Here is a 57671-nt window from a genome sequence, read left to right on the forward strand (position 1 = left end):
ACCGGCACCAGGCCGGCGCCGGTCAGTATCAGCGCCAGTTGCTGCACATCCTGCTGGCTATAACCGCCATGCACACCCAGCGTATGCAGTTCCATCAGTTCGCGCGCGTAATTTTCGTTGACCTTGCCCTTGGCGTTCTTGGCGTTGTCCAGATATTCCAGCATCGCCGGGCTTTCCAGCGTCGCCATCACCAGGTCGGCGAACTTGCCGGTGGCATGCGGGCGGATCGCGTTTTCCATGTAATCGGCCGCCATCCATTTCACCCGCCCCTTGTCGGCGTACACGCTGAAATGATTGAGCCAGAACCACACCAGCTGCTCGCGCGTCTGCTCCGGCGCATACACCGCACGCAACAGCTGCGCCTGACGCGCCTGGGTCAGCATCTGCCCACCACGCGCCTGCCATGCCTTGCGCAAGGCGGTCTTTTCCTCACCATCGGGCATGTCTTGCAGGCGGATCTTGTCGGCCTCGTACTGCGTGAGCAATGTCAGCAACGGCGTGTGCAGCGCATCGAAGTGCTGCAGCTGTGCACGGATCGGCGCTGGCAACGCCGCATCGTCGCTGGCCTGCAACAGCGACCTGCCATAGCGCTTGGGGCCGAGCCGCTGCAGTTGCGCGGCGCTGTCGGCATCCACGCCGTAGGTCGCACGCTGCAGCCAGCGTGTCTGCGCCGGCGTCAGTGCCGAATTGGCAGCACTGCACGACATCGCCAAAGCGCAGCCCGCCAACAGCCATGCCAGCTGCCATCGGTGATGGCGGGGCGCGCCTGCTGGACGTGCGCTCAGCCAGCGTGTCTGTGCATTGCGCTCGAACATGCAGCTCTCCATCGCAACGGCCTGAAACGGGCCCAGTATGGTCAAGCCAACGCGCGGGGCGTTAAACGGTTGTCGGAGCGCGCCGCGGCGTTGACCACGGGTTCATTCCGCACCCCATGCCGGTCACAGTCCCGGTGGCAGGGTCACGTCGAAGCGGGCGCCGCCCAGTTCCTGCGAGCGCACCACCTGCAGCTCGCCGCGGTAAGCCTTGATCAGATCCTGCACGATCGACATGCCGATGCCGTGGCCTTGCACGCGCTCGTCGCCACGTACGCCACGCTGCAGGATCTTGGCTACGTCTTCCGGCGCGATGCCGGGGCCGTCGTCTTCCACCGACAGGATCAATCCGGCACGACGGCTGCCGGTGGTGGGACCGGGCTGTGCGGTCAGCAGCACGCGGCTGCGCGCCCACTTGAAGCCGTTTTCCAGCAGGTTGCCCAGCAATTCCTGCAGATCGCCCGGCTCGCCATGAAAGCGCGCATCGGGCGAAATATCGAATTCGCACAACACGCCCTTGACCGAATAGACCTTCTCCAGCCCGCGCACGATCTCCTCGGCGGTCGACTCGATCGGCAGCGGTGCGGCGAACAGCTTATGCCCGCTGGAGGCCGCGCGAGCGAGCTGGTAGGACACCAGATCGTTCATGCGGCGCAACTGCACATCCATTTCCTCGTGCAGGTCGCGCTCGGACTGGCCGCTATCGAGCTGGGTGCGCAACACCGCGATCGGCGTCTTGAGGCTGTGTGCAAGATCGGCCAGCGTGTTGCGCTGGCGGTCCAGATTGTCGCGCTCGCTCTCGATGAAGGCGTTGATGCTTTCGGTCAGCGGCTCCAGTTCGCGCGGATGCTGCTCGCTCATGCGCTGGATCTCGCCGCGCTGCACCTTGGTCAACTCGTTGATGACCCGCCGCAGCGGCCGCAGGCTCCACTGCAGGATGAAGGCCTGCAGCACCAGCAGCACCACACCGGCACTGCCGAGGTAGAACCACACCGCGCCACGGAACACGCGCAGCTGCGCGCCCATCGAGCGCGCATCTTCCATCACGTAGATGGTGTACGGAATCTCGCCGCCGTGTTCGCGCTCGACGTAACTCACGCCCAGGCCGTAGCGGTACAACTGGCCCACGCTGCCGTCGATCTGGGTCATCTCCAGCGGGCCGATGAATTCTTCCTGGCGCGGCTCGAGCATGCGCCCGTGCGGAATGTTCGGGCCTTCGGCCGACATCGAGGTCCAGCTTTCGTCCGGGCGCACGACTTCCACGTACAGCCCGCCGCCGGGCACATCGAAACGTGGATCCGGCGGCTGGCCGCCGATGTACAGCGAGCCGTCGCGGACGAAATCGATATTGGCGGCATACGCAGAGGCGTAGTTCTTCAGCCGCTCGCGCAGATTCTTTTCGGCGGTGTCGGCGAACGCCACATCCAGCGCGTAACCCGCCAGCGCCAGGAAGGCCACCAGACTGAGGCTGGCGGCCAGCAGCTGGCGGGCCTGCAGCGAGCGCGGCCGCCAGCGTCTATACCACTTGGAGCGGCCCGGCACCTGATCTTCCTGCTTGCCGATGCGCGGACTCAGCCTTCGGTACGCGGAATGGCGAAACGATAGCCGCGACCGCGTACGGTCTCGATCGGCTTGAGCTCACCATCGGGATCGAGCTTCTTGCGCAGGCGGCCGATGAATACTTCCAGCACGTTCGAATCGCGATCGAAATCCTGCTGGTAGATGTGCTCGGTCAGATCGGCCTTGGAGACCAGTTCGCCGGCATGCATCATCAGGTATTCAAGCACCTTGTACTCGTAACTGGTCAGGTCCACGTTGGCGCCATTGACGCTGACCGTCTGCGCGGCCAGATCCAGCGCGACCGGGCCGCATTCCAGCGTCGGCTTGCTCCAGCCCGCCGCGCGCCGCAGCAGCGCATTGACGCGCGCCAGCAGCTCTTCGACATGGAACGGCTTGACCAGGTAATCGTCGGCACCCTGCTTGAGGCCCTCGACCTTGTCCTGCCAGCTCGAACGCGCGGTCAGGATCAGCACCGGGAATTTCTTGCCTTCGTCGCGCAGCGCCTTGATCAGCTCCATGCCCGACATCTTGGGCAGGCCGAGGTCGATGATGCCGACATCGAACGGGACTTCGCGGCCCATGTACAGGCCTTCTTCGCCGTCTTGTGCAGCGTCGACAGCAAAGCCCTCACGCTTCAGGCGCGCGGCAAGGGTCTCGCGCAGCGGAGCTTCGTCTTCGACCAAAAGGATACGCATGCACTCTCCCTAGTTACGTTGTCGGCCAATGGCCGGGGAATTTATGAGACTGAACGCAGAACTATCTACGTCTAGTGGTTATCGTCGCGTGGTGGCGCATCCGGCGGCGCCTGGCTGCGCGGCGGCGCGGCCTGCATCTGCTCCGACTCGTACACGGTATGCACGCGGCCGTCCTTCATGTACTTGACGCGGTTGAGATTGCCCCCGTCGAACGGCACGCGTTCGGCGCTGAGGATCTGTCCACCGGTGGACCGCTGCACCTGTCGGATGGTGTCCGAGAGCGTGCGCCCATTACCGCGCGCGGAAGGCGGCAATGGATCGCGTCCCGCGTGCGACATCGGATATGCCTGCCCCCACGCCAATGGCGCTGCCATGGCTAGCCCGAGGGCAACCAGGACGACATAGCAAGCGCGGCAGGAGGGCTGGGTCACAATGAATCCTAGCGGGTTGTTCAGGAACATTCAAAATTCGTGAAACCGGCCACCGGTGACAGCATGGTCGAGCCCGAGAATGGTCCAAATTCTTGATTTTTCGGGGTGAATCCCATCTGAACTTTTTAGCTTTGTGTTAACGCTGTTCAGTGAAATGAATATCTGGACGCCTGGAACGGCACTTTTCTGGAACTCGTGCCCGTGCCCGGCAGTTGGCATCCCGGTCAGATGCAGACAGCGGAAATGCCTGTTCAGGTAATGCAAGCGGCAGGCCAGTTCAGGCCACAACGCGCCAGCCCTGGGTGTCGGTCCGCTGCAAGGCCTGCTCGACCAGCTCCCAGCCGGCACCTGGCCGGTGTGCGCCCTCGCTCAGGACCTGCCGGAAAGCGCGTCCGCCCGGCTGGCCATGGAACAACCCCAACACGTGTCGGGTCATGTGTTTCAAGGCCAGGCCTTGCTCCAGTTGGGACTCGACGTAGGGCCGCAAGGCGCGCAGTAATTGGTCGCGCGGCTGTTCCGCACGATGCGTCAGGGCTGCATCCAGGCGATGCAGTACATAGGGGTCGTGGTAGGCGGCGCGGCCGAGCATGACGCCGTCGGTTTGGTGCAGATGCTCCATCGCGGTCTCCACCGCCGCGATGCCGCCATTGAGCACCACTGGCAGCGCGGGGCGCTCCTGCTTGAGGCGATACGCCCAGTCGTAACGCAGCGGCGGCACTTCGCGGTTTTCCTTGGGCGACAGGCCCTTGAGCCACGCGTTGCGGGCATGCACCACCACCATGGCGGCACCGGCTGCGACCACCTGATCGACGAAGCTGGCGAACACGGCGTAGTCGTCATCGTCGTCCACGCCGAGGCGGCACTTGACCGTGATCGGCAGCGTGGTCGCCGCACACATGGCGGCAACACAGTCGGCCACCAGGCCCGGCTCGCGCATCAGGCAGGCACCGAAGCGCCCGGCCTGCACGCGATCGGACGGGCAGCCGCAATTGAGGTTGATCTCGTCGTAGCCCCACTCCTGCGCGATCGCCGCCGCCTGCGCAAGCAGCGCCGGCTCGCTGCCGCCCAATTGCAGCGCCAGCGGGTGTTCGACCGGATCGAAGCCGATCAGCCGCGTGCGATCGCCATGGATCACCGCATTGGCGTGCACCATCTCGGTGTACAGACGTGCCGAGGGTGCCAGCAGGCGATGGAAGACCCGGCAATGGCGGTCGGTCCAATCCATCATCGGGGCGACGGACAGGCGCAGGGAGGCGGCGTAGCGATCGGCGGAAGCGGTCATCGACATGTGGCCGCAGCGGGCAGCCATCGGAATGCGGAGCAGGATCAACAGCTTACACGGGCGTCGATGAATCTGCCGCAGCGCGGCATGGCATCCTGCGAGGCCGACCTGCCGGAGCCCGCTGGTCGATCGCCGGTTCACTGCGCCATGTGATTGACCCACAGGGGCTGGCGAAGGTCGGCATGCCGCGCGTTGATGGAACCCGCTGGCGGCGCGCCTGGGCGTCCGGTATCGCGGCTATCACTGCCATCGAAAGAGACGAACGACACCGTGCTGGCGCTGCTGTCGTTGCCCTCGCACGCCAGGTGCGCGCGTTATCGGGCGGCATCGCTGCAGGATGCGCAGTGCCTGGGCGTTCGCCCATGTCGAGCGAACGCGGTGCATCGTCAATGGCGAGCGGAGCTTGTGTCGTCCAGTGCTGGCGTCGTGCACTGCGCCTGGACAGGATCTGCAGTTACGGGTTGCGGAAGCCCACACGCTCTTCGGCGCTCAGCGGCTTGCCGAGCGCATGGTACGAGGCAACCAGGGTGATCAGGGCGGTACCCAGCACGGTGTAGAAGCTCCACGACGTGGCCAGCACGTGTACCTGACCGAACACCAGCGCGACCACGGCGGTGGCGGTGCACAGCACCATCGCCAGCAGGGACATCAGGAAAGGGATGGAGGGATCGAGCTTCATGGTCCGGGGGTTCCAGTGTGCGATAGCGGAAGCATCGGCGTTCGCAGTGCTTTCTTGAACTGTTTTTTGCGATTTTTCCGAACAAATTTCAGGCAAGTCAGCGCGCACTCAGACTTATGTCAAACCCTTGGCGCACAAAAGGTTTCCATGTCAGGGGGCTCCTGACGCAGTGGCACAAAAATCACCACCGCCGCCAAAGATCCAACGCGCCTGCGGCGGAAAACCGGCGGAGGCGGTGGCTGCGTTTTCCAGCGGGTCGTGGAGGCAAATCGAGCAGGTCGGCGAGCCACTGGCCGACCCGGGAGCGAGGATTCACTGCGCTCGGTGCACAGTGGTTGACCTCCGAACCGGGCCGAGGCGGTGGTTGCGCCTCTCGGCAGGTGATGAAGGCAGATTGAGTAAGTCACCGCGCGGCCAGCCGATCTAAGAGCGAGCATGCGGTGCGCTCGGTACGCAACGGCTACCTCCCGAACCACGTCGGTGGTCATAAATGAGCGGGTGTCGCCGGTACGCACCGGTGGCGTCAGCACGCGCGGTGGAGTGCTGCAGGCGAGGCCGTCGAGGCTCCGGGTATCGAGGTGCAGGACTCGGGCGATACCAATCAGCGACTCATCCGACGGCCACCGGGATGGAGCTGCCGTCGCAACCACCTACAGCGCTTCGAAGACGGCCGAGCGCTATGCGTGCAATCCGCCAGGATGCGGGCTGCAGGCGATTGGCCTGTGCATCAGGTGCATCGTGGTACGGCACGCTGCAGCACGCATCGCCGTCGGCTCACGCCGGTATCGGCCGCATGGCGCCGGTGCGAGCCTGCTGACGCCTGGCGTCACGCATACCTGCCCCGCTACGCATGACAGGCGCGCTCAGCGCGGCGGGGTCGTCGCAAACTCGCCGCGCTGCAGCTTGGTCACATCGTTACCCTGCCCATCCTTGAGGCTGAGGTCTGCGCCCTTGGCGGCCAGATCCTTGAGCACGTCGGTGCGCTGGAACAGCGCTGCGTACATCGCGGCGGTCTGACCGGCGTTGTTGCGCTGGTCCGGCGCGCAGTCGGCCTGCATCAGCCGCTTGGCGATGCCCAGCTCGCCCTTGAAGATCGCGCCCATCAGCGCGGTGTTGCCGCGCTTGTCCTGCGCGCAGGGGTCGGCACCGGCGCTGAGCAGTTGCTCCACTGCCGGGCGCTGGCCGTGATAGGCCGCCAGGATCAGGGCGGTGTAGCCCTTCTCGTCACGGGTATTGAGGTCGTAGTGCGAGCGGATGAACTCGGCCAGCATGTCCTGCCGCCCTTCGCGTGCCGCGTCGAAGAAGTACTCGCGCAACTGCAGCTTGATCTGCGCCGGGTCGGCGGCGGCAGCGGTGGCGCTGGTGGACATCGGCGCGGGCGAGGCAGCATTGGCAGCTGCAGACAGGGTGCCAAGCATCAGAAACAGCAGGGTGCGCATATGGCTCTCCCGATAGCGAAAACGGCACCGCGGCACAGGCCGCGATGCCGTGGGTGGATCAGTCCTGCAGGCTGGAGGCCAGCTGCTTGACCCGGGCCAGGTCGCCCTTGGCGACACGCGTCACGCCAGTGCCGTACTCGGGGTCGGCCTTGTACAGGAACGACAGCAGGAGGTGCTTGCTCTCGGTGTCGGTGGTGGCCAGCGATTCGCCGAAACTCTGCACCAGATCGGCGCGATCCTTCTTGCTGTAGGACCGATACAACTCACCGGCCTGCTTGAAGTTCTGCTCGCGGGTGATCTTGGCCTGCTGGGTGGTGCCCGACAGCGGCAACGCGCTGTAACGCGCAGCGGTGTCCTGCGGCCGCGGCTCCAGCCGGCTCGGCTCGTAGTTCACGCCGCTGGTGGTGTGGCCGTTATTGCCTTCGCCATCCTGGTTGCCGTTGTTGACGGCCACACGCGGACGGTTGACCGGCAGGTTCAGGCCATTGGCACCGATGCGATACAGCTGGGTGTCGGCGTAGGAGAAGATGCGCCCCTGCAGCAGACGGTCTTCCGACGGCTCGATGCCCGGCACCAGGTTGGCCGGCGCCATCGCGACCTGCTCGGTTTCCTGGAAGAAGTTGTCGACGTTCTTGTTCAACACCATCTGGCCGACCTTCTGCTCCGGCACGTCGGGCCAGATCTTGGTGGCGTCCAGCGGATCGAAATCGAACTTGGCCAGATCTTCCGGCTTGAGCACCTGTACGTACAGGTCCCACTTCGGGAAGTCGCCCTTCTTGATCGCACCGACCAGATCGTTGGTCAGGTGGCTGTAGTCCTTGGCCTGGACGGCAGCGACCTGCTTGGGGTCGAGGTTCTTGATGCCCTGCAGCGTCTTCCAGTGGAACTTGACGTAATGCACTTCGCCCTGCGCATTGACCAGCTTGTAGGCATGCACGCCGTTGCCATCCATGAAGCGATAGCCGGCGGGGGTGCCTTCGTTGGAGTACAGCAGGGTCAGCGTGCGGGTGGCCTCGGGCACGTGCGAGAAGAAATCGAAGCGGCGCGAATCGTCGTCCAGATTGGTGCGCGGGTCCGGCTTGAACGCGTGGACCATGTCGGGGAACTTGATCGCATCACGGATGAAGAAGGTCGGGAAGTTGTTGCCGACCAGATCCCAGTTGCCTTCGCTGGTGTAGAACTTGGTGGCGAAGCCATGCGGGTCGCGCAAGGTTTCCGGCGAGTGGTTGCCGTGCACCACCGAGGAAAAACGCACGAAGACCGGGGTCTTTTCGCCGGCGCTGAATACCTTGGCCTTGGTCAGGCTGGACAGATCGGCGGTGGCGGTGAACTCGCCTTTGACGCCGGTGCCGCGTGCATGCACCACGCGCTCGGGGATGCGCTCGCGATCGAAACGCTGCAGCTTCTGGATCAGCTGCACATCCTGCAGCAGGGTCGGGCCATTGGCTCCGGCGGTCTGCGAATTCTGGTTGTCACCGACCTTGGCGCCGTTGTCGCGGGTCAGGACGGATTGGGCGAAGACCGGCGGTGCGATCAGCGTCGGGGCTAGCAGGGCTAGCACCATGAGGGATCCAGGGCGCATGGCGTCAGCTCGTTTGAGGGAGCTGAATCATGGCCAGCGGACCGAAGCGTGAGAAGTCGTTAGTTATGATCGCTGCGATAGGCGAACATGATGATGACTACAGAGCGTGATATGCATCGCGTTACAAGGCGGTAGCACGTTGAAGATCATGTCGCTTGCGCTACGCATGCGGTGACTAGGCTGATTCGCAGCGACGCACGTAGTGCGTTGGTGACTGTAAGAATACTGCAGTGCGGAAGATCCGCACACTCAGCAACCAGCGACAGTATGCGGTGAAAAATACCCACAGGGCCGGGTGTCATCGCCTGGTGGAAACCAAGCCACCAACACCTTGCAACGTCTTCTTGATCCAGGTGTGCACGCGCGACCCATGCGTTAAACAGTAGTCATCGCGTCGCACCTGGATCGCTCACGGTTCAAAGACCACCAGAACCGCTCTGTTCGTCAGGCAAACCTACGTCTGCCCGTCTGCGTGCCAACTGGGCAGGATCCTCCAGCTCGAACAGGCTGCCGTCCGCCTTGCGCTGGGTGCCGTAGCGCTGCGGCTTGCCCGACATGATCAGATTACGATCCACGAACAATGCCATGTCTGCGGTGCTGTAAGACCCGCGCGCCACCGCAACCTCGATGTTCTTCAGGAAGCCATCGCGAAACGTGCGGTCAGTGGAGTGCTGCGCGACCAGGAAACCGGCATGCGCCCCGTCCTCGCCGACCGACGCGACATCGGGGAAGCCGAATTTGTCGATCAGTGCAGACAGCGCAGCCTGGTTTTCCCGTTGCGACGCAACCAGACGCATGGCCATGTCTTTCGCTGCACCTTGATTGGCCTGCAGCTGTTGCGCCGTGAAGGCACCACGAATCTGCTCACGGATCTTCTGATCGGCATCGGCCAGTGCCAGCAGCTGTTCGCGATAAGAGGCGTTCATGCCTGGACGACCTTGCTGCAGAGTGCGATCGGCTTCGGCAATCGCCCATCCCGCAGTTGTCAGCTGCCATAGCAGTACACCGAGCATCACTGTCTTCATCCGCAATCCTCCCGGATCTCAAAAGGTCACGACATCGCGTCGATAAAGCACGGCAGGGAAAGATACCGCTGCCATCGACACCACACGCGCAGCGACGGGCACGATCATGCACCGCAAACGTGTGACAGCGGCACTCTGCGAGACGGGCGTTTCATCCTCCGCACGGGACCGGCGCAGGCTTGGCGCCGCTAACCAATCACCCGCTTGAACGGCGGCAACGCGTCGATGATGCGTTTGCCGTAGCGGCGTGTCAGCAGGCGCGAGTCGAGGATGATCACGCGGCCGTGGTCGCTGGAACTGCGGATCAAGCGGCCCGCGAACTGCGTGAGCGTGCGCAGCGCGTGCGGGATGGCGATCAGGTTGAAGGCGTTATGGCCGCGACTTTCCAGCCATTCGCTCAGGGTCGAGGTCTGCGGGTCGGTCGGCACCGCGAATGGCACCTGGGTGATGACCACCGTGGTGCAGGCATCGCCGGGCAGATCCAGGCCTTCGCCGAAGGAGTTCAGGCCAAACAGCACCGAGCCTTCGCCGGCGGCGATACGGCGCAGGTGTTCGGTGATCAGTTGCGACTTGTTGCCCTCGCCCTGCACCAATACGCGGTTGCGCTGCGCCAGCGGCATCAGGTCGGCGACCTTTTCCATCTTCCAGCGCGAGGTGAACAGCACGATGCTGCCCTTGGCGGCCCAGTCGAGTTCGCGCACCAGGTAACGCGCAACTTCCTTCGGGTGGCCTTCGCGATCGTCTGGGGTGACCGGGAAATTGGGCACGATCAATTCGGCCTGATTGGGCAGGTCGAACGGTGAGGCCAGCGAGGCCATTTCGGCGTGATCGGGCAGGCCGTTGTCGATCGCGAACGCTTGGAAATCGCCGCCGCCGGTGAGTGTGGCCGAGGTCATCACCACCGAATCCACTTCGTTCCAGATCATCGTGCGCAGCACCTGCGCAGCCGACACCGGCGAGCAATGGCAGATCAGATCGCCGTCGCGCGAGAGGGTGATCCAGCGCGCCATCGGCGGCTGGCCTTCCTTGTCTTCGCGCCGCCAGCCGCTCCACAGATTGTGTTGCTGCTCGGTCATCTCCAGAGCCAGGCCGAGGCTGCGCTGCAGGCGTTCGCGCGCCGAGTCGTCCTGCTTGCCCTTGGCAATCGCGCTGTGCGCGGCATGCACCCAGTTGAACAACGCGCGGGTTTCTTCGCCGAGTTCTTCGATGGCCGGGCCCCATTGCGGCGGCAGCTTGCCGTTGGCCGCACGCCACAAGGGATCGCGCTCGCCGGGCTCGGGCTTCCACACGCGTTCGACCTCGGCGTGGAAAGCCTTGAGCAGCTTGGACACGCGCGCGGCCACCTCGATGGCCTCGTTGGGCAACAGGTTGCCGATCTTGTCCTTGTCCACCGCGCGGTAGGCAGCGGCGATGAGGATCTGCAACCGTCCGGTGCGTTTGGCCATCTCGTCCAACGGCAGGCTGGCGGCGCCCTGGTCGATCGCCACGCCGGCGATGTGATGGCCTTCGTCGAGCACCAGCAGCATGTCGGCGGGCGGGGCGATCAAGGGCTGGCCATTCTCGGCATCGCCCAGCGACAGCGACGACAACAGCAATGCATGGTTGGTGACCACGATCTGCGCTTCGCGCACGTCGGTGCGCGCCTTCAGCACCGGGCATTGCGCGGCGTAGCTGCAGCGGCGGCCGGCACAGCCGGAGGCCGGCGTGGTGATGCGCAGGCGCAGCGGCACCGAGACCTGCTCGGGCGCATCGTCCAGATCGCCGTTCCAGCTGCGCTCGGCGTAGGCCGTGGCCAGGCGCTTGGCCAGATCCGCGTCGGCCGGGCTGAGCGGGCGGTCGTAGAGCACCTGTTCGTCGTCGAACATCCCTTCCTGGCTGGTCTCGCCCTGCAGCTCGGCGGCGTTGCGCGTGCACAGGTAGCGGGTGCGGCCCTTGGCCAGTGCGACCGTGGCTTCCAGCCCGGTGGCCTTGAGGAAGGCCGGAATATCGCGCTCCACCAACTGCGACTGCAGCGCCACGGTGCCGGTGCTGATCACCAGCTTCTTCTTGGTGGCCAGGGCGATCGGCACGCCGGCGGTGAGATAGCCCAGGCTCTTGCCGACCCCGGTGGGGGCCTCGGCAATGCCGATGCCGCCGGAGGTGGCCAGCGCGCGCGAGACCAGGCCGATCATCTGGCTCTGCGCCCGCCGTGTGGCAAAGCCGGGCGTGTTGGCCTGCAGCTTGGCGTAGGCCTCGCGGATGCCGGCCTTGATCGGGTCGGTCAGAACGCGCTGGGTGGGAACCGGCGCCGACGGCGCGGCCGGTGGGGCGACTTCATTCATCGCGCTATTTTCGCACGGACCGGCGCAGCGCCTGCGACCGGCGTGGCACTCGGCTGAACGTGTTTGCTGGCGCGGGGCGGCGCCACCGCCATCTTGGTCCCAGGTACGCACGCTGCACGGCCACTGCATGCGTCGGATCCGCTCATCGCCGGCGGGCGCTGGCCGCAAGTTCTGACCCGGAGGGTCGCGCAATGGATGCCGGCCCAATCACCCTGAGCTGCCGCAACGAGCAGGCAGCGTCGCTCCACGTTGTCAGCGGCCTTGCGTCCGCGGCGGCCATGCATGGCGCGCCCAGACCAGCCCGATGACCACCATTGCGACGCCCATCAGCAACATGCCGGCACCCACGCCAGTGGGCCCGAAGCGCTCATACAGCAGGCCGCCGCGATTGACCGCAGCCAGCGCCTGCGGATGCAGCAGCGTCCACCCGCCCTGCCCGGCACTGACCAGCCCGACCACCACCAGCGCGATGGCTTTGAGCGGAATCATGGGCGCGGGCCGGCGGCGGGCGGCACGCGTTGCAGGCTGCCTGCCAGCGTCCACACCAGCACGCCGATGCCCACGCCTTGCATCGCCATCAGCACGAAGTGGGCGATGCTGGTCACCATGCTGATCTGACGCACATTGCCTTGCTGCAGCAACAGCATCGGAATCGCCTGGAAGGCAACCTCGGCAAACAAGCAGCCCAGCAGCAACCAGAGCGCGGCCAGCCCGGCACGCCGCAACGGGCTTTGCGAGGCACGCCACAGCAGAACCAGCCCGAGCAGCAACGCGATCAGCATCGGCACGCGCGACAGCAGGCTGGTGACCAGGGTCAGCAGGATATCGGTGGCGGTGACGCTGCCCACCTCAGTCGGCACTGACCAGAACGGCCTCGCGCGCGCGCAGCGCGGCGTAGACCGGGTCGGTGTCCGGGCGCACGCCGTGCCACAGCGCGAAGCTCTCGGCGGCCTGCTCCACCAGCATGCCCAGGCCATCGACGGCGTAGCGGCATTGCGCCGCGCGTGCCCAGGCCAGGAAGGCGATGGCGGTGGGGCCATAATTGAGATCGACCGCCGCGGTGAGGCTGTTGACCAGGCCCAGCGGCATGGCGAACGCACCGGCGTCGCGATCGCGCCCAGCCGCGGTGGCATTGACGATCAGTTCGAAGTCGCCCAGATCGCGCAGGTCTTCGATGTAGCGCGAGACCACCCGCCCCGGCTCGCCGAGCGCATCGCACAAGGCATCGGCACGCTCGGGCGAGCGGTTCACCACCACCATTTCGGTGATGCCCGCTTCCAGCAGCGCCGGTGCCACGCCGCGCGCGGCACCACCGGCGCCGAGCAGCAGCACACGGCGACCGCGCAGATCCAGCCCGTGGCGGTCGGTGAGGTCACGTACCAGACCGGCGCCATCGGTGTTGTCGCCCTGCCACTGGCCGTCGTTGCGCACCAGCGTATTGACCGCACCGGCCAGACGCGCGCGATCGCTCAGGCTGGCCGATAACGCACAAGCGGCTTCCTTCAGCGGCAGGGTGACGTTTGCGCCCTTGCCGCCTTCGTCGGCGAAGCGCTCCAGCGCGGCAGCGAACTCTTCCGGCGGTGCGTCGATGGCGGTGTAGTCCAGCGCGATGCCGGTCTGCTTCCCGAAGTCGGCATGGATGGCCGGCGACAGCGAATGGGCGACGGGGTGACCGAACACGGCATAACGGGATACGGGCATGAAACGCTCTCTGGTTGACTAGACTGTGCGCGACTTGAGGCAGGAACCCCGCATGCAACTTCGATGGACACTGCTCGCGCTGGCGGCAAGTTTACTCTGCGTCCCGGTCGCGTCGGGGCTTGCCGAATTCGGCATCGAAGGCATGGGCGTGGTCTCCACGCCGGCCAACGAAGCGCGCGCCACGCTGAGTCCGGACGGGCAACGCATCGTCTGGGCCAGCGACCGCGCCGGCGGCACCGGGGGCTGGGATCTGTGGCAGGCCCGGTTGAACGGCGGGCGCTGGCAGGACGCAGAAGTGCTGCCGATCAACACGGCGCAGGACGAGACCTCCCCGCTGTTCAGTGCCGATGGCCGCTGGCTGCTGTTCGCCTCCAGCCGCCCTGGCGGTGCCGGCGGCGCCGACCTGTATCGCGCGCCGGTGGATGCGCAGGGCCGGATCGGTGCGGTGGAATCCCTGGGCGCGGCGATCAACAGCCGCGGCGACGAGCGCTCCCCGACACTGTCGCTGGACGGCACCCGCCTGCTGTTCGCCAGCAATGGCCACGGTGGCGCCGGCGGCATGGACATGTTCGTGGCGCGCTGGGATGGACAGGCGTTCATCGCGCCGGTGGCGTTGAGCGATATCAACAGCGCCGACGACGAGCTGGATGCGGCCTGGCTTGGCGATGGACGGGGGCTGGTATGGGCACGCGGCCGGCAAAATGGTCCCAGCCAGTTATTGCTGGCGACCTGCAGCAACGGCCATTACACCGTGGGCCAGGCAGTGCCGCTGTCGTTCAACGGGCCGCAGGAACGCACCTTCGGTGCGGTGGTGGATGCGGCCAAGCCAGGCGAGTTGCTGGTGACCGGCAGTGCGCGCGCACCGCGTGCGGGGCAGCTGGACATCTATCGGATGAAGGCGCCGGCGGTGGAGGGAGGTACGAGCTGCCATTGAGGATGGGTGGGTGCGCAGACCCTTGCCAAGGGGCTGCTGGGAATACGACTTCACGCCAAGCTGTTGCAGAGCGGATGATCTGGGTCCTCGCTGCAGAGCGCTGGTTTGCGGTTTGGCTGTACTAAGGCTCGGCTGTAGGGCTGCTGATCTGAGGCTTGGTCGCAGGGCCCTTGCCCGCCCACCATCGCAGGACACGCCGCAAGTACGTCCATGTAGGCTCTTACGCGGCATCCATGCCGCGTAAGGTCCCGCGACGGTAGGCGGACAAGGGCCAGCCGGGATGGTCGGTGTGCATGGTCAGAAGCGGGAGCGGCAGCAGGCGGGTCAGATGCAGCGGTGGTTGCATGATCCTTGTGATCTGGCAGACGTGGTCTGATTTCCAAAGCTGTCCGTCGAAAGCGGGCAGCAAGTGGATTGGGCTTGCCCCCTATCGCTAATGGTCATCCACACATGCATGCAAGCGACCAGACCGCTGCGTTAAGTCGCCTCGCTTGAGTCATCCCGCTTGTGCGGTTCCATCAGTGCACGACCGGCTTCGCAGGCGTGATGTCCTTACCGGTTCCGGGACCCTTGGCGGCATGGATGCCGCCACGGAGCCTGCATGGACGGATTCACGGCGTGTCCCGGACGTGGTGAGGGCATCGCGTCCTCGACCAACCAGGCTTTTGATTCAAGCATCGGACCGCGCTTAGACGCCGCCATGGTTGGCAGCTAACAAAACCACCGCACACGCTGCAAGGAGGGCGCGGTCGATGCTAGCTAGGACGCAGCATGTCTCCGTCGTTCACCGCGATTTCTCCAAACCGTTCGCACCCGCTCGGCGACCGCACGCCACGTTTTACTGGCCGCTCCAACCCAGCGATGCAGCGGCCATGACCGCGCTCAATACACATCGCGCCGATAACGTCCCGCTGCGGTCAGCGACTCCAGCCGCGTCTCGCCCAGCAATTCGCGCAGCGTGGCATCGACCTCACGCGCCATGCTGTCCAGGCTGCCACAGACATGGATCACCGCACCGCGATCGATCCAGTGGCGCAAAGTGTCGCCGGTTTCGCGCAAGTGATGCTGCACGTAGCGCTTGTGCGCCTGGTCGCGCGAGAACACCCGGTCCAGCTGCTGCAGGTGGCCACGCGCATGCCAGGCCTGAAGTTCGTCGGCAAACAGACCATCGTGCGCGGCCTGCCGTTCGCCGAACAGCAGCCAATGTCCGTGTACGCCGGCCAGCTCGGCCTCGCGCAGCAGACTGCGCAAACCGGCGATACCGGTGCCGTTGCCGATCAACACCATCGGCGCCTGTTCGATGCGATGGAATCCGGGATTGGTGCGCAACCGTGCGCGTATCTGCCCACCGACGGGTGCGCGGCAGATCAGCCAGCCCGAGCCCAGGCCGGGGCTGCCGTCGGCGCCTGTGGTCAGGCGCACCACCGCGGTCGCAACGCCATCGGCCGGCACGCTGGCCAGCGAGTAATCGCGGGTCGGCAGCCAGGCGCAGGCGTCCAGCCAGGTCTGCGGATCCGGATGCGGCGTGGGCGGGCGCGTGGGCGGCTCCGGCAGCACGCGCTCGGCGACGGCCTGCTGCAGCGGCAGCAACTGCGCATCGACATGCACCAGCGCGTCGGGCGGCAGGCCCCAGGCGGCCAGACACGCGCGCACGTGCGTGTAGGCGTGCGCCGGCTGCACTTCGAGAATGTCGCCCGCCTGCCATTGTGTACCGGAGGGTGGCAGCAGATCGATCTGCCAGATCGGTGCTCCCTCGCTGCCCGGATTGAGATGCGTGCGCGCCGCCAACGTCCAGTGCAGCAGCGTCGGGCGGGCCAGCGGCACGGCGGCCACCGGCGCACCGGCAATCTGCGCCAGTTGCGCATGCCATTGCGCCAGGGCCTGCGGATCGGTGTTGTCCATCTCCACTGCCGGAAACAACGGCTGCGCGCCCTGCGCCTGCAGCCACTGTTCGATGCGTCGGGAAAACCCGCAGAACTGCGCGTACTGGCGGTCGCCCAGGGCCAGCACGGCATAGGTCAGCTGTGACAGCGTCATGCGCTGACGCAACAGTTCGCGCTCGAAGCTGCGCGCGGTATCGGGCGGCTCGCCATCGCCAAAGGTGCTGACCACGAACAAGGCATGCCGGGTGCCCTGCAGATGCTGCGCGGTGAGCTGTGCCAGCGAGCGCACCTGCACCGGCAGACCGGCCGCCTGCAGATGCCCGGCCGCCTGCCAGGCCAGCCGTTCGGCAAACCCGCTCTGGCTGGCGAACCCGATCAACCACGGCTCGGCCTGCGAGGCCGCCGGGGCACCGTGCAGGACATCGCGCGCGGCACGCAGCGCGCGCTTCTTGCGGCGGCGATCCAGGTACAACATCCAGCCGGTCACGAAGAACACCGACATGCCGACACTGGCTAGCATCACCACGATGCGGCCCGGCAGCCCGAAGAAGCTGCCCGAATGCAGCGGAAACATGCTCACCAGCAACTGCTGCCCGCGCGGCAGCAGTGCATAGTCCTGGCGACGCAGCAACGCACCGCTGCCCGGCTCGATCTCCAGATTGTCGTAGGCGCGATCGTGATCGGGATGGTCGGGCAGGAACCGCACGCTCAGCGGTTGCCCCGCACGCGGCGGGATACGCAGGTCCAGTGCCGTGCTGTGCGTGGCCGGGATGGCATCCAGGGTGCGTTGCACGGCTGCAAAATCCACCGTGGCCGGGCGGTGATCGCGCCCGTCGCCACGCATCGCAGGCTCGGTGCCGAGCAAGGCCACCATGCCGTCGCGGTACCAGTTGTAGGACCAGGTCAGCCCGGTCAGCGCCACCAGCAGGTACACCAGCAGACACCAGGTGCCGAACACCGCGTGCAGGCTCCACAGAAAACTGCGCCCCTGCCGCCGCCATTCCACTGCCCACCAGGTGCGCAGACTCCACCAGCGTCGCGGCCAACGCAGATACAGGCCGGAAGCGCAGAAGAACAGCAGGATCAGGGTGCTCGCACCGGTCACCGCCTGGCCACGCTTGCCGGCGGTCAGATGGCGATGCAGGTCCTCGATGAAGGCAAACGCGCCGCTCAGCCGCGGGGCGGCGACCCTGTCGCCGGTGTACGGATCGAAGTACACCCGGCCGCCGTCCTTGCCGGCCAGGCGTGCATTGGACGGACGCTTGCCGGTCGGATCGATCAGCATACGGGTGACCGCCTGTTGCTGATCCAGGTCCAGCCGGCGCAGCAGCACATCCACCGGCAATGGCCGCTCGCCTGCGGCATGCCGCTGTGCCAGCTGCGTGATGGCCGGATTGGCCAACCGCACGATCTCGTTTTCGAAGGACATCAACGCGCCGGTCAGCCCCATCACCGACAGCACCAGCCCGGCCGTGATGCCGAGCAGCCAGTGCAATTGGAACAGGACGGTCTTGAGCACGCGCGAGCAGCCGCAAACAGTGGGCTCGCCATTGTAGATGAGAATCGTTATCGCAGTTTGCGTGGGATTCCGAAGCTCACGCCACTGCCGTAGCGCCGTCAGTCAGCGACTGCTGTGTCACTCGATTATTGCAGCAACGCCGGTACCCATTGATCGCAGGAAGCAGATTGATCAAGCTGCCTGCGCCACACCTTCCCTCCCCATCCGGAAGGATGGCGCGCGCCGCACGCAGCGCAGGCCGCGAGAGAACGCGGCCTGCGGGATCGTTGGGTTTTCGAATCGGGCCAAGCCTGCAGGCGCCAATTGCGGCCTGGAGGGCGTCACAGCACCGCCTCAGCGCACTCAGCCTTCCCGCAACCAACGCGCCACCTGCGGTGCGAAATAGGTCAGCACGCCATCGGCGCCGGCGCGCTTGAACGCCATCAGCGCTTCCAGCACGCACTTGCGTTCGTCCAGCCAGCCATTGGCGGCGGCGGCCTTGAGCATCGCGTACTCGCCGCTGACCTGATAGGCGAAGGTGGGCACGCGGAATTCCTGCTTCACCCGCCGCACCACGTCCAGATATGGCATGCCCGGCTTGACCATCACCATGTCCGCGCCCTCTTCCAGGTCCAGCGCAATCTCGCGCATGGCCTCGTCGCTGTTGGCCGGGTCCATCTGATAGGTGGTCTTGTCGGCCTTGCCCAGATTGCCGGCGCTGCCGACCGCATCGCGGAACGGGCCGTAGAACGCCGAGGCGTACTTGGCCGAATAAGCCATGATGCGCACATTGAGATGGTCCTGCGCATCCAGCGCGCGGCGGATCGCACCGATGCGGCCATCCATCATGTCCGACGGCGAAATAATGTCCACGCCGGCTTCGGCATGCGACAGCGACTGCCTGACCAGCGCCTCGACGGTGATCTCGTTGAGCACATAGCCCTTGGCATCGATGATGCCATCCTGGCCGTGCGTGGTGTACGGGTCCAGCGCCACGTCGGTCATGATGCCGAGTTCGGGAAACCGCGCTTTCAGTGCGCGCACCGCACGCTGCGCCAGGCCGTCCGGATTCCAGGCCTCGGCCGCGTCCAGGCTCTTGCCGGCCGGGTCGATCACCGGGAACAGGTCGATCACCGGAATGCCCAGCTCCAGGGCCGCTTCGGCTTCGTGCAGCAATTCGTCCAGCGACAGGCGCTCGACGCCGGGCATGGACGCGATCGGCGCGCGGCCGGACAACTCATGCACGAACACCGGCCAGATCAGGTCATCGGTGGTCAGCGTGTTTTCGCGCATCAAACGGCGCGAAAACGCATCGTGGCGCATGCGGCGGGGACGGTAATGGGGATGGGCCATCATGGGCTCCTGTCAGCAGCCCGCAAGTTTACGCCCGCGACCCGCCGCAGGACGCGCTGCGACGCTGTGTCGCAGCGGTGCAACGGGCCGGATCACGCTGTGATCAATGCAAATGCAAGCGTGATCCGCTTGGACCACGCGGTCAGCTTACCCCACAGGGAACGTGCCCGGCTGGCGGCGGTGCCACGCGTCGATCTTCTCCATCGCCAGCCGGCGCACGGCCCTCCGAACTCGCGCGACCTGCCTGGAAGGCGACGCCGCGTGCTAGATCACGCCGCCGCCCAGGCTCAGTCGGATCACCCCGACCACGATCACCAGGCCGTTGAGCAGCAGACCGGTCTTGGCACGTCCGCGATTGCCGGCCGAGGTGAACAGCAGCGCGATCGCCGCGATCAGCGCGCCCAACGCCGCAAACGGGATCAAGAACCAGTTGCCCCAGCCCAGCAACGGGATGAAGGCCAGCACCATCCACAGCAGCGCCACAATGCCCCACAGCAGGCTGATCAATCCCACGTGCCACCTCGCCATTCAAAGAAGCCCCGAGCTTAGCGCCGCGCCCGCCAAGGCGCTGTGGGCAGATGGTCACCCTGACCAATGGCGGCTTGGCGGTAGCCTCACGTGGGCATGGCTAGGGTGCGGCAAAGTCCAGAGCGATTCAGTCCGGGCGCCGGATCATCGTTGCCATTACCCACAGGGGGTTCCACCATGTACATGCAATCGCTGATCAGGAATGCCGCCATCGCGGCAGCCACCGTTGCCCTGCTGGCCGGTTGCGCCAGCAGTTCCAAGGTGATGCTGGGCCAGGCGCGCGCGCCGATCGACCCGTCACTGGTGCAGGTGTACTCCAATGCACCGGTCGGCTCGGTGGAGATCGCCCAGCTCGAATCCACCAGTGCTGCCGGTTTCGGCACCCAGGGCCAGACCGATGCGGCCGTGCAACGGCTCAAGCGCGAAGCCGCCAAGCTGGGCGCCAACGGCGTGGTCATCGTCGGCGTGGGTTCGGAACGCTCCGGCGGCGGCCTGTCGGTCGGCGGCGGCAGCTACGGCGGCCGGGTCGGCGGTGGCCTGGGCATCGGCATCCCGACCACCCAAAAGCGTGCGGCCGGCATGGCGATCTGGGTGCCGGCGGGGGCGCAAGACTAGGACCGCTCGCTGATTGCTCCTCTCCTGCTGACAGCAGTCGCTACGTACTTGCGGCCAGTCAGTTAGCTAATATGGCTGCCTTCGAAAGCGTTATCGACCTCTGATTGCCGACCCGCATGCGTCCGGGCGTTCATGGCTTGGACGCATGCCCACAAGGTGAAACCCGAGATAGGATGCGTTATCTTGCCCGGGCAGATGAGTTTGCAGGTACCGCATGCGCATCTTACAAACAAATAGGAATTGGGTGCTCTTAGCGATGATCAAATCGCCAATCGTTGATTAATTGGATCTGTTGACCTCCCTGGACATAAGGACTAGCTGATGAAGAACTTGATATGGATATTGGTATTGTTTTTTGCAGGCCAGGCCGAGATTCAGGCGCAAAGCGTTTATGAAAAGCTTGTGTGCCGCGACAATGACCCATTCGTATTCTGTACACAGGGATGCAAAGGTGCGGACAAGAATTGGATAGCGGTAGATCCAATCAGTGGGACAACAGCACCGATGCTAGGCTACTGTGTTCAACCCAGTCTCTCCGTCTGCTGCAAAGGCCCGTATTGCGGACCATGGACCCAGACTGGAATCGATGCGTATTACCAGTACAAAAGGATCTGCCCCAAAGCGATGAAGCGAGGTAGTTGGAATGGCAAGAGGCCGCCTGAAAACGTTCCTCATGACCATTGAGTGCAGATGCACTGGATAATCGTCGTGAAGCGGCACATGCGCATCAGACGATGCATGGCTGCCTGCGCTCTTTAGCCTCAAAGAACCGGACCGGCTAGTTTCGGCAGGTGCCGATCACTTCTGCCGTTTGAAACGCATTGCACCCGTTCAATGTAGCTACAGTCTGAAGACGTCGGAGTCGATCCATCGGCGCGTCATTCGGGACCGCGCCGCAGATCCAGCCTCATATAGCTGTCAGAGTCAATCAATTTGACTGGCTGTGATTACCTAGCTGCGCTGGGATGAACTGCGTCTCCACCGCCTTGGCCAGTTGGTCTGGTGGCAACAGGCCCTGGTCGAGCAGGAAGTTGTTGAAGGCCAGGCGGTCGAACTTCTTGCCCAGGACCAGCTCGGTGCGCATGCGCAGTTCGAGGATGCGGGTGTAGCCGTAGAAGTAGCTGCCGGCCTGGCCGGGGGCACGGACGGTGTAGCGGTCCAGTTCCTGGCGGGTCATCGCTGGCGAGAGGCCGACGTCGTCTTCGAGCACCTGGCGTGCGCGTTCGCGGTCGATCAGGCCGAGGTTGAGCATCGGGTCGAGCATGGCGCGGGCGGCGCGTAGCAGGCGGAACTGCAGGGCGATCAGCTGACCGTCGAGCGGTTCGTACGGGACCATTTCGGCTTCGGCATACAGCGCCCAGCCTTCGACATTGACCGAGTTGAACGCGAACAGGCTGCGCGCCAGCGACACGCCGCGTTCGACCATGGCGGTGAACTGCAGCTCGTGGCCGGGGCGGCCTTCGTGCGCGCTGAGCGTCCAGGCGGCCGATCCGAAGTTGAAGTCGTCGTACTGCTCCTTCTTGGCGCCGTCGGCGGTCGGGTTGCCCAGCGGCAGCACGAACTGGCCCTGCTGGCCGGTATTGCCGATCAGCGGTGCCGGCAGGAAGTGCGGCGCCGGTTGCGCGGCACTTTCGGCGGCACTGCCCAGGCGCATCTGCATCGGGCGATTGGGCACATCGACGATGCGCTGCTGGCGGATGATCGGGTCGATCTGGTCGATCACGCCGCGGTAGTGGGTTTCCAGCTGGTCGTCGGCGATCTTGTTGCCCTTGAGCGCACGGATCACCTGTACATAATCGCTGCCCTGCACGCCCTTGGCCTTGGCCACCAGCGGCGCCAGCTGGCGCATCGCCGAGCGGGTTTCCATGAATTCCAGCTGCGCGCGCTGAATCAGCTGCTGCGGGGCGATATCGATGCCGACCTGCTTGAGCTGGAAGGCATACAGCGGTTCGGGCAGGCGGGTGTCCTTGCGTGCCTTCGGCAATACTGTGGTGCGGGTCCAGCTGGCGTAATCCTTCAACTGGGTGGACATCGCCTTGAGCGCTTCGTCACCGCCGGCGATCTTGTACTTGGCGAACAACTCGCCGATGCCGGCGACGTAGGTGTCCACGTTCGCCAGCGCCTGCTCCACTTCGCGCTGGGTGGGCTGCAGCAAGGGGGTGTTGCCAAGCTGTTCTTCGTAGCGCTGGCGGGCCAGCGTGGTGGTCGGCGTGCTGCCCGGCACCAGGCCGACGTAACGCTTGAGGCGATCCAGCGCCTTGGCGCGGCGCTCGGGCACGGTCTGGTCAGACAACAATCCGTTGAGGCCACTGAAGACCAGCTGCGGCGCATCGTTCCACGGCAACAGATAGCGCTCGTTGAGTTCGCTGCCTTCGATGTTCTGCTCGGCCGCAGCGATCATGATCTGCAGGTCCTGGCGCACATTGACGTCGCGCTCGGTGGCCAGCTTGGCCTGCAACGCGGCGCGTGCCTTGTTCATCGCATCGCGGTAGCGCGCGGCGTTGTTTGGCCCCAGGTCGATGACCTGGTCGTCGTAGCCGGGCACGCCGAAGAAGCTGGCGTATTCGGGCTGGAATGGCGCCTGCGCGTTCAGCAGGATCTGTGCATAGCCATTGCTGGTCTGCACCCAGGCCGGCGTGGCAGGTTGGGCCTGCGCGGCCTTACCGGTCTGTGCCTGCAATGGCAGCGAAGCACCGAGCGCCAGCGCAATGGCGAGAACGAGTGGTTTCATGGGGCTGATCCGCAAGTTGAGTAGCGCGACCCTACCCATCCGCAGCGGCTGCGGCAATGCGTCTTAGGTCATGGTCGGCAGGAGTGCGGCGGCGCTTGCGGGTCGGCTACCAGGTTGATTGGATCGGCGGTCTGCTGGCGAATGTCAGCATTTGCTGGCGCCATCGCCGTGCTTGCGGCTGGCGTCCGCCTGGCGCCGGCTTCCCTCGCCGCGCGGCCCGTGCAGGTCCACGCTGCGACGGGCATCTCCTGCCCGACCGCTCTGGTGAATGTCGCCGATGCCAGGCATCGGCGGTCGTTTACCACTGCAGTTCCGTCTCCCCGGCACCGATTGCCGGCCGCTCAGGGCATCAGGCAGCGCTGGATAAATGCCTCCGCGGTCTTGTAGCGATGCAAGGCAGTGCTGCCGGACAAGCCGTGCTTGGCGCCGGGATAGGTCATCAATTCGAAGGCAGTACCGCGCGCCTGCAACGCGCTCATCAGTGCGGTGGAGTTGGTGAACAGCACATTGTCGTCGGCCATGCCGTGGATCAGCAGCAACTTGGCACGCAGGCCGTCCAGATGGGTGGCGATGCGTGCGTCGCGGTAGCCGTCGGCGTTGCCGGCCGGCAGGTCCATGTACCGCTCGGTGTAATGGGTGTCGTACAACCCCCAGTCGGTGACCGGTGCACCGGCCACGCCGCAGGCGTAGGCGTCGCTGTGTTTGGCCAGCAGCATGAGCGTCATGTAGCCGCCATTGGACCAGCCCTGCACGCCGATGCGGGCGGGATCGACCCAGCGCTGCGCCTTGAGCCAGGCCACGCCTTGCAGCTGGTCGTCCACTTCCACCGTGCCCTGCTTGCCGTACAGCGCGCCACCGAAGGCACGGCCACGCCGCGGGGTGCCGCGGTTGTCCAGCGAGAACACCACGTAACCACGTTGCGCAAGATATTGATCGAACAGCGCATCGCCACGGCTTGGCCAGGCATCGAGCACGGTCTGCGCGGCGGGGCCGCCATACACGTACACCATCACCGGATAGCGCTTGGCCGGGTCGAAGTCGTCCGGTTTGATCAGGCGATACTGCAGCGGCGTGGTGCCGTCGGCAGCGGTGAGCGTGCCGAATTCCACCGGGCGCTGCGCGTCACGGTATCTGGCATACGGGTGCTGCGGATCGGCCAGATCGTTCTTCAGCAGTGTGGCAATTTTTTGGCCATTGGCGCGAAACAGCTCGATCTGCGGCGGCGTGGTGGTGTTGGACCAGCTGTCGACATACACACTGGCGTTGTTGGCGAAGCTGGCGGCGTGCGTGCCGTGGGTTGTCGAACGTTGTTCGATCGCACCGCCGGCCAGCGGCACGGCGTAGATATGGGCCTGGGTCGGCGACTCCTTGCTGGCGGAAAAATACACCGTACCGGCTTGCTCATCGACGGCGAGCAGTGCATCGACCACCCAGGCGCCGGAGGTCAGCGGCGTGAGCGTGCGGCCGTCTTCCGATGCCACATACAGATGTTCGTAGCCGCTGCGCTCGGAATTCCAGATGAAACGGCCGTCCTTGAGAAAACGTAGATCGTTGTGGAGCGGTACCCAGGTCGGCGAGGTCTCGGTGATCAGCACGCGTTGCTTGCCGCTGGCCAGCGTGGCTTCGATCAACTCGAGGGTTTTCTGGTCGCGCGACTGGCGCTGGAAGGTCAGCCGCTGCGCATCGCGCCAATCCACCCGTGCGAGATAGATATCGGGATTATTGCTGCCAAGCTCGATCCAGCGCGGCGCGGCGTTGGCGCGCGGTGCGATCACACCCAGCCGCACGGCCACGTTGGGCTGGCCAGCCTGCGGATAGCGCTGGCTGATGACCTCGGTATGGTCGGCATAGACCTCCGGGCGCTTTTGCACCGGCACGCCGGATTCGTCGATACGCGCGAAGGCGATCGCCGAGTCGTCCGGCGCCCACCAATAGCCGGTGTGGCGATCCATTTCCTCGTCGGCGACGAACTCGGCCACACCGTTGCCGATGGTCTCGCTGCCGTCGCTGGTGAGCTGCAGCTGCTTGCCGCTGACCAGGTCGATCACCCACAGGTTGCGCTCGCGCACGAAGCTGACGAAGCCGCCCCTGGGCGAGAGCTTGGCGTCGGTGGCGAAGCCTTCGCCGTGGGTGAGCTTGCGCACTGCCGCCGCGCCGGTCTTGCGCAGGTCGTACAGATACAGCTCGCCACCGAGCGGGAACAACAGTGCATGTGCGTCCGGCGCCCATTGGTAATCGACGATGCCGGCGAAGGCAGCGATGCGTTGGCGCTCGCGGCGGGCCTTTTCGACATCGCTGAGCGTTTCGGTGCCGGGCAGCACGAGCTTGGAATCCACCAGCAGCCGGGTCTGACCGCTGGCGATGTCGTACTCCCACAGATCCAGCTGATTGCGGTCGCTGTCCTTGCCGCGCAGGAAGCTCACGCGCGAGCCATCGGGGGCGACCTTGGGTTTCATCAGCGTCGGGCCGGACAACGGCAATGGGCCGGTGATGGCGTCGAGGGTGAGTTTTTCGGCGTGGGCGGTGGTGATCGTGCTGAGCATGAGGGCAAGGGCTGCGAACAGGGCGCGCATCGAAGATCCTGTCTTGAGATAGCACACAGGATGCGGGCGTGTGGGGTGTTTGAGAAGCGCGGCGATGCTGCGCGTGCGCGATGAAGGGCTGCGCGCGGTTGTGGGCGTGTGCTGCAGCATGGTGCTGGGGTTGTTGTCGCTCAGTTTCTAGCGAGCAGAGGTGCGTTTGGCTGATGGTCGCAGGCGGCGCGCTGCGGATGGTGCATGCGCGTTTCGTGGTGCGCAGGTTACTGGGGGCGATGGGTCTGGCTCCACTTGCGTACCTTCACCCCAACCCCTCTCCCGGGGGAGAGGAACTCGGGCGCCGTGTGGAACTGCCGTGCGTGCCGCGCTGTTGTTACTGCGCCCTCAACGCTTGCCGAACAGATGCTTGCGCTCTTCCTCGCTCAGCGGCTTGCCGGCGTTGGGGTTGACCTGCTCCTTGAGCGCATACGCACGTTGCGTGGCCGGGCGCGCGGCGATGGCGTCGTGCCAGCGCTTCAGATGCGGGAGCTCGGCGTAATCGGGGCGGATGTCGGCGTAGACCTCGATCCAGGGATAGCTGGCCATGTCGGCGATGCCGTACTCGGGGCCGGCCAGGAATGCCTGCTCGGCCAGGCGCTTGTCGAGCACGCCATGCAGGCGACGCACCTCGGCGTTGTAGCGTTCGATCGCGTAGGGAATCTTTTCCGGCGCGTAGACGTTGAAGTGGCCCATCTGGCCACTCATCGGCCCCAGTCCACCCATCTGCCAGAACAGCCACTCCAGCGCGGCGATGCGGCCACGCGCATCGCGCGGCAGGAAACGGCTGGTCTTCTCGGCCAGGTACAGCAGGATGGCGCCGGATTCGAACACGCTCTGCGCCGGGCCGCCGTCGGCCGGTGCGTGGTCGACGATCGCGGGCATCTTGTTGTTGGGCGAAATCTGCAGGAAGGCCGGCTCGAACTGCTCACCCTTGCCGATGTTGACCGGCTTGAGCGTGTAGTCCAGCCCGGCCTCTTCCAGGAACAAGGTGACCTTGTGGCCGTTGGGGGTGGGCCAGTAGTAAAGGTCGATCATCGTGCGCTCCAGTTCGGCAAGGGGTGGCACGCAGCGCGCGCCTTGGCGATCGATGGTACGACCAAGCCCGCGACCGGTGCGTGCGCGTGCGGTGGTGCTGGCTGGAACGATGTGTGACGCGATTGGCTCGTGGCCGATGCTGCAGTGCAAATTGACTTGGTTAAGCCTGCGCTCACAAATGCACGATTGTGTCATCGACCTTCGCCTGTCCTCTCTGGGGCCGGCTATCTTCATTTGGGGAAGAAATCATTGTGAGAGAGCCACGCACCCTGCCGCGCACGCGGCGTCTGACGTCTGCCCTGCTGTTTGCCCTGTCGACGCCGCTGGCCGCGCAGACCGCGCCGGCACCGCAGTCCGCATCCACCGTCCCCGGCGCGAGCCAGGCCGATCCCGCCACGCTCGATGCGGTGCAGGTCACCGGTATCCGCGGCAGCCTGACCTCGTCGATGAACGTCAAGCGCGATGCGCAAGGCATCGTCGACGGCATCGTGGCCGAAGACATCGGCAAGTTCCCCGATACCAATCTGGCCGAGTCGCTGCAACGTATCAGCGGCGTGTCGATCGACCGTTCGCTGGGCGAAGGCTCGCGCGTCACCGTGCGCGGCGTCGGCCCGGACTTCAACCTGGTGCTGTTGAACGGCCGGCAGATGCCGGGCGCCAGCATCGAGGAATCCAACGCCTCCAATTCGCGCGCGTTCGACTTCGCCAACCTGGCGTCGGAGTCGATCTCCGGCATCGAGGTGTTCAAGACCAGCCGCGCCAGCACGCCCACCGGCGGCATCGGTGCGACCATCAACATCAAGACCAGCCGGCCGCTGGACAACCCGGGCCTGCATGCCAACGTCGGCCTCAAGGGCGTACACGACAGCTCCAACGAGAATCTGCCCGGACGCCTGCAGGGCGATGCGCTGACCCCGGAAATCTCCGGCATCTTCAGCAACACCTCGGCCGATGGGCGCTTCGGCGTATCGCTGAGCGGCAGCTACCAGGAACGCGACTTCGGCTATAGCCAGGTCGGCGTGCCCAACGGCTGGCGCTCGTTCCGCGGCGATTCCACCGCCTACGGCACCATCCCGCAGCCGGGTACACCGGGCTCGGAAAACATCGTCAACCGCCCCGGCCCGAATGACATCTACTCGGTGCCGCAGAACCTCAACTACCGCGTGGTCGGCGTCGAGCGCCAGCGCACCAACGGCCAGTTGACGCTGCAGTACAAGCCGCTGGACAACGTCACCACGACGCTGGATTACACCTATTCGGAAAACAAGATCCAGCAGCAGCGCAACGAGATGTCGGTGTGGTTCAACTATGGGCCGTCGGCCAGCGCCTGGACCAATGGCCCGGTCGCCGGGCCGGTGAGCTATTCGGAGATCGTCAATCCGGCCACCAGCGATCTGGCCACCGCCGGCTCCAATGCGGCCACGCGCAACCAGAACAAGTCGCTGGGCTTCAACGTGGATTGGGCGGTGAATGACCAGTTCAAGCTCAACTTCGACATCCACCGCTCCACCGCAGAAGCCGGTGCGGACAGCCCGTTCGGTTCCAGCAATTCGCTGGGCGTGTCCGGTTTCTACCGCGGCACCTCGGTGGTGGATTTCAGCAAGGATTTCCCGGTGTTGCAGCAGCAGTTGGGCTTCGGCCTGACCGGGCTGGATCCGTCGCGCACCTTGGTCACCGGCTCGGCGTTCCGCAACAGCTACATGAAGTCGGAGATCGACCAGGCCCAGGTCAACGGCGACTTCACCTTCGAAAATTATTCGCAGTTGAAGTTCGGCATCGGCAGCACCGAGGTCAAGAACCGCTCGGCATTCTCCAACGTGCAGCGCGACACCTGGGGCGGTGCCGGCACCGCGGCCGATTATCCGGACGATCTGTGGATCCCCAGTTCGTTTGCGCAGTACTTCGATGCGATCGACGGCAGCGGCAATCCGGCGCAGTTCAACCAGCTGTTCCTGTTCGACTTCGAACGTGCCCGCCAGGCGGCCGCGCAGGTGGCCGGCGACGATGCGCTGTACCGCACCTCGCCGGTGTTCACCACCGACCGCCGCGTGACCGAAAAATCCAAGAACGCCTACCTGCAGTGGAACAACAGCTGGGACGATCTGCGCGTGCCGATCAGCCTGGCCGCCGGTGTGCGTTACGAAGAAACCAAGGTGGAGGCGCAGGCACTGGTGCCGGTGGCGGTGGGCATCGACTGGGTCGCCAACAACGAGTTGCCGATCCGCCTGGCCGACTCGGCGTTCGCCAGCGGCAGCGGCAAATACGAATACTGGCTGCCCAGCCTGGACCTGAGCTTCAAGCTCACCGAGGATCTGGTGCTGCGCGGCAGCTACGGCGAAACCATCGGCCGGCCCGGCTGGGGCGACATCCAGGGCGGGCAGACGCTCAACCAGATCGCGCGCCTGGAAGGCGGCACCGGCCAGGAAGGCAATCCCGGCCTGAAGCCGCTGCTTTCGCACAACATCGATTTTTCGCTGGAGTGGTACTACAGCGATGCCAGCTACGCCTCGGTGGGCTTCTTCCGCAAGAACATCGACAACTACATCGGCGTGACCACGCGCAACGACACCTCGCTGGGCCTGAACACGCCAGTGGGTGGTGCGTACTGGAACGAAGCGCTGGGCAACGGCTGCGCCTCGGCCGACCTGACCTGCATCCGCAACTACATCTTCCGCAACCGCGGCGGTGCGCCGGGTGTGGTGCGCGGGCCGGACGACTCCAACGGCAACGCCACCGGCGTGATCAGCGGGCAGCCGGGCGATCCGGTGGCCAACTTCGCCATCACCGCGCCGGCCAACCAGCGCTCGGCCTCGCTGGACGGTTGGGAATTCAACCTGCAGCACATGTTCGGCGACAGCGGCTTTGGCGTGTCGGCCAACTACACCATGGTCGACTCCGGTCTGACCTACGACAACTACGTGATCGGCGAGCAGTTCGCGCTGGAAGGGCTGAGCGATTCGGCCAACGTGGTCGGCTTCTACGACCGGGACAAGTGGCAGGTGCGTGCGGCCTACAACTGGCGCGACGAGTTCCTGGCTGCACGCTTCGACGGCAGCGGCCAGCCCAACCCGGTCTACACCGAAGCCTATGGCCAGCTGGACCTGAGCATCGGTTACCAGTGGACCGAGAACCTGTCGCTGAGCCTGGAGGCGATCAACCTCACCGACGAGGTGCAGCGCCAGCACGGCCGTCACCCGAACCAGATCATCTACGCCACCCAGACCGGCCCGCGCTACATGCTGGGCGTGCGTTACAAGTTCTGGTGATGCAGCGCGTTGGTCATGCAGTGATGTTCTTTTAAGCGCTCCCGGCAGCGAGTCTGCCGGGGCGTTTCGCACGGCGCTCTCGTGGCGTTTCCCGGATGTGTCGCATCCGGGACTTGCCATGCCGAAGCAACTGTCCAAGCATGGGCCACGCGCCCCGCGTGATGTTTCTTTCCCCCCATGACCAATGCCGTGTTGTTGAACAACCTCGATCACCGCGACCTGCGCGTGATCACCACGCACGGCGCCGCCTACGGCGACGACGTGATGTCGGCCGCGACCTTTCCGCAGGAGTTCCGCCAACTGCAGGCGCAGTACCCGATCGTGTTCCATCGCAGCGGCGAGCGCAGTTTTCAGCCGCTGGCATTGCTGGGATTACGCCTGGGCGAGAACCTGTTCCTGGACGGCGCGCGCTGGGATGCGCCGTACGTGCCGCTGGCGATCCAGCGGCAACCGTTTTTGATCGGCGAGCAAGAGGACGGGCCGATGGTGCACGTGGACCTGGACAGCCCGCGCATCAGCCGCAGCGAAGGCGAGGTGCTGTTTCGCGAACACGGCGGCACCAGCGAGTTTCTCGATCACATCAGCCAGGTGTTGCGCACCTTGCACGATGGCCTGGCCGCGAGCGAGGCCTTCGTCGACCGCTTGCTTGGCTACGACTTGCTCGAACCGTTCGTGTTCGAGGCCACGCTGCAGAACGGCCTGGAATGCCGTCTGACCGGGCTCTACGCCGTGCACGAGGAACGCCTGCGCGCACTCGACGATGCGGCCTTGCTCGACCTGCACCGGCATGGCGATCTGGAGCCGTTGTACATGGCGGTGGCCTCGATCGCGCAGTTCCGCCATCTGCTCGACCGCATGCAGCGCCGTCATGCTGGCTGAGCCGCGCGCCATCGAAGAACGGCACGGGCTGGACCCGCAGCAGCTGGACCCGGCCGTGCTGCGCTCCACCACGCCGTTGGTATTGCGCGGGCTGGTGCGCGACTGGCCACTGGCGCAGGCCGGCGCCACCTCGGCGCAGGCCGCCGCCGCCTACCTGCGCGGTTTCGATCGCGGCGAAGCGGTGGTGGCACAGGTCGGCCCGCCGGACATCGGCGGGCGCTTCTTCTACAACGCGGACATGAGCGGCTTCAATTTCCGTCCCGAGCGCGTGCCGCTGGGCGTGGTGCTGGAGACCTTGTTGCGCGATCTGCACAACCCGCAGCCACCGGCGATCTACGTCGGCTCCACCACGCTGGACACCTACCTGCCCGGCCTGCGCGCGCACAACCCGATCGCGCTGCCGCAGCGCGAGCCGCTGGCCAGTATCTGGATCGGCAACCGCACCCGCATCGCCGCCCACCAGGACCTGCCCGACAACCTGGCCTGCGTGGTCGCCGGGCGCCGCCGCTTTACCCTGTTTCCGCCGCAGCAATTGGCCAATCTGTATATCGGCCCGCTCGATCTCACCCCGGCCGGGCAGCCGGTCAGCCTGGTGGATATCGCCGCGCCGGACCTGCAGCGCTTTCCACGCTATGCGCAGGCGCTGGAACACGCGCTGGTGGCCGAGCTGGAACCGGGCGATGCATTGTTCATTCCCAGCATGTGGTGGCATCACGTCGAAGCGCTGACACCGTTCAACGTGCTGGTGAATTTCTGGTGGCGGCAGAGCCCGGCCTACATGGATTCGCCGATGAACGCGCTGATGCTGGCGCTGCTCACCCTCCGCGACCTGCCAGCCGAGCAACGCGCGATCTGGCGGGACGTGTTCGACCATTACGTGTTCGATGCCGATGCGGACACCGCCGCACACATGCCGGAGTCTGCGCGCGGCGTCCTGGCGCCGATGGACGAGGCCCGTGCCCGCAGCCTGCGCGCGCGGTTGCTGCAACGCCTGAATCGCTGAGGATCTGACGCCATGACCGACACCGCCTCTTGCGACCCACAACAGCGCCCGGTACGCCGCGTCGTCATCGCCGGTGGCGGCACCGCCGGCTGGATGGCCGCCGCCGCGTTATCCAAAGTGCTGGGCCGGCATCTGCAGATCGTGCTGGTGGAGTCGGACGAGATCGGCACCGTGGGCGTGGGCGAAGCCACCATCCCCAGCCTGGTCACCTTCCACCGCCTGCTGGAGATCGACGAGGCCGCGTTCATGGCCGCCACGCAGGCCACCATCAAGCTGGGCATCGGCTTCGAACACTGGCGCGATGTGGACCGGCACTACATCCACTCCTTCGGCCACACCGGCACCGATCACTGGAGCGCGGGCTTCCAGCATTTCTGGTTGAAGGGCCGGCAGCGTGGCCTGGCGCGCGACTTCGGCGACTACTGCCTGGAACTGCGTGCCGCGCAGGAAGGCCGCTTTGCGCATCTGCCCAATGGCGGCATGAATTACGCCTATCACCTGGATGCCGGCCTGTACGCGCGCTTCCTGCGCCGCTTCAGCGAAGGCTTCGGCGTGCAGCGCATCGAAGGCCGCATCGGCAGCGTGGAGACCCACGCGCACAGCGGCTATCTCACCGCGCTGACGCTGGACGACGGCACGCGGGTGGAAGGCGATCTGTTCCTGGATTGCACCGGCTTTTCCGGCCTGCTGATCGGCAAGACGCTGGGTGTGGGCACGGACGACTGGTCGCAGTGGCTGTTCGCCGACAGCGCGCTGGCGGTGCAGACCGAATCGGTCGGCGCGCCGGTGCCCTACACCCGCTCGCGCGCCGATCAGGCGGGCTGGATGTGGCGCATTCCGCTGCAGCACCGCGTCGGCAACGGCATCGTGTACTCCAGCCGCTACATGGATCAGGACAGCGCCGCGCAGGTACTGCAGCGCAATCTCAGCGGCCGCGCACTGACCCAGCCGCGCGCACTGCGCTTCACGCCCAATCAGCGGCATCGGGTCTGGGAAAAGAACTGCGTGGCGCTGGGGCTGGCCAGCGGCTTCCTGGAGCCGTTGGAATCGACCAACATCCATCTGATCCAGCGCGGCATCATCCGGCTGATGCAGACCTTTCCGCAGGTCATCAACGATGTCGACATTGCCGAGTACAACCGCCAGGCCGCCGCCGAAATCACCCATATCCGCGATTTCGTGATCCTGCATTACCACGCCACCGACCGCCGCGACACGCCGTTCTGGCGCGATTGCGCGGCGATGGACATCCCCGACACGCTGCGTCACCGGGTGGAGTTGTTCCGCCAGAGCGGGCGGGTGTTCCACCAGGCCAACGAGCTGTTTGCCGAGAATTCCTGGGTGCAGGTGATGCTGGGCCAGGGCATCACGCCGAAGCAGCACCACCCGGTGGCCGACCTGATGGGCGATGCCGAGCTTCGTCATTTCCTGGAAACCATCCGCACACGGGTCGATGCCGCATTGGCGCGGCTGCCTGCGCATGCGGACTTCCTGCACCGCTACTGCCCTGCGCCGCCGCTGCCCGAGCCGGCCACGCGGCTGCCGGCCAACGCCGCGCTGGCTACCGGAGCGCGATGAATTTTGCGCCCGGCAGGCGCCCCCCTTGGCTTAGACCGCCCCAGCAATGCTAGATTGCCGCTTTGCCGTCCATTGCGGGAACAATGGCCGGCCTCGCCGCAGCATCTTTCGCAATCGGGGTAAGGGGGACGCATGTTGGATCTGACACAGGGCCGTATGGCACGCCGGATCGCGCCGGTCATTTTGTTGGTCGGCCTGGCCGCCTGCTCCAAGCAGGACGACAAGGCCGCCGCCACCGCGCCTGCCACCGGCACCACGCCTTCGGCACCGGCCGCCGCGCCGACGCCGGCCACCGCAGTGTCGCCGCAGGTGCAATCGATGGCCGCCGACCAGTTGCGCGCATCGGCCACCAAGGCCTTGCAGGACAATCGCATGTACGCCCCGGCCGGCGACAACGCGGTGGAGTACTACCTGGCCTTGCGTGAAAAGCAGCCGCAGGACGCCACCGTCAACAGCGCGCTGACCGACCTGCTGCCGTACACGCTGATCGCCGCCGAACAGGGCATCAGCCGCGAAGAATTCCCCGAAGCGCAGCGCCTGATCGCGTTGATCGAAAAGGTCGACCCCAAGGCACCGGCACTGCCGCGGCTGAAGAGTGGCCTGGAGACCGGCATGAAGACCGCCGCCAGCCGCTCCGAGCAGGATGCCGAGCAGGCCAAGAAGCTGGTCGAAGACAAGGCCAAGCAGGCGGCCGAGCAGAAGCGTCTGGCCGAGCAGCAGACCCGCGAGGCGGCCGCTGCTCAGCAGATCGCCGCGCAACAGGAAGCCGCCCGCCAGCAGAGCGCAGAGGCCGAACGCCAGGCTGCGGCGCGCCGTCAGGCCGAGACCCCGACGCCTGCTCCGACCCCGGCCGCCCCGCGCCCGGCCCCGGCGACTGCCGCAGCTGCACCGGCCGCGCAGTCGCTGCGCCCGATCAGCACCCCGGCACCGCGTTATCCCCCCGAGGCGCTGCGCGCCGGGACCTCCGGCGAAGTGCTGGTGGAGATCACCGTCGGCACCGATGGCTCGATCACCGCCTCGCGCGTGCTGCGCGCCACCCCGCCGCGCGTGTTCGACCGCGAAGCGCTCAATGCGGTCAAGCGCTGGCGCTTCGAACCGGTGGCCGCACCGGTGACCACGCGGCGCACGCTGTCGTTCAACCCCGGTGGTTGAGTGGTGCGTTGGGCGATCGAGTGCATCTGCATGCGGCTGAGTGAGTGAGTCTGTTGCTTGATTGCTTGATTGCTTGATTGATTGCTTGATTGCTTGGTTGCTTGGTTGCTTGGTCGTTGATCGCTTGATTGGTCGATCGTTTGTTGATTGCTGGCTGATGGCCAATGGCTGCCGATGATCGATGCACTGCACTCCCGGCGAATGTCGGGCACCAAACAAAAAGCCCGCAGCGATGCGGGCTTTTTGTTTGCTGGTGATCCGTACCCTCATCCGCACTTCAGACACCTTCTCCCAATGGGAGAAGGAACATCAACCGGAAATCGCCAGCCGCTCCTGGTGATAGCGCCGCACCGCCGCGTACCACAGCACCGCGGCCACACCGAAGCCCGCCAGCAGATACACCGCCCAGGTCTGCGCGTTGATCTGCTCGTGGCGGATCACCTTGAGCAGCATCTGGTTCTGCGCCAGAAACGGCACCGCGAAATGCCATAGCTGCGTTTTCAACGGATACGCCATCAGCGCATAGCCCGGCAGCATCGGCAGCAGCAACAGCCAGGTCATATGCGCCTGCGCTTCCTTCATGCTCTTGGCGGCGGCGGCCAGATAGGTCAGCAGCGAGGTGCCGACGAACAGCATCGGCACCAGGATGAACAGCATTTGCAGCATCGGCACGAAGCCGACGTTGAGCTGGCGGCCCAGGTTCGAGGTGGACAGCTGCGCACTCAACTTGAAGGCCAGCAAGGTCAGCAACAGCGACACCATGCCGATCACGCAGGCGGCGGCGATCTTGCCGCTGACGATCGCACTGCGCGGCGCCGGGGTGGCCAGCAAGGGTTCCAGCGACTGGCGTTCGCGCTCGCCGGCAGTGGCATCCAGAATCAGCGAGGCGCCACCCAGGAACGAGGTGATCACCAGCAGCACCGGCAGCAGCATCGCCATCATCTGCCCGCGCTTGGCGTCGGCGGTGGCCAGATCCTGCGCGGCGATTTCCAGCGGCCTGCCCACCTGCGCATCGATACCGCGCGCCAGCAGGCGCAGTGCACCCACCTGCTGGCTATAGCTGCCGAGCGCAGCCTGCAGGCGCAGGCTCGGCACGTCGGCCTCGCGCCGCGTGCTGTCCTTGATGACCTCCACCAGGGCCGGGCGCCCGGCGCGCCAATCGTCGGCGTAGCTGTCGCTGATGCGCAGTGCCACATCCACATCCTGATTGCGGATCGCGGCGGTCAGATCGGCCGGCGCATCGACCGCATTGAGCCCCTGCGCGGCCAGGAACCGCACCAGATTGGGCGCGTTCTCGCGGCCGAGCATGGGGATCTCCAACGGCTTGTCGATCTGCGTACGCACACGGCTTTCGCTCAGTGCGCCCATGCCCAGGATCAGCACCGGATACAGCAATGGCGACAGCAGCAAGGCCAGTGCAAGCGTGCGGCGATCGCGGCCGATGTCGCGCAATTCCTTGCGCAGCACCGTCCATAGCGTGGACAACAACGATGTGGTGCTCATGCGTGCAGTCCCTCGTCCGAGCCGATCGCCTTGACGAAGGCGTCCTCCAGATTGTCTTCGCCGGTGCTGGCGCGCAGTTCGTCGGCACTGCCGCAGGCCACCACCGTGCCCTTGGCGACGATGACGATGCGATCGCACAGCGCCGCCACCTCCTGCATGATGTGGCTGGAAAAGATCACGCAACGCCCCTCGGCCCGCAGTTGCTGCAGGAAGCCACGCATGGCGCGCGTGGTCATCACATCCAGCCCGTTGGTGGGCTCGTCGAGGATGACGTTGCGCGGGTCGTGCACCAGCGCGCGCGCAATCGCGGTCTTGGTGCGCTGGCCCTGGCTGAAGCCTTCGGTCTGACGGTCGAGAATGTCGTCCATGTCCAGCGCGGCCGACAGCAGGCGCGTGCGCTCGGCGATCCGCGCACGCGACAGGCCATGCAGCTCACCGAAGTAGGCGATGTTCTCGCGCGCGGTCAGCCGCTTGTAGACGCCGCGCGCATCCGGCAACACGCCCAGCGCGCGGCGCACCGTCACCGGGTCGCGGGCGGCATCCACGCCATCCACGGTGACGCTGCCCTGGTCGGGCGACATCAGCGTGTAGAGCATGCGCAAGGTGGTGGTCTTGCCGGCGCCATTGGGACCGAGCAGGCCGGTGATCTGGCCATCGGCAGCACTGAAACTGACCCCATCGACCGCCTTCACCAGCCCGGTCTTGGTCTTGAACGACTTGTGCAGCTTGTCGACGACGATCATGCGTGCGCCTCCGTGGCGTGGTCGGTGCGGCTCATGGTTCCCATCCGTTGAACGAGGTAAACGCGGGCACATTGTTGAGGCTGGCCACGCACTGCGCATCCAGTGCCTTGGCATTGGCGGTCTGCAGGAACTGGCCCAGCACCTTGGGCATGCAGCCCAGTCGAAACACCCCGTGGCCCTGCCCCGGTGCCACCAGGTGACGGCCATTGGGCAGGCCCTGCAGCACACGCTCGGCATAGCGCGGCGGCGTCACCGGGTCCAGCTCGCCCGACAGCAACAACACCGGCAGGTTGGATTTGAACGGTGCGGCGTCCGCAGCCGGGGTCGGCTTGGTCGGCCAGGCCTTGCAGGGCGCAAAGAACATCTGCGCCACCTCCGCTCCCAGCAAGGTGTCGTCCTTGCCGGATGGCGGCGTGTAGCGGCCGGCGTCTTCGCTGCACAGCACAGACCATTGCATCGGGCGATTCATCTGGTCGGACATGTCCGAGGCGCTCATCTGCGCCAACGCCATCAGCGAGGCGTAACGCCCTGCCGCCGCCTCGTCCAGCACCAGCGGCAACAACGAGGCGGTTTGCGGCACATACGAAAACCCGAACGCCAGGCCGACCACGGTATCGGCCGTCACCTGCTCGTGGTGCAGTTCACCGGTGCGCGGGTCGCGGTAATCCACCGCAACCGGCGCCTGACGCAAGCGCTCCACCACCTGCCGTAGCTGCGTGCGCGTGTCCACCGGGAAGCGTTTGGCGCATGCCACGTCCTTGCGGCATCGGGTGGCCTGCAACGCGATCGCGTCTTCGAACGTGCGCGCGAACTCGCCGCCGATCACCAGATCGTTTGGCGCCACGCCATCGATCACCAGCGTGCGTGTGTGTTGCGGATAGCGCGCCGCATAGTGCTGTGCGACCCGGGTACCGTAGGAGCCGCCAATCAGGTTGAGCGTCTGCACGCCCAGTGCGGCGCGCACCGCATCCAGATCGCCAATCGCCTCGCTGGTGGTGAAATAGCGCGGATCGGCATCGTTGCGTAGCCCTTGTGCACATTGGCGTGCGTAATCGGTCAATTGCTCGGCGGTGGCGGCGCTGCTGTTTTCCAGTACGAGCGGCTTGCCGGCGGCATCGCGGCACGCAAGCGGATGCGAACCGCCGGTGCCGCGCTGGTCCACCAGGAAGATGTCACGCCGTTTGCGGACTTCATGCAGCCCCATGTCCACGATCGCGGCGACCTGGGTGGCCGATTGTCCCGGTCCGCCGGCGATGAAGAACACCGGATCCGGCGTGCTGCCGGCGCCGGCCTCGCTTTCCAGCCAGGCGATCTTCAGATCGATGCTGCGCCCGGTCGGCGCGGCCGGGTTTTCCGGCACGCGCAGGCTGGCGCATTGCGCCTCGATATTGCCGGCCGCGCTGCCGGAACTCAGCGTGCACGGTGCAAATTGCAGCGTGCCGTAACGATTGCCTGCGGCGGTGACGGGCTGCGGCTTGGCCTGCGGCTGCGCGAGGCCGGGCGTGGCTGCGCCCGTCTTGGTCGTGGCAGCCGTGTTTTCAGCCGGCTGGTCCGCAGGCTGGCATCCGGTTGCCAGCAATGCGATCAGCAGCGCCGCCACCAGTGTGGGTTGCTTCACCATGTTCACCATCTCTCCTGATAGTTCCTGTCCCCTGACGCCGCATCCGGTCGGGTGTGACCGGCGCGGCTACTGCCCGTCTTCGTAAAGAAAGACGTGCTCGATCGATTCCCCGAACAGACGCGCGATGCGAAATGCCAACGGCAGACTGGGATCGTACTTGCCGGTTTCCAGCGCATTGATGGTCTGCCGCGATACGCCCAGGCGTTCGCCCAACTCGCCCTGTGACCAGCCGCTGGCCTCGCGCAATTCGCGCACCCGGCTATTCATTCGAACCGTCGGGCATTGATGCTTTTGGTGATGCCGTAGATGGCGCACAACATCGGAAACACCCACAACATTGCCACCGTCGCGGGGATGTCGATCAACTCGGCGGCCTGCAGGAACCCGCCGGTCATGTATGCGCCGCTGACCAGGCCGGCGGCAATGGCGATCGACTCCAGTTCGATGCGCCGCTGCATTTCGTCCGAGTCGCGCACGTAGCGCGCCACCGCGCGGATCACCAGGGCGACCAGCACGGCCGGCAACAAGGCGATCAGCACGCGTGCCCAGCTCGGATCCACATGCGCAAGCAAATATCTCCAGAACAGCATCACCACCACATACAAGCCCATCGGCACGCCGAATTCGCGGTAATAGCGCCGCGCCAATGCCGGCCGTGTGCTGTCGCGCAGGCTGCCGCGCGACAGCAAGAGCAGCAGCGACAGCACCAGGCAGGACACGCCCGCGCCGGCACAGAGCCCGGCAAGATGGGCACTCAGCGGCAGCAGTTGCCAACGACCGAGCGCGCTGACGGCGAGCAGGCCGGCTCCCAGGCAGAGCGCCAGTAGCGCATTGCGTCTGCAGCGGGTCATGCGCGTTGCCTCGCGCGCGCCGATGGACGCACTGGAAGGTCAGTGCCCTCCATCCCGGAATCGCCGCGCAGCGACCGCTGCGCCGACCACGCCGGTATGCACTTCCATTGCCGATGCTGCTGACGCATTCCCTTCGCCTGTCAAGTCAACTTGACAGGCACGATGCGCCTGGCGCGGCCGGCTGTCAAGCACCCTTTACACACTCGACAGCGTGCAATCCCTGCCCATCGCCACGCAACGCTGGCAGCAGGAAGACCAAGCACGCCCGTCCGCAGCACCGGGCCGGAGCTGGGTTACGCTCCGCGATCGAACATTGGCGGGAGCGGTGATGCGTCTGAAGATCTGGTTGGCAATTGCACTGAGCGGCTGCATGGCGAGCTCTGCCATGGCGCAGGAGGCGGCGCCTCGCACGATCGAGCTGGATCTGGCCAGCGCCGCCGGGCCGGTCGACCGGTTCTACGACCTGTCGATCGGCTCGGACTTTCCCGGCACCTTGATCCGCAGCGACAGCCAGGCGCAACTGGTTCCGGCGGTGCAGGAGCTGGGGTTTCGCTATATCCGCTTCCACGACGTGTTACATGACGTGCTCGGCACGGTGAGAGACGTCGACGGCACGCTCGTCTACGACTGGACCAAACTGGATCAGCTCTACGATGCGCTGCTGGCCAAGCGCATCCGTCCGTTCGTGGAATTGGGCTTTACGCCCGCCGCGATGAAGACCTCCGAACAGACGCTCTTCTACTGGAAGGGCAACACCTCGCATCCGGACCCGGCCAAGTGGACGCAGCTGATCGATGCGTACGTGCGCCACATCCGTGCGCGCTACGGTGCCGACGAAGTGCGGCAGTGGTATTTCGAGGTGTGGAACGAGCCCAACCTCAAGGATTTCTGGGAGAACGCTGACCAGCAGGCCTACTTCGACCTGTATGCGAACACCGCGCGCACGATCAAGGCGATCGATCCGCAGCTGCGCGTCGGTGGCCCCTCCACCGCCGGTGCGGACTGGGTGCCGGAACTGCTGGCCTTCGTTGCCAAGCACAAACTGCCGATCGACTTCGTTACCACGCATACCTATGGCGTGGAGGGCGGCTTTCTCGATGAAGACGGCAAGCAGGACGTCAAGCTGTCGGCATCGCCGGATGCCATCGTCGGCGACGTGCGCCGCGTGCGTGTGCAGATCCAGGCCTCGCCATTTCCGGATCTGCCGCTGTACTTCACCGAGTGGAGCAGCAGCTATACGCCGCGCGATTTCGTCCACGACAGCTACATCAACGCGCCCTACATCCTGACCAAGCTCAAGCAGGTGCAAGGCCTGGTGCAGGGCATGAGCTACTGGACCTACACCGATCTGTTCGAAGAACCCGGCCCACCGCCCACGCCCTTCCACGGCGGCTTCGGGCTGATGAATCGCGAGGGCATCCGCAAGCCGGCGTGGTTTGCCTACAAGTACTTGAACGCGCTCAAGGGCCGCGATGTTCCGCTGCGCGATGCGCACGCATTTGCGGCGGTGGATGGCCAGCGCATCGCCGCGCTGGCCTGGGATTGGCAGCAGCCGGTGCAGGCGGTGAGCAATACCCCGTTCTATACCAAACAGGTGCCCAGCACCGACAGCGCAGCGCTGGTCTTCCGCCTGGCACACGTGCCGGCCGGCAACTACCGGCTGCAGGTGCGCAAGACCGGCTACCGGCGCAACGATCCGCTGTCGCTGTACATCGACATGGGCATGCCCAAGGACCTGGCGCCGCGGCAGCTGGCGCAGTTGCAGCAAGCCACGCGCGACACGCCCGAGCAGGACCGGCGCGTACGCGTCGGCGCCGATGGCGTGGTGGAGATCCGCGTGCCGATGCGCAGCAACGATGTGGTGCTGATGACGCTGGAGCCGTCGGCACGCTGAGCGCCCGGCATGCCGTTGCGCCTGCAATCAGGCGAGGCGTTGCGGGTGGATTGCGTGCGCGCAACGATGCGCGCAGTTCGGCGCGATGTCCCGACCGTGCATCGTTTGCGACATCGGATGCGTCACGCGTGCGTTGCGGCACGTCGTGCGCATCGCCGCAGGACACTGCAGGCACGACATCATCAAGGTCCAGCGCGCTGGGCCGTCGCTCAGCCCGCGCAGCGCACAAGGTTGAAATCGAATCGGCGTGATCGCTTGGACCCGATGTGCAGGACTCGAAGCGGCAAACAAAACGTAGCGTGCAGTGACCAGCGGGTGCAGACAGCGCGGAGGAGCCGCAGTGCACGAGTGGCACATGCCGATTCCGGGAGCGGCCGCGCCTATCTGACAGTGAGCGCAGTCGTTTTGATGACCGCTCTTACTTGAGATAGGTCTTGAGAATGGCGGTGATGTCGTCGACCGCCAGTTCGCGCTCGCCCAGCGCCTCCGGTGCCGCGACGTGGTGCTTCAAGTGCTCGCTGAGCAGCTCGACCATCAAGCCCTGCGCAGCGCCACGAAACGCCGCCACCTGCGTCAGCAAGGCGGTGCAGTCCACGTCCTGCGCCAGGGCTTTCTCCAGCCCCTCCACTTGCCCGCGGATCCTGCGCACGCGGGCGAGCAGTTTGGATTTGTCCTGATTCAGATGTGCCATTGCCATATACCCCCTGGGGGTATCTGAGATACCATAGGGGGGTATCGTAGCCAGAGCCTCTTCCGATGTCGATCACGCACGCCGCACCGCATTGCGCGCAGTTGCACACATTCGCCGGTGCCAACCCGCTCGCCGAGCGCAGCACCCGCAAGGCCGTCATCCTGACCGTGATCATGATGCTGGTGGAAATCGTCGGCGGCTGGACGCTCAATTCCATGGCCCTGCTCGCCGATGGCTGGCATATGAGCTCGCACGCGCTGGCGCTGGGGCTGGCACTGTTCGCCTACCGTTTCGCGCGGCGCAATGCCAACGACCTGCGTTTCAGCTTCGGCACCTGGAAGGTCGAAGTGCTGGGCGGCTATACCAGCGCCATCCTGCTGTTGGGCGTGGCCGGCCTGATGGCGTTCCAGTCGCTGGAACGGCTGTTCTCGCCCAAGCCCATCCAGTACCAGGAAGCCACCGTCATTGCCGTCATCGGCCTGCTGGTCAACCTGATCTGCGCCTGGTGGTTACGCGACTCGCATGGCCATGCGCATGGTCATCACCACGATGGGCATGCCGATCTCAATCTGCGTGCCGCATATCTACACGTGGTGGCCGATGCGGCGACCTCGGTCCTGGCGATCGTCGCGCTGCTCGCCGGCATGTACTGGGGCGTGACCTGGCTGGATCCGATCATGGGCATCGTCGGCGCGGTGCTGGTCACCGTGTGGGCGTGGGGGCTGCTGCGCAGTACCGGCCGCGTGCTGCTGGATGCGGAGATGGATGCACCGGTGGTGGAAGAAGTGAAGCAGGTCATTGCCGAGCTGCCGCATGCCATCGACATCGGCGACCTGCATGTCTGGCGCGTCGGCAGCGATCGTTATGCCTGCGTCGTCAGTCTGGTCACGGCGGCCGACATCGATGCGGACCTGGTCCGCACTGCCCTGCAGATCCACGAAGAACTGGTGCACATCACCGTCGAGTTGCAGCGCACGCCAGCGGCGCGGGCTGCGGTCTGACGATTCGGCGGCGCGCTGCATCCGGCGCCCTGTAGTAGTGAGCGCGGAAGCGGTCAGCGAAAATGCCAGCCCGAGCAGCAGTGGCTCCAGTTGCACCACGCGCCGGAGCACAGGATGCGACTGCAGCAGCGCACAGTGGGCGGGAGGATGGCCGGGACAGCATCGCGATGCCGTCGAGGGGCCTTGAACACATCGGGACCCGCGCACCGGGCGCGATCGGCGGGTGCCGAGCAAGCCAGCCCGGCGCCGTGCGACTGGCTCAGATCTTGGCCGGAGCCGGGCTGACGTATTTCTCGCGGCGGATCTGCGCGTTCGGCAGGCCGGCTGCCTTCAGGGCCTCGATGCAGCTGTCCACCATGTCCGGGTTGCCGCACAGGTAGGCGATATCGCCCTGCGCGTCGGGCGCGTATTCGGCCAGCTGCTGCTGCACGTAACCCTGGCGCACATCGGCATGCGGCTGCTCGGGCAGTGCGCGCGAAAAACACGGCACGTAGCGGAACTGCGGATGCGCATCGGCAAACGCGCGGAAGTCGTCGCCATACAACAGCTCGGCCGGCGTGCGTGCGCCCTGCAGCAGCAGCACCTGCACGCCACGGGTGGCGATCGCCTCGGCCAGCAGCGGCAGCATCGACCGGTACGGGGTGACGCCGGTACCGGTGGCGATCAGCACATAGCGCCGGTTGTGGTCTCCCGGCGGCAGGCAGAAGCGCCCGTAGGGCCCGCTGGCCTGCAACTGGTCGCCGATCTGCAGGCCTTCGAACAGCGCGGTGGCCGAGCCGCCGGGCACGAAGCTCACCGCGATATCCACCGCCTCGCCCGGTCCGAGCGCATGGTCGTGGATGGTCGCCAGCGAATAGCTGCGCTTGGTCGGCGTGCCGTCGGCGGCATCGAAATGGATCTGGATGAACTGCCCGGGCTGGAAATCCAGCGGCTGCCCGTCGTCACGCAGGAACTGGCAGTGGGCCACGGTGGGCGCAATCATGCGCCGGTCGACAAGCTTGAGGGGGAATTGAACGGGCACGAACGTATTTGGGACAGTCTGTGATCGGGGCTTGCCCCCGCGGGCTTCTATAATAACGGCCTGCAACTCGCTGCGCCGTCACGCTGACGCGAAGGAATATCTTGAATTCTCCATCTCCGATCACCGCACCCGCGCTGCGTGTGTGCGATCTGCGCAAGACCTACGACAACGGCACCCAGGCGCTCAAGGGCGTCTCGCTGGACGTGGCGCCAGGCGATTTCTTCGCCCTGCTCGGCCCCAACGGCGCCGGCAAATCCACCCTGATCGGCATCATCAGCTCGCTGGTGAACCTGTCCGCCGGCCAGGTGGAAGTGTTCGGCACCGACCTGGTCGGCCAACGCAGCGATGCGATGCGCCTGATCGGGCTGGTCCCGCAGGAGGTCAACTTCAACCTGTTCGAAAAACCTTTCGACATCCTGGTCAACTACGCCGGTTTCTACGGCATGCCGCGCGCCGAGGCCGAGCGCCTGGCCGAAGGGGAGCTGCGCCGCTCGCACCTGTGGGAAAAGGCCCAGGTGATGAGCCGCACGCTGTCCGGCGGCATGAAGCGCCGGCTGATGATCGCCCGCGCCATGATGACCCAGCCGCGGTTGCTGATCCTGGACGAGCCCACCGCCGGCGTGGACATCGAGATCCGCCGCGACATGTGGCGCGTGCTCAAGGAGATCAACGCCGCCGGCACCACCATCATCCTGACTACGCATTACCTGGAAGAAGCCGAGCACCTGTGCCGCAACCTGGCCATCATCAATCACGGCCAGATCGTCACCCAGGGGCCGATGCGCGAACTGCTGGCCAAGCTGGACGTGGAAGGCTTCCTGTTCGATATCGACGGTGTCCTGCCGGCCGAACTGCCGGTGATCGAAGGCACCACGCTCACCGCCATCGATGGCCACACGCTGGACCTGGACATGCCGCGCGCGATGGACCTCAACCGCGTGTTCGCCACGCTCGGCAGCGCCGGCATCCGGGTGCGCTCGATGCGCACCAAGAGCAATCGCCTGGAAGAGCTGTTCGTGCGCCTGACCGGTGACGCCCCGGTACCGGCCACCGCCCCCACGCCCGTCGCCCCCAACGGCACACCGCCCGCGCAGCCGCGCAGCGGAGGCCAGCCATGAACGAGATCCGCACCGTGACCGAACCCACCAACGCGCGCCGCAACTGGACTGCGCTGGGCACCATCGTGCGCCGCGAAGTGCAGCGCATCCTGCGCATCTGGGGCCAGACCCTGGTGCCGCCGGCCATCACCATGACGCTGTACTTCTTGATCTTCGGCGGGCTGATCGGCTCGCGCGTGGGCGACATGGGCGGCTACTCGTACATGCAGTTCATCGTGCCGGGCCTGGTGATGATGAGCGTGATCCAGAACAGCTACGGCAACATCTCCTCCAGCTTCTTCGGCGCCAAGTTCGGCCGGCATGTGGAGGAGCTGCTGGTCAGCCCGATGCCCAACTGGGTGATCCTGTGGGGCTACGTCTCCGGCGCGGTGCTGCGCGGGGTGATGGTCGGCGCGTTGGTGCTGATCATCGCGATGTTCTTCACCCCGGTGCGCATCCCGCATCCGCTGGTCACGCTGACCACGGTGCTGCTGGGCGCGACCATCTTCTCGCTGGCGGGCTTCGTCAATGCGGTGTACGCCAAGAAGTTCGACGACGTGGCGATCGTGCCGACCTTCATCCTGACCCCGCTGACCTATCTGGGCGGCGTGTTCTATTCGGTAAAGCTGCTGCCGCCGTGGGCCGAAGCGGCCACCCACGCCAACCCGATCTTCTACATGGTCAACGCGTTCCGCTACGGCCTGCTCGGCAGCTCGGACGTGCCGATCTGGGTCGCCTACGCGCTGATGCTGGGCTTTGTCGCGGTGCTCAGCGCGCTGGCGCTGTGGCTGCTGCGCCGTGGCGTGGGTCTGCGGAGCTGATGACGATGGCGATGCGTATCCTCATCCTCGGTGCCGGCGGCACCGGCGGTTATTTCGGCGGACGCCTGGCGCAGGCCGGGGTCGATGTGACCTTTCTGGTGCGCGCTGCGCGGGCGGCGCAGTTGCAGGCCGATGGCCTGCGCATCCGCAGTCCGTTGGGCGATGCGGATCTGCCGGTGGCGCATGTCACCGCGCAGGACCTGCCGGCCCTGGTGGCGCAGCGGCCGTTCGATCTGGTGATCCTCAGCTGCAAGGCCTACGACCTGGATAGCGCGATCGAGGCGATTGCGCCGGCGGTGGGCGAGCACACGACGGTGCTGCCGATCCTCAACGGCCTGCGCCATTACGCGACGCTGGACGAGCGTTTCGGTGCGGCGCGGGTGCTGGGTGGGTTGTGCTTCATCAGCGCGACCAAGGGCGAGCACGGCGAAATCCTGCACCTGGGCAAGCCGGCGGCGATGACCTTCGGCGAGCGCGATGGCCGCGCCGCGTCGGCACGGGTGCAGGCGCTTGCGGCGGCCTGCGCGCAGGCCGGCATCGATCATGTGGCCAGCGAGCAGATCGCGCAGGAGCAGTGGGTCAAGTACAGCTTCCTCACCGCGCTGGCGGCGGCCACCTGCCTGATGCGTGCGCCGGTCGGGGCGATCGTCGCCACCGACGACGGCCGCGCGTTGATCAACGGCCTGTACAACGAATGCCTGTGGGCCGCCGATGCGGCCGGGCAGCCGATCCCGGAAGCTGCGCGCGCCAAGGCGCTGCAGACCTTGTTGCAGGTGGATTCGCCGCTGAAGGCCTCGATGCTGCGCGATCTGGAAGCCGGCCAGGACGTGGAAGCGGCGCAGATCGTCGGCGACATGTTGAAGCGGGTGCGCGAGACAGGGCGCAACGCGCCGCTGCTGATGGCGGCCAATGTGCATCTGCAGGCGTATCAGGTGTTGCGGCATAGCTGAGGGTGTTGGGGTGCGGGGTACGGCAGGAGTGCGTGTCGACCGTACCCCCATCCGCCCTTCGGGCACCTTTCCCGGCGGGGGAAGGGCTGCGACCTGGAGCAGACGGCTTCTCGTGTAGCGCCGTCCGCCTCTCTGGCACCTCCACGCTTGTTGCAGCTGATTGGCGCCCTTTCGGCACTGATCGTTGAAGCGGTCTTCGCAAAGAAGCCGGTTCCTGATGCCTGCTTCGATCGGGCGCGTGCGTTGCAGTGTCAACGCACGACCACTGCAAGCCGACATCTGCCGCAACGCGCCACCGCCGACATGGGCATTGCCATTGCCTTCGCGCTGCAACGACGCGGTGCACACGATGCTCTGCGTCCCCCTTGTCCGTGTCGCCGCCGATGAAAGCGCTCAGCCACCTGTTCCGTGCCGGTCATTTCGTGATCCTGGCGTTTTTCGTGCTGTGCGCGGCGGGTCTGGTGGCGATGGCCGGGCTGGAGCTGTGGCATGGCTTTACCCCGGGCGGCGACATGGTGGTGCGCGACCGCTTCAACGTGGTGCTGGAGGCGATCGGCCTGCTCACCGTGGCGCTGGTGACGCTGGAGCTGGGCCAGACCATCTTCGAGGAAGAGATCCTGCGCGACGTCAAGGTCAGCGGCCCCACGCGCGTACGCCGCTACCTGTCGCGGTTCTTCGTGGTGATCGTGATTGCGCTGGCGATCGAAACGCTGGTGTCGATCTTCGAGCTGATGCACGACGACCCGGCCAAGCTGCCGTATGCGGCGGCGGTGGGCCTGTGCGCGGCGCTGTTGCTGATCGCCTGGGGCGTATTCGTCAAACTCAATCGCAGCGCCGAAGAGCTGGAGCCCGAGGCGATGGCGGAAACCAAGCGCGAGGACCGCGAGGTCGAGGAATAAGCGCCCTCAGCTGCTGACCGCGGGCAGCGGCGGCACCGTGGTCGGCTTGCCGTCGTCGCCGAGCGCGATCATCACGAAGTGGCCGCGGGTGCACAGCTCGCGTGTGCCGCTGAGCAGGTCTTCGGCGATCAGTTCCACTTCCACCTTGATCGAGCTGCGCCCCACCGAGACCACCCGCGCGATGGTTTCCACCATCTGGCCCTGGCGGATCGGCAGCTTGAAATCCACCTGGTCCGAGCGCGCGGTCACCACCGCACGGCGCGCATAGCGCGAGGCGGCCAGGAAGGCGGCCTTGTCCATCCACGCCAGCGCCTGCCCACCGAACAGTGTGCCCATGTGGTTGGTGTGGTTGGGGAACACGATCTCGGCCATGCGGGCCTCGGTCGGTGCAACGGTGGTGGAGCTGCTCATGAAGGCGGTACCGGAAGAAGGAAGGAAAGCCAGCCAGATCAGCTGCGCAGCGTCGGCAGGAAGCTCAGGTCCATGTGGTAGCGCGCCGGGCGTCGTGGATCGACCAGGACCCGCAGCGGTTGCCCGTCGACCAGAAACGGCTGCGGATCGATCCACAGGTTGTCGCTGCGATACTCAGTCAGGGTGTTGTGTGTGCGGTCTTGGCGATGGGCAAGGATACGGAACGGGTGCACGCCGTTGACCTGCAAGGACGCATTGCGTTCGACGCACACGAAGCGGGCTTCCACCACCGTGCCATACCGGCGCAACCACGCAGCACGCCGCGCATGCCAGACGCGATAACCGAGGATGCCGCCCCCCACGCCGCCGAACGCCACGCCCAGCAGCAACAAGATCCAGCGCGCCTGATCGGGCAACAGCGCCGCACCGGTCAACAACCCCAGCCCCGCCAGCAGGAAGCTCCAGGCGACGATGGTGACGGTGGCGTTCATCGCCGGAAGCCTGCGCGGTTGCGATGGACTTCCGGCGCGCTCACAGCCCGCTACGGACCGCCGCTTCGACCTGCGCCGGCGACTGGAAACCGGGGAGACGTGTCACTTCCGCACCGTCCTTGAACAAGGCCAACGTCGGCGTCTGCCGCAGGCCCAGACTGCGAAAGAACTCCTCGCCAACCACTTCCAGCTTCACCTTGAGCAGTGCGACGCCCGCGGCGTCCTCGCTCGCGGCGAACTTGGTCAGCGACATGTCGAGCATCTTGCAGCCCGGGCAATTGTCCTTGTAGTAGTCGACCAGCAAGCGCGGATGCGCGGCCAGGGCGGCGGTGTAGTGCTCAGGCGACGTGACGGTAATGGTCTGCATCATGGGGATCGTTCTTGCATTGGGCCAGGACCTCGTCGGTCCAGGCGGCGATGGCCTGCGCGTCGCGCTGGCCGTGGGGCATCTGTTCGATGGTCAAACGTGGAAACGGGCTGGCGAAGAACTGGGCGATGCGATGCACCGCGCCGCAAAAATAGTCCTCGCCCCATTGCGTTTCGCCGGTGCCGAACACCGCCACCCGCGGCGGCTTGCCCAGCGTCTCGACCAACTCGACGATGAAGCGTTTCATCTCTGCCGGCGTACGGCCGCCGTTGTCGGTCCAGCTACCGAGCAGAAACAGTTCGTACTGCCCCGGCGCATGCGGCACCTGCGCCAGCGTCTGCACATCGGTTTCCACCCAGGTCACCGCATGCCCGGCCGCTTCGCAGCGCAGTGCAACACTGCGCGCGACATCGCGCGTGTTGCCGCTCAACGAGGCCAGTGCGAGCAGGATGTTCATGGGGCGGGGATTCGGGAGTCGTGATTAGGGGTTCGTCTAAAGCAGGGATTGGAGAGTCGAACTGGAGATTCGTCAAAGCACATCAAGTTGCTGTTGCAAATCCCACCTACCCACTCTCCAATCCCGGATCTTGATGATTCGTAAAGCGCATCCATGCGGCTGCGACGAATCCCAAATCCCGAATACCTAATCCCGGCTCCTCAGAGATCGTCGAAGCCGTTATCCGAGTTGGTCTTCTTGTACGAGGCATTGCGCATTTCGAAGAAGTCGGTCTTGGTTTCGGTGAAGTTGTCGGCGTAGGCCTTGATCCACGGCATCACGTTGTCGTTGGCGCCTTCGTACAGCTTCTCGATGCCGAGCATGCCGGCCATCTTGTTGGCGCGGTACTTCACGTAGCGGATCATCTCGTCGACGTCGATGCCGTCGATGCCGTCCAGCACTTCGGCGGTCCACTGGGTTTCCAGGTCGATCGCGTGCTCGAAGGCCTTGTGCACGTAATCGGTGAGCTGGTCGCCCTGCAGCGCCTGGTTCTCGCCGATGATGGCGCGAATCAGCTCGCTGATGAACTTGGAGTGGGCCAGCTCGTCGCGGTTGATGAAGCTGATGATCTTGCCGGTGCCGGTCATGCGGTTCTGGCGGACCAGATTGTAGAAATACGCAAAGCCGGAATAGAAGTTGATGCCTTCCAGGATCGAGGACTGGATCAACGCGCGGATCAGCGTTTCGGCCGTCTTGTCGCGCATGAAGTCTTCGTAGGCGCCCATGATCGGCGCATTGCGCTTGATGATGGTCGGATGCGTGCGCGCGATCTCGAACACGCGGTTCTGATCGGCCAGGCCGGTGATCGAGGCCAGCACGTAGCTGTAGCTCTCGTTATGGATCACTTCCTGCTGGCCGATGATCGCGGCATTGGCATGCGCGGCCGGGTCGGTGATGTATTCGGCGACGTTGTAGATGAAGCGCGTCTGCGGCGAATCCAGCGTGGCCAGCAGGCCGATGATCGAGTCGTAGGCGTTCTTTTCGCGCGCCGACAGCTCGTTGTACTGGCGCGCGTCGCCCTTCATGTCCACTTCGTCGGGGATCCAGAAGTTGGTCGACAGCTCCTTGTAAGCCCGATAGAAGGACGGGTACGGGATGTCGTTCCAGTTGAGGATGCCGGACGTCTGGCCATTGATGATGGCGGTGGAGCGGTTCGGGTGACGCGGCTCCAGGATCTTGATGCGCTCAAGCGATGTTGCGGACATGGGTTTCTACTCGTGTTTCAGGCGTCGCGCGTACGGCGGCGCAACAAATCAATCTGGAGGAAAGCCCCCTGAGTCAGGAGGCGCGCCGAGGGCGCGGGGGTGTGGGAGCTGGTGAAGCAGGGTCCACGGTTCGCAACGCGAACCGTGGAAGCGAAGCGCGAATGCGCTTAGCTACTGCATGCGCTTTAGCTCGAACACCACTCGCATTCGCTGATGTCGATGTCGTTGGAGCGCACGTAGTACGTGGTCTTCAGGCCTTCGCGCCAGGCGGTCATGTGCAGGTCCAGCAAGGTGCTCGCACGGATGGTGCTGGGCACGTAGAAGTTGAAGCTGATCGACTGGTCGACGTGCCGCTGGCGACGCGCGTTCTGGCGCACGCTGGCGAACTGGTCGACCTTGTAGGCGCCCTTTTCGTAGTACGGCCAGGTTTCCAGCGACAGGCCCGGAGCGGCGACCGGACGACGGAAGTCCTTCTTCTCTTCGTAGTAGAACGCGCTGTAGATCGGGTCGATCGAGGCGGTGGAACCGGCGATCTGCGCGGTGCTCATGTTCGGCGCAACCGCCAGCATCCAGGCATTGCGCACGCCGTTGACGGCCACCTGCGCGGACAGCTCCAGCCACTGCGGGCTGTTGTAGTCGCGCGCACGAAAGTACTCGCCGGTGTGCCAGTCGCTGCCACGGAACACGCTGTAGGTGCCCTTTTCCTTGGCCAGCTCCATGCTCGCCTGGACGGTCAGATAGTTGATGCGCTCGTACAGCTCGTCGCTGTAGTCCTCGGCTTCCTTGGCATTCCAGTGGATGGACTTCTGCGCCAGCAGATGGTGCCAGCCGAAGGTGCCCAGGCCGATGGCGCGGTACTTCTGGTTGGTGATGGTGGCCTGCGGCACCGGCAACTGATTCAGATCGATCACGTTGTCGAGCATGCGCACCTGGATCGGGATCAAGCGCTCCAGCACGTCGGCGCCCAGCAGATCGGCCTGGTCTGCCTGCACGGTGATCGCACGGCCCAGGTTGATCGAGGACAGGTTGCACACGACGAAGTCGCCGGCCTTCTTGGTGGTGACGATCTGATTGCCGCTGATGATCTCCTGCATCATCCGCGTCGGGCTCATGTTCTGCAGGATTTCGGTGCACAGGTTGGACGAATAGACCATGCCCTCGTGCTTGTTCGGGTTCTTGCGATTGACTTCATCGCGATAGAACATGAACGGGTTGCCGGTTTCCAGCTGGCTGACCATGATCCGCTTGAAGATCTCGATCGCCTTGACCGTCTTGCGGGTGATGCGCTCGTCGGCAACCACTTCCTCGTACTTGCGACGGAAGCTGCTGTTGGCGTCGCCCTTTTTCTCGTCGTAGAAGTCCTGCAGGTACCAGCCCTTGATCCGCTTCACTTCGTGCGGATCGAACAGATACCAGTCGCCGCGACGCTCGACCGCTTCCATGAACAGGTCGGGGATGCACACCGAGGTGAACACGTCGTGCGCACGCAGACGCTGGTCGCCGTTATTCAGGCGCAGATCCAGGAACGCCTCGATGTCGCGGTGGAAGATGTCCAGGTAGACCGCGATGGCGCCCTTGCGCTGGCCCAGCTGATCCACCGACACCGCAGTGTTGTTGAGCTGCTTGATCCACGGCACCACGCCGCCGGAGGAATTGGACACGCCGCGGATCGCCGAACCAGACGAACGCACATAGCCCAGGTACGCGCCCACGCCGCCGCCGTGCTTGGACACGCGCGCCACGTCGGTATTGGAGTCGTAGATGCCCTGCAGGCTGTCGTCGACGGTGTCGATGAAGCAGCTCGACAGCTGGCCGCCGACCTTGCCGGCATTGGCCAGGGTCGGGGTGGCCACGGTCATGTACAGGTTGGACAGCGCCCAGTAGGCCTCGCCGACCAACTGCATGCGGCGCTCGCGGCTGCCCTTGCCGTTGCCGATCTCGTCCTGCATCAGGTACAGCGCGATGGTCAGCCAACGCTCCTGCGGCAGCTCGAACACGCCGCGCGAGTTGTCGGTGGCCAGGTAACGCGTGGCCAGCAGGTACAGGCCGTTGTAGGCGAACAGCTTGTCGCGCTCAGGCTCGATCATCTTGCCGGCTTCGATCAGCTCGTCCTTGGAATAGCGGCGCAGGATGTCGTTGGAATAGACATTGCGGTCGGCCAGGCTCTCCTGCAGGCCGACGAACGAGCCGTACTTCTGGCTGGCGTCGTAGAAACGGTTGCGGCTGGCGCGCTTGTACAGGCGGCGCAGGTACAGGCGCGCGGCAAAGTGCTCCCACTCCGGGGTGGTCAGATCGACGCGGGCCTCGGCCTCGCGGATCAGGTGGTCGACCAGGTCGTCAGCGTTGACGCTGTCCTTGCGGTCGACGAAGCCAAACACCGAGCGCTTGTAGTCGGCCACGTCCAGCTGCGGGAATTCGGCATGGATCTGGTCGATGGCGCGCTCCAGGCGCTCCGGCTCGAACGGAATCCGGCGGTTGCCGGCTTCCTTGGTGATCCAGGTGGCGACGGCTTGTTCTTCGATGGTCTGTGCGTGCATTGCAATGGCTTGGCGGGGAGGCGGCACGATGTCCGACGGGTCGGTCAATTCCGGCGCGCCGCAACCGGGCGCGCTGACACTGGCAGGAACGCTGGTGGGTGTTGCGGTACCGGTGGCGATCGCGGCAAGGGTGTCGTTGGTGGTCATGCGTCCTCCATGCGTAGGCACACGAACCCGGCTGGGGACGGGTTGCGGCCGGATCCGGACTCCCTGGACAGCGATGGCGGTGCGCGACGACCAGCACGCAAGACCCACGGTCTGCGGCGGCATCGCCTTCACCAGCCATCTCCTTCCCGGAGATTCCACGGCCGCCACCGCGCGGTGTGCTGTCGCGCAGTGGTCGGTGGCGAAACAACCGCGGCGCAACGAGACCACGCCGCCCGCTCCAGGCGACGCCCGGATGGCTGTGATCGTTCGTTGCTGCCGCCGCGGAGAGGCGTTTGATTGGCAATCTGCTGCAAATCATGCTCTCACTGGTCCGGACGCCTTGGGGCGACCAACCACCGACTCCCCCAAGATAGTGGGGTCCCCCGGAGGGGTCAACACCAAATGTAGGAAAATCCCGAAAACCCTTACAGCACAAAGCACTGTCTGACGAACGGTCGGCGCGAGGCTGCGAACCCGTCCAATTGGACTGCGCAGTCAAGGCCCAAACCGGTAATTCTGTCGATCAGTTGGGTCCGGTTGGGTTGGCTGCGACACCCATCGAGACTGAAGCCGGTCACGGTTGGCCGTGACTGCCTCAGGCGGCACCGCACGCCTGGGGGACCTGCCCTGACACCGGCACTGGGAGGAACTCGCCGCTGCCGACTTTGGGTCGAGGGTGCGGCGCCCTCACCGCTCGCGGGACACGCCGTGAACCCGTCCCTGGGAGCTCGGTGGCGGCATCCATGACTCCACACGGTCCCGCAATCGGCGAGGACACCGCACAAGACAGTTGCCGGCTGCTTTGTTGAAAACCATGCGCGCCGGCCAACTCAACTGGTCCTTGTCCGCCCACCGTCGCGGGACCTTACGCGGCATGGATGCCGCGTAAGAGTTACAGGGACGTACTTGCGGCGTGTCCCGCGAGGGTGGGCGGGCAAGGGCCCTGCAGCAAATTCACAGTGTCGAGAGCCTGGCGAGGACAACGCACCGGTTGCCGGCTGCTTTGTTGAAAACCATGCGCGCGCCGGCCAACTCAACTGGTCCTTGCCCGCTCACCGTCGCGGGACCTTACGCGGCATGGATGCCGCGTAAGAGCCTACATGGACGTACTTGCGGCGTGTCCTGCGAGGGTGGGCGGGCAAGGGCCCTGCAGCCAAGCCACAGATGGCCACAAAGGCGCTGAGTGGATGGCGTGACGCCTTGCGCGGCCTCAGATCTCGGTCGGGCCGATGTGGTGGCGCTTGCGGTAGCGGATCGACGACCACACCGAGGCGGCGATGAAGGCCACGCCGATCAGGCCGGTCAGCACTTCCGGCACGTGGTACACGGTGCCGACCAGCATGATGATCGCCAGCACGCCGATGGCGTAATGGGCGCCGTGCTCCAGGAACACGAATTCGTCCAGCGTGCCCTTGTGCACCAGATAGACCGTCATCGAACGCACGAACATCGCACCGATCGCCAGGCCCAGCATGATGATGACCACATCGCGGGTGATCGCAAACGCGCCGATCACCCCGTCGAACGAGAACGAGGCGTCCAGCACTTCCAGGTACAAGAAGGCGGCAATGCCCGAGCGCTTGGCCGGGCCCATGCCGTCTTCGCTCTCTTCGGACTCGAACAAGGCATCCACGCTGCCGACCAGCAGGTACAGCAGGATGCCGCCCAGGCCGGCGAACAGCACGCTCTGGAAGATGGCCTCGGGCAGGAACAGCTTGGTGCACAGCAGCACCGTCACCGCCACGATCACCGACATCGCATCGGCCTTGCCCAGCTTGCCGACCAGCCGTTCCACCGGGCCGAGCCAGTGCAGCTTGCGCTCCTGGTCGAACAGGAAGTTCAGGAATACCAGCAGCAGGAACATGCCACCGAAGGCGGCAATGGACGGGTAGTTGTCGGTCAGCACCTGGCTGTAGCGGTCCGGCTCCTTCAGCGCCATCTGCATCACTGGTACCAGGCCCATGCCGGTGGCCACCGACACGATCACGATCGGAAACACCAGGCGCATGCCGAACACCGCGATCAGGATGCCGACGGTGAGGAACAGCTTCTGCCAGAACGCGTTCATGTGCTTGAGCACGCCAGCGTTGACCACCGCGTTGTCGAACGACAACGACACCTCCAGCACGCTCAGCACCAGGCACAGCCACAGCGCCTGCCACAGTCCCATTGCGGTGGTGTGGCCCCACCAGGCGGCAACGCCCAGGCAGACGGCGGCGACTAACAACGACATTCTGAACTCGCGAAACATTGACACTCCCAGGCGGGCCGAGACGACAGCCGAAGCAACCGGCCAGGGTGAGGCCCGGCAGATCCGGCATGCGGTGGAGGATGGGGGACCGCGGCGTGACGTGAGGTCAGGCCGGGCGTGGCTCGCCCATTATAGGGAGTGTCACCGCCATCAGGGTCGCATCGTCCGGATCCGGGCGGACCCCGAAGCCCAGGCTCTGGCACATTGCCAGCATGGTGCGGTTCTCGCGCAGCACCTGGCCTTCGATCTGCTTCAGGCCCAGCCAGCGCGCGTACTCGATCATGATGCGCATCAGCTGCCAGCCGATGCCGTGGCCCTTGAGGTCGGAGCGGATCAGGATGCCGTATTCGCCGCGCTCGTAGTCGGCGTCGGCATGCAACCGCACCGCGCCGAGCATGTCGCCGGTCTTGGGGTCGATGGCCACCAGCGCGATCGAGCGCGCGTAATCGAGCTGGGTCAGCCGCGCGATGAATTCGTGGCTGAAATGCTTGACCGACTGGAAGAAGCGCAGCCGCAGGTCTTCGTCGGTGACCCGTGCGAAGAACGCGCGGAACAGCGCGTCGTCCTCCGGGCGCACCGGGCGCACCAGCGCATGCGTGCCATCGCCCAGCCCGATCTGGCGCTCCCATTCCTTCGGATACGGGAAGATCGCAAAACGCGGATGGCCGCGGCCCTTGTGCAGCTTGCGCGCCGGCGCCACCGCCACGCGCGCGTCCAGCGCGATCACGCCATCGCGGTCGGCCAGCAGCGGGTTGATGTCCAGCTCGGTGATCTCGGGGATGTCGGCGGCCAGCTGCGCCAGCTTGACCAGCACCAGCGCCACCGCGCGCTCGTCGGCGGCCGGCACGTCGCGGTAGGCCTTGAGGATACGCGACACCCGGGTGCGCCCGATCAGCTCGTGGGCCAGGCGCAAATCCAGCGGCGGCAACGCCAGCTCGCGGTCGTTGATCACTTCCACCGCGGTGCCGCCGCGCCCGAACACGATCGCCGGGCCGAACACCGGGTCGTCGGCGATCCCGGCGATCAGTTCGCGCGCCTTGGGCCGCAGCACGGTGGGCTGCACGATCACTCCTTCGATCAGCGCATTGGGGTGCGCGGCGCGCGCACGCGCCAGGATGCCGGTCGCCGCTTCGCGCACCGCCGCCACGCTGGAAAGGTTCAGGCGCACGCCATCCACATCGGACTTGTGCGCGATGTCGCTGGACAGCACCTTCAAGGTCACCGTGCGGCCGACGGCCAGTAACGGGTCGGCTAGCAATGCGGCCTCGTTGGCGGTGGCGGCCACCTGCAGCGGCACGATCGGGATGCCGTAGGCGGCCAGCAGGCGGTTGGTGGCCACCGGGTCCAGCCAGCGCCGACCGGCGGCCAGGGCGTCGTCGACCACCGCCCGGGCAATGCCGGCATCCACCACGAAATCTTCCGGCAGGCTGGGCGGGGTCTCCATCAACGCCGCCTGCGCCTCGCGGTAGCGCACCAGGTGGGTGAAGCCGCGCACCGCGTCCGACTCGGTGGCATAGGTGGGCACGCGCGCGGCATTGAGCGCGGCGATTGCCGCATCGTCCTGGCCCAGCCACACCGCGAACACCGGCTTTTCGCGCTGGTAGCGGTTGCGTTGGTCCAGCGCGCGGGTCAGCGCCTTGGCCGCATCGGCCGAGGAGGTGAACGCGGTGGGCACGTTGACCACCAGCAGCGCGTCGTTCTCCGGGTCGTCCAGCAGGGCTTCGATCGCCGCCGCATAACGCGGCCCGTCGGCATCGACGATGATGTCGACCGGATTGCTGCGCGACCAGCCCTGCGGCAGCGACTGATCCAGCCGCTCCAGCGTCTTGGCCGACAGCTCGGCCAGGGTGCCGCCGCGCAGCACCAGCTGGTCCACCGCCAGTTGCCCCACCCCGCCGCCGTTGCTGAGGATGGCCAGCCGCCGGCCAGGAAAACTGCCGAGCCGGCCCAGGGTTTCGGCGGCGGCGAACAATTCGTCCAGCGCGCCCACCCGCAGCAGGCCGGCACGTGCGAATGCCGCGCCGTACACCGCGTCCGAGCCGGCCAGCGCCTGCGCGTGGGTATCGGCATTGGGATTGATACGGAACTGGCGCCCGGACTTGACCACCACCACCGG

At 65.5% G+C, this 57671-nt stretch carries 47 protein-coding genes and 1 other RNA gene (2 of these 48 only partly in view); 13 read left to right on the plus strand and 35 right to left on the minus strand.

Translation table 11 applies throughout. The features are described 5' to 3' along the window. The 13 genes from ACCQ04_RS18990 to aroE form a co-directional block, all read right to left on the minus strand. Positions 1-707: the beginning of a DUF1800 domain-containing protein gene (locus ACCQ04_RS18990; RefSeq protein WP_372358594.1), read on the minus strand. The gene continues 775 nt to the left of window position 1, outside the view; only the first 707 of its 1482 coding nucleotides appear in the window; the start codon lies at positions 705-707; its stop codon lies off the left edge, out of view. 231 nt (positions 708-938) lie between these two features. Beyond that, positions 939-2309 carry an ATP-binding protein gene (locus ACCQ04_RS18995; RefSeq protein ID WP_024939071.1) on the minus strand — a complete coding sequence of 457 codons (1371 nt, stop codon included), beginning with the start codon at positions 2307-2309 and terminating at the stop codon, positions 939-941. A gap of 74 nt (positions 2310-2383) precedes the next feature. Beyond that, positions 2384-3067, minus strand: coding sequence for a response regulator transcription factor (locus tag ACCQ04_RS19000; RefSeq protein ID WP_002808458.1), 684 nt, complete (start codon positions 3065-3067; stop codon positions 2384-2386). A gap of 71 nt (positions 3068-3138) precedes the next feature. Further along, on the minus strand, positions 3139-3528 hold the full coding sequence (locus ACCQ04_RS19005) for a hypothetical protein (protein WP_179466027.1): 390 nt from the start codon (positions 3526-3528) through the stop codon (positions 3139-3141). Positions 3529-3775: 247 nt separating this feature from the next. Further along, entirely contained in the window at positions 3776-4780 is a 1005-nt protein-coding gene (dusA, locus tag ACCQ04_RS19010; RefSeq protein ID WP_065033495.1) for a tRNA dihydrouridine(20/20a) synthase DusA, read from the minus strand. Positions 4781-5234: 454 nt separating this feature from the next. Beyond that, the gene (locus tag ACCQ04_RS19015; protein WP_016902784.1) at positions 5235-5459 is read right to left on the minus strand and encodes a hypothetical protein; all 225 of its coding nucleotides are present in this window, start codon (positions 5457-5459) and stop codon (positions 5235-5237) included. Positions 5460-6322: 863 nt separating this feature from the next. Then, positions 6323-6898 (minus strand): ankyrin repeat domain-containing protein, encoded by a 576-nt coding sequence (locus tag ACCQ04_RS19020; protein ID WP_226427932.1) that lies wholly within the window; start codon positions 6896-6898, stop codon positions 6323-6325. 58 nt (positions 6899-6956) lie between these two features. Further along, positions 6957-8462: a catalase KatB gene (gene katB / locus ACCQ04_RS19025; RefSeq protein ID WP_180968604.1), complete on the minus strand. Its 1506-nt coding sequence runs from the start codon at positions 8460-8462 to the stop codon at positions 6957-6959. Between the two features lie 434 nt (positions 8463-8896). Beyond that, entirely contained in the window at positions 8897-9505 is a 609-nt protein-coding gene (locus ACCQ04_RS19030) for a DUF6624 domain-containing protein (RefSeq protein WP_102255090.1), read from the minus strand. A gap of 188 nt (positions 9506-9693) precedes the next feature. Then, entirely contained in the window at positions 9694-11826 is a 2133-nt protein-coding gene (gene dinG, locus ACCQ04_RS19035) for an ATP-dependent DNA helicase DinG (protein ID WP_226427931.1), read from the minus strand. Positions 11827-12078: 252 nt separating this feature from the next. Continuing rightward, positions 12079-12315: a hypothetical protein gene (locus tag ACCQ04_RS19040; RefSeq protein WP_024939078.1), complete on the minus strand. Its 237-nt coding sequence runs from the start codon at positions 12313-12315 to the stop codon at positions 12079-12081. Next, positions 12312-12686: a hypothetical protein gene (locus ACCQ04_RS19045; protein WP_016902791.1), complete on the minus strand. Its 375-nt coding sequence runs from the start codon at positions 12684-12686 to the stop codon at positions 12312-12314. Before ACCQ04_RS19045 ends, ACCQ04_RS19040 begins: the two co-directional genes overlap by 4 nt. Next, positions 12676-13527, minus strand: a complete 852-nt coding sequence (gene aroE, locus ACCQ04_RS19050; protein WP_024939079.1) for a shikimate dehydrogenase — start codon at positions 13525-13527, stop codon at positions 12676-12678. The genes ACCQ04_RS19045 and aroE overlap by 11 nt, the downstream gene beginning before the upstream one ends. Positions 13528-13579: 52 nt before the next feature. Here aroE and ACCQ04_RS19055 point away from each other — a divergent pair, with 52 nt between their 5' ends. Next, complete coding sequence (locus ACCQ04_RS19055; RefSeq protein ID WP_226427930.1) at positions 13580-14461, plus strand: TolB family protein; 882 nt, start codon at positions 13580-13582, stop codon at positions 14459-14461. A gap of 882 nt (positions 14462-15343) precedes the next feature. Here ACCQ04_RS19055 and ACCQ04_RS19060 read toward each other — a convergent pair. The 3 genes from ACCQ04_RS19060 to ACCQ04_RS19070 form a co-directional block, all read right to left on the minus strand. Further along, positions 15344-17863 carry a PepSY domain-containing protein gene (locus ACCQ04_RS19060; protein ID WP_226427929.1) on the minus strand — a complete coding sequence of 840 codons (2520 nt, stop codon included), beginning with the start codon at positions 17861-17863 and terminating at the stop codon, positions 15344-15346. Between the two features lie 342 nt (positions 17864-18205). Beyond that, the gene (gene hemB, locus ACCQ04_RS19065; RefSeq protein WP_179466034.1) at positions 18206-19195 is read right to left on the minus strand and encodes a porphobilinogen synthase; all 990 of its coding nucleotides are present in this window, start codon (positions 19193-19195) and stop codon (positions 18206-18208) included. Between the two features lie 264 nt (positions 19196-19459). Then, the gene (locus ACCQ04_RS19070; protein ID WP_024939083.1) at positions 19460-19702 is read right to left on the minus strand and encodes a hypothetical protein; all 243 of its coding nucleotides are present in this window, start codon (positions 19700-19702) and stop codon (positions 19460-19462) included. Positions 19703-19900: 198 nt separating this feature from the next. Here ACCQ04_RS19070 and ACCQ04_RS19075 point away from each other — a divergent pair, with 198 nt between their 5' ends. After that, the gene (locus ACCQ04_RS19075; RefSeq protein ID WP_167710025.1) at positions 19901-20338 is read left to right on the plus strand and encodes a hypothetical protein; all 438 of its coding nucleotides are present in this window, start codon (positions 19901-19903) and stop codon (positions 20336-20338) included. A gap of 928 nt (positions 20339-21266) precedes the next feature. Here the strand turns inward: ACCQ04_RS19075 and ACCQ04_RS19080 are convergent. The 3 genes from ACCQ04_RS19080 to ACCQ04_RS19090 form a co-directional block, all read right to left on the minus strand. Beyond that, entirely contained in the window at positions 21267-23069 is a 1803-nt protein-coding gene (locus ACCQ04_RS19080) for a DUF885 domain-containing protein (protein ID WP_226427928.1), read from the minus strand. Between the two features lie 341 nt (positions 23070-23410). Then, the gene (locus ACCQ04_RS19085; protein ID WP_226427927.1) at positions 23411-25642 is read right to left on the minus strand and encodes a S9 family peptidase; all 2232 of its coding nucleotides are present in this window, start codon (positions 25640-25642) and stop codon (positions 23411-23413) included. Positions 25643-25990: 348 nt separating this feature from the next. Further along, entirely contained in the window at positions 25991-26680 is a 690-nt protein-coding gene (locus ACCQ04_RS19090; protein ID WP_104553141.1) for a glutathione binding-like protein, read from the minus strand. Between the two features lie 251 nt (positions 26681-26931). On the opposite strand from ACCQ04_RS19090, the gene ACCQ04_RS19095 reads away from it, so the two are divergent. From ACCQ04_RS19095 to ACCQ04_RS19115, 5 genes are all read left to right on the plus strand, one after another. Further along, the gene (locus ACCQ04_RS19095; protein WP_184616101.1) at positions 26932-29946 is read left to right on the plus strand and encodes a TonB-dependent receptor; all 3015 of its coding nucleotides are present in this window, start codon (positions 26932-26934) and stop codon (positions 29944-29946) included. Between the two features lie 177 nt (positions 29947-30123). Next, positions 30124-30825: a SapC family protein gene (locus ACCQ04_RS19100; RefSeq protein ID WP_226427926.1), complete on the plus strand. Its 702-nt coding sequence runs from the start codon at positions 30124-30126 to the stop codon at positions 30823-30825. Next, complete coding sequence (locus ACCQ04_RS19105; protein WP_104590275.1) at positions 30815-31828, plus strand: cupin-like domain-containing protein; 1014 nt, start codon at positions 30815-30817, stop codon at positions 31826-31828. The genes ACCQ04_RS19100 and ACCQ04_RS19105 overlap by 11 nt, the downstream gene beginning before the upstream one ends. A 12-nt stretch (positions 31829-31840) precedes the next feature. Continuing rightward, positions 31841-33406 (plus strand): tryptophan halogenase family protein, encoded by a 1566-nt coding sequence (locus tag ACCQ04_RS19110; protein ID WP_226427925.1) that lies wholly within the window; start codon positions 31841-31843, stop codon positions 33404-33406. 132 nt (positions 33407-33538) lie between these two features. After that, on the plus strand, positions 33539-34558 hold the full coding sequence (locus ACCQ04_RS19115; protein ID WP_226427924.1) for an energy transducer TonB: 1020 nt from the start codon (positions 33539-33541) through the stop codon (positions 34556-34558). Between the two features lie 309 nt (positions 34559-34867). Here ACCQ04_RS19115 and ACCQ04_RS19120 read toward each other — a convergent pair whose 3' ends face one another. From ACCQ04_RS19120 to ACCQ04_RS19140, 5 genes are read right to left on the minus strand one after another with little or no spacing between them, the layout of a single operon-like run. Next, entirely contained in the window at positions 34868-36061 is a 1194-nt protein-coding gene (locus ACCQ04_RS19120) for an ABC transporter permease (RefSeq protein ID WP_226427923.1), read from the minus strand. Next, on the minus strand, positions 36058-36804 hold the full coding sequence (locus ACCQ04_RS19125; RefSeq protein WP_024940732.1) for an ABC transporter ATP-binding protein: 747 nt from the start codon (positions 36802-36804) through the stop codon (positions 36058-36060). The genes ACCQ04_RS19120 and ACCQ04_RS19125 overlap by 4 nt, the downstream gene beginning before the upstream one ends. Before the next feature lie 31 nt (positions 36805-36835). After that, positions 36836-38431, minus strand: a complete 1596-nt coding sequence (locus ACCQ04_RS19130) for an alpha/beta hydrolase (protein WP_226427922.1) — start codon at positions 38429-38431, stop codon at positions 36836-36838. Positions 38432-38491: 60 nt separating this feature from the next. Further along, positions 38492-38692, minus strand: a complete 201-nt coding sequence (locus ACCQ04_RS19135) for a helix-turn-helix transcriptional regulator (protein ID WP_016903655.1) — start codon at positions 38690-38692, stop codon at positions 38492-38494. Continuing rightward, on the minus strand, positions 38689-39276 hold the full coding sequence (locus ACCQ04_RS19140) for a hypothetical protein (RefSeq protein ID WP_167710015.1): 588 nt from the start codon (positions 39274-39276) through the stop codon (positions 38689-38691). Before ACCQ04_RS19140 ends, ACCQ04_RS19135 begins: the two co-directional genes overlap by 4 nt. Positions 39277-39604: 328 nt before the next feature. On the opposite strand from ACCQ04_RS19140, the gene ACCQ04_RS19145 reads away from it, so the two are divergent. Then, entirely contained in the window at positions 39605-41170 is a 1566-nt protein-coding gene (locus tag ACCQ04_RS19145; RefSeq protein ID WP_372358595.1) for a GH39 family glycosyl hydrolase, read from the plus strand. Between the two features lie 282 nt (positions 41171-41452). Here ACCQ04_RS19145 and ACCQ04_RS19150 read toward each other — a convergent pair. After that, positions 41453-41527: non-coding RNA, sX9 sRNA (locus ACCQ04_RS19150), on the minus strand. A 61-nt stretch (positions 41528-41588) separates the two neighbouring features. Then, a complete protein-coding gene (locus ACCQ04_RS19155) occupies positions 41589-41861 on the minus strand; it encodes a metal/formaldehyde-sensitive transcriptional repressor (RefSeq protein ID WP_039514053.1) in 273 nt (90 codons plus the stop codon). A gap of 65 nt (positions 41862-41926) precedes the next feature. Here ACCQ04_RS19155 and dmeF point away from each other — a divergent pair, with 65 nt between their 5' ends. Beyond that, on the plus strand, positions 41927-42862 hold the full coding sequence (gene dmeF, locus ACCQ04_RS19160) for a CDF family Co(II)/Ni(II) efflux transporter DmeF (protein WP_226427920.1): 936 nt from the start codon (positions 41927-41929) through the stop codon (positions 42860-42862). A 259-nt stretch (positions 42863-43121) separates the two neighbouring features. Here the strand turns inward: dmeF and ACCQ04_RS19165 are convergent, their stop codons facing one another. Then, complete coding sequence (locus tag ACCQ04_RS19165; RefSeq protein WP_226427919.1) at positions 43122-43949, minus strand: ferredoxin--NADP reductase; 828 nt, start codon at positions 43947-43949, stop codon at positions 43122-43124. A 35-nt stretch (positions 43950-43984) separates the two neighbouring features. Between ACCQ04_RS19165 and ACCQ04_RS19170 the strand changes: the two genes are divergently transcribed. The 4 genes from ACCQ04_RS19170 (at position 43985) to ACCQ04_RS19185 (ending at position 47650) form a co-directional block, all read left to right on the plus strand. Next, on the plus strand, positions 43985-45001 hold the full coding sequence (locus tag ACCQ04_RS19170; protein ID WP_226427918.1) for an ABC transporter ATP-binding protein: 1017 nt from the start codon (positions 43985-43987) through the stop codon (positions 44999-45001). After that, positions 44998-45801, plus strand: coding sequence for an ABC transporter permease (locus ACCQ04_RS19175; RefSeq protein WP_046345017.1), 804 nt, complete (start codon positions 44998-45000; stop codon positions 45799-45801). The genes ACCQ04_RS19170 and ACCQ04_RS19175 overlap by 4 nt, the downstream gene beginning before the upstream one ends. A 5-nt stretch (positions 45802-45806) precedes the next feature. Then, positions 45807-46751 carry a 2-dehydropantoate 2-reductase gene (gene panE, locus ACCQ04_RS19180; RefSeq protein ID WP_196768866.1) on the plus strand — a complete coding sequence of 315 codons (945 nt, stop codon included), beginning with the start codon at positions 45807-45809 and terminating at the stop codon, positions 46749-46751. Positions 46752-47134: 383 nt separating this feature from the next. Continuing rightward, the gene (locus ACCQ04_RS19185) at positions 47135-47650 is read left to right on the plus strand and encodes a hypothetical protein (protein WP_024940686.1); all 516 of its coding nucleotides are present in this window, start codon (positions 47135-47137) and stop codon (positions 47648-47650) included. Between the two features lie 6 nt (positions 47651-47656). Here ACCQ04_RS19185 and ACCQ04_RS19190 read toward each other — a convergent pair whose 3' ends face one another. From ACCQ04_RS19190 to ACCQ04_RS19225, 8 genes are all read right to left on the minus strand, one after another. Then, positions 47657-48061: an acyl-CoA thioesterase gene (locus tag ACCQ04_RS19190; RefSeq protein ID WP_102582118.1), complete on the minus strand. Its 405-nt coding sequence runs from the start codon at positions 48059-48061 to the stop codon at positions 47657-47659. Positions 48062-48099: 38 nt separating this feature from the next. Continuing rightward, the gene (locus ACCQ04_RS19195) at positions 48100-48552 is read right to left on the minus strand and encodes a hypothetical protein (protein ID WP_126966423.1); all 453 of its coding nucleotides are present in this window, start codon (positions 48550-48552) and stop codon (positions 48100-48102) included. Between the two features lie 40 nt (positions 48553-48592). Further along, positions 48593-48919: a thioredoxin family protein gene (locus ACCQ04_RS19200; RefSeq protein ID WP_024940689.1), complete on the minus strand. Its 327-nt coding sequence runs from the start codon at positions 48917-48919 to the stop codon at positions 48593-48595. After that, on the minus strand, positions 48891-49376 hold the full coding sequence (locus ACCQ04_RS19205) for a flavodoxin (RefSeq protein WP_039521114.1): 486 nt from the start codon (positions 49374-49376) through the stop codon (positions 48891-48893). Before ACCQ04_RS19205 ends, ACCQ04_RS19200 begins: the two co-directional genes overlap by 29 nt. A gap of 200 nt (positions 49377-49576) precedes the next feature. After that, positions 49577-50620 carry a ribonucleotide-diphosphate reductase subunit beta gene (locus tag ACCQ04_RS19210; RefSeq protein ID WP_046345022.1) on the minus strand — a complete coding sequence of 348 codons (1044 nt, stop codon included), beginning with the start codon at positions 50618-50620 and terminating at the stop codon, positions 49577-49579. Positions 50621-50805: 185 nt separating this feature from the next. After that, a complete protein-coding gene (locus ACCQ04_RS19215; protein ID WP_046345023.1) occupies positions 50806-53304 on the minus strand; it encodes a ribonucleoside-diphosphate reductase subunit alpha in 2499 nt (832 codons plus the stop codon). 1210 nt (positions 53305-54514) lie between these two features. Further along, entirely contained in the window at positions 54515-55555 is a 1041-nt protein-coding gene (locus tag ACCQ04_RS19220; RefSeq protein ID WP_102252509.1) for a DUF475 domain-containing protein, read from the minus strand. Between the two features lie 106 nt (positions 55556-55661). Beyond that, a protein-coding gene (locus tag ACCQ04_RS19225) for a bifunctional acetate--CoA ligase family protein/GNAT family N-acetyltransferase (RefSeq protein ID WP_046345026.1) crosses the window boundary here: on the minus strand, positions 55662-57671 show its 3' portion. It continues 699 nt past the right edge of the window; 2010 of the gene's 2709 nt are visible here — the last part of the coding sequence; the start codon falls outside the window, past its right edge; the stop codon is at positions 55662-55664.

Source organism: Xanthomonas sp. NCPPB 2866 (genome assembly GCF_041475745.2).
Classification (GTDB): Bacteria; Pseudomonadota; Gammaproteobacteria; order Xanthomonadales; family Xanthomonadaceae; genus Xanthomonas; species Xanthomonas arboricola.

Coding starts and splice junctions, on each gene's coding strand:
- ACCQ04_RS19030 (WP_102255090.1), bottom strand. CDS start 9,505: ATGAAGACAGTGATGCTCGGTGTACTGCTATGGCAGCTGACAACTGCG.
- ACCQ04_RS19135 (WP_016903655.1), bottom strand. CDS start 38,692: ATGAATAGCCGGGTGCGCGAATTGCGCGAGGCCAGCGGCTGGTCACAG.
- ACCQ04_RS19190 (WP_102582118.1), bottom strand. CDS start 48,061: ATGAGCAGCTCCACCACCGTTGCACCGACCGAGGCCCGCATGGCCGAG.
- ACCQ04_RS19020 (WP_226427932.1), bottom strand. CDS start 6,898: ATGCGCACCCTGCTGTTTCTGATGCTTGGCACCCTGTCTGCAGCTGCC.
- hemB (WP_179466034.1), bottom strand. CDS start 19,195: ATGGCCCATCCCCATTACCGTCCCCGCCGCATGCGCCACGATGCGTTT.
- aroE (WP_024939079.1), bottom strand. CDS start 13,527: ATGCCCGTATCCCGTTATGCCGTGTTCGGTCACCCCGTCGCCCATTCG.
- ACCQ04_RS19195 (WP_126966423.1), bottom strand. CDS start 48,552: ATGAACGCCACCGTCACCATCGTCGCCTGGAGCTTCCTGCTGGCGGGG.
- ACCQ04_RS19205 (WP_039521114.1), bottom strand. CDS start 49,376: ATGAACATCCTGCTCGCACTGGCCTCGTTGAGCGGCAACACGCGCGAT.
- ACCQ04_RS19115 (WP_226427924.1), top strand. CDS start 33,539: ATGTTGGATCTGACACAGGGCCGTATGGCACGCCGGATCGCGCCGGTC.
- dusA (WP_065033495.1), bottom strand. CDS start 4,780: ATGACCGCTTCCGCCGATCGCTACGCCGCCTCCCTGCGCCTGTCCGTC.
- katB (WP_180968604.1), bottom strand. CDS start 8,462: ATGGTGCTAGCCCTGCTAGCCCCGACGCTGATCGCACCGCCGGTCTTC.
- ACCQ04_RS19110 (WP_226427925.1), top strand. CDS start 31,841: ATGACCGACACCGCCTCTTGCGACCCACAACAGCGCCCGGTACGCCGC.
- ACCQ04_RS19155 (WP_039514053.1), bottom strand. CDS start 41,861: ATGGCACATCTGAATCAGGACAAATCCAAACTGCTCGCCCGCGTGCGC.
- ACCQ04_RS19105 (WP_104590275.1), top strand. CDS start 30,815: ATGCTGGCTGAGCCGCGCGCCATCGAAGAACGGCACGGGCTGGACCCG.
- ACCQ04_RS19220 (WP_102252509.1), bottom strand. CDS start 55,555: ATGTTTCGCGAGTTCAGAATGTCGTTGTTAGTCGCCGCCGTCTGCCTG.
- ACCQ04_RS19075 (WP_167710025.1), top strand. CDS start 19,901: ATGTACATGCAATCGCTGATCAGGAATGCCGCCATCGCGGCAGCCACC.
- ACCQ04_RS19085 (WP_226427927.1), bottom strand. CDS start 25,642: ATGCGCGCCCTGTTCGCAGCCCTTGCCCTCATGCTCAGCACGATCACC.
- panE (WP_196768866.1), top strand. CDS start 45,807: ATGGCGATGCGTATCCTCATCCTCGGTGCCGGCGGCACCGGCGGTTAT.
- ACCQ04_RS19200 (WP_024940689.1), bottom strand. CDS start 48,919: ATGCAGACCATTACCGTCACGTCGCCTGAGCACTACACCGCCGCCCTG.
- ACCQ04_RS19210 (WP_046345022.1), bottom strand. CDS start 50,620: ATGTCCGCAACATCGCTTGAGCGCATCAAGATCCTGGAGCCGCGTCAC.
- ACCQ04_RS19185 (WP_024940686.1), top strand. CDS start 47,135: ATGAAAGCGCTCAGCCACCTGTTCCGTGCCGGTCATTTCGTGATCCTG.
- ACCQ04_RS19125 (WP_024940732.1), bottom strand. CDS start 36,804: ATGATCGTCGTCGACAAGCTGCACAAGTCGTTCAAGACCAAGACCGGG.
- ACCQ04_RS19080 (WP_226427928.1), bottom strand. CDS start 23,069: ATGAAACCACTCGTTCTCGCCATTGCGCTGGCGCTCGGTGCTTCGCTG.
- ACCQ04_RS19055 (WP_226427930.1), top strand. CDS start 13,580: ATGCAACTTCGATGGACACTGCTCGCGCTGGCGGCAAGTTTACTCTGC.
- ACCQ04_RS19015 (WP_016902784.1), bottom strand. CDS start 5,459: ATGAAGCTCGATCCCTCCATCCCTTTCCTGATGTCCCTGCTGGCGATG.
- ACCQ04_RS19000 (WP_002808458.1), bottom strand. CDS start 3,067: ATGCGTATCCTTTTGGTCGAAGACGAAGCTCCGCTGCGCGAGACCCTT.
- ACCQ04_RS19120 (WP_226427923.1), bottom strand. CDS start 36,061: ATGAGCACCACATCGTTGTTGTCCACGCTATGGACGGTGCTGCGCAAG.
- ACCQ04_RS19175 (WP_046345017.1), top strand. CDS start 44,998: ATGAACGAGATCCGCACCGTGACCGAACCCACCAACGCGCGCCGCAAC.
- ACCQ04_RS19145 (WP_372358595.1), top strand. CDS start 39,605: ATGCGTCTGAAGATCTGGTTGGCAATTGCACTGAGCGGCTGCATGGCG.
- ACCQ04_RS19100 (WP_226427926.1), top strand. CDS start 30,124: ATGACCAATGCCGTGTTGTTGAACAACCTCGATCACCGCGACCTGCGC.
- ACCQ04_RS19040 (WP_024939078.1), bottom strand. CDS start 12,315: ATGATTCCGCTCAAAGCCATCGCGCTGGTGGTGGTCGGGCTGGTCAGT.
- dinG (WP_226427931.1), bottom strand. CDS start 11,826: ATGAATGAAGTCGCCCCACCGGCCGCGCCGTCGGCGCCGGTTCCCACC.
- ACCQ04_RS19140 (WP_167710015.1), bottom strand. CDS start 39,276: ATGACCCGCTGCAGACGCAATGCGCTACTGGCGCTCTGCCTGGGAGCC.
- ACCQ04_RS19005 (WP_179466027.1), bottom strand. CDS start 3,528: ATGTTCCTGAACAACCCGCTAGGATTCATTGTGACCCAGCCCTCCTGC.
- ACCQ04_RS19090 (WP_104553141.1), bottom strand. CDS start 26,680: ATGATCGACCTTTACTACTGGCCCACCCCCAACGGCCACAAGGTCACC.
- dmeF (WP_226427920.1), top strand. CDS start 41,927: ATGTCGATCACGCACGCCGCACCGCATTGCGCGCAGTTGCACACATTC.
- ACCQ04_RS19215 (WP_046345023.1), bottom strand. CDS start 53,304: ATGACCACCAACGACACCCTTGCCGCGATCGCCACCGGTACCGCAACA.